Annotated in this window: 51 protein-coding genes, 1 tRNA gene and 4 pseudogenes; 24 read left to right on the forward strand and 32 right to left on the reverse strand. The window is 54.4% G+C overall.

Annotated elements, in window-relative coordinates; genetic code table 11:
• From MJ643_RS11150 to MJ643_RS11160, 3 genes are all read left to right on the forward strand, one after another.
• The coding region (locus MJ643_RS11150) for a DNA-binding domain-containing protein (RefSeq protein ID WP_247726793.1) at positions 1 to 576 on the forward strand (576 nt) is incomplete at its 5' end.
• Positions 577 to 1,094: 518 nt separating this feature from the next.
• Positions 1,095 to 1,676: a hypothetical protein gene (locus MJ643_RS11155; RefSeq protein ID WP_247726794.1), complete on the forward strand. Its 582-nt coding sequence runs from the start codon at positions 1,095 to 1,097 to the stop codon at positions 1,674 to 1,676.
• Between the two features lie 3 nt (positions 1,677 to 1,679).
• Positions 1,680 to 2,510 (forward strand): ATP F0F1 synthase synthase, encoded by an 831-nt coding sequence (locus MJ643_RS11160; RefSeq protein ID WP_247726795.1) that lies wholly within the window; start codon positions 1,680 to 1,682, stop codon positions 2,508 to 2,510.
• Positions 2,511 to 2,907: 397 nt separating this feature from the next.
• Here the strand turns inward: MJ643_RS11160 and MJ643_RS11165 are convergent, their stop codons facing one another.
• From MJ643_RS11165 to MJ643_RS11220, 12 genes and pseudogenes are all read right to left on the reverse strand, one after another.
• On the reverse strand, positions 2,908 to 3,651 hold the full coding sequence (locus MJ643_RS11165; RefSeq protein WP_247726796.1) for a hypothetical protein: 744 nt from the start codon (positions 3,649 to 3,651) through the stop codon (positions 2,908 to 2,910).
• Positions 3,621 to 4,787 carry a hypothetical protein gene (locus MJ643_RS11170; RefSeq protein WP_247726797.1) on the reverse strand — a complete coding sequence of 389 codons (1,167 nt, stop codon included), beginning with the start codon at positions 4,785 to 4,787 and terminating at the stop codon, positions 3,621 to 3,623. The genes MJ643_RS11165 and MJ643_RS11170 overlap by 31 nt, the downstream gene beginning before the upstream one ends.
• A 17-nt stretch (positions 4,788 to 4,804) precedes the next feature.
• Positions 4,805 to 5,176, reverse strand: a complete 372-nt coding sequence (locus MJ643_RS11175; protein WP_247726798.1) for a hypothetical protein — start codon at positions 5,174 to 5,176, stop codon at positions 4,805 to 4,807.
• A 184-nt stretch (positions 5,177 to 5,360) separates the two neighbouring features.
• A pseudogene (locus MJ643_RS11180) lies at positions 5,361 to 5,831 on the reverse strand (IS5 family transposase); the annotation flags it as partial.
• 59 nt (positions 5,832 to 5,890) lie between these two features.
• Positions 5,891 to 7,158, reverse strand: a pseudogene (gene ltrA / locus MJ643_RS11185) (group II intron reverse transcriptase/maturase).
• Between the two features lie 521 nt (positions 7,159 to 7,679).
• A pseudogene (locus MJ643_RS11190) lies at positions 7,680 to 8,192 on the reverse strand (IS5-like element ISPa16 family transposase); the annotation flags it as partial.
• Between the two features lie 31 nt (positions 8,193 to 8,223).
• A complete protein-coding gene (locus MJ643_RS11195; protein WP_247726800.1) occupies positions 8,224 to 8,595 on the reverse strand; it encodes a hypothetical protein in 372 nt (123 codons plus the stop codon).
• A gap of 174 nt (positions 8,596 to 8,769) precedes the next feature.
• Positions 8,770 to 9,660 (reverse strand): hypothetical protein, encoded by an 891-nt coding sequence (locus MJ643_RS11200; protein ID WP_247726801.1) that lies wholly within the window; start codon positions 9,658 to 9,660, stop codon positions 8,770 to 8,772.
• A gap of 116 nt (positions 9,661 to 9,776) precedes the next feature.
• Positions 9,777 to 10,019, reverse strand: coding sequence for a hypothetical protein (locus MJ643_RS11205; protein ID WP_247726802.1), 243 nt, complete (start codon positions 10,017 to 10,019; stop codon positions 9,777 to 9,779).
• 136 nt (positions 10,020 to 10,155) lie between these two features.
• Positions 10,156 to 10,935 (reverse strand): IS21-like element helper ATPase IstB, encoded by a 780-nt coding sequence (istB, locus tag MJ643_RS11210; protein WP_247726803.1) that lies wholly within the window; start codon positions 10,933 to 10,935, stop codon positions 10,156 to 10,158.
• Positions 10,932 to 11,940: pseudogene (gene istA / locus MJ643_RS11215) on the reverse strand (IS21 family transposase). The gene istB and the pseudogene istA overlap by 4 nt, the downstream one beginning before the upstream one ends.
• 62 nt (positions 11,941 to 12,002) lie before the next feature.
• Positions 12,003 to 12,443 (reverse strand): hypothetical protein, encoded by a 441-nt coding sequence (locus tag MJ643_RS11220; RefSeq protein ID WP_247726804.1) that lies wholly within the window; start codon positions 12,441 to 12,443, stop codon positions 12,003 to 12,005.
• Between the two features lie 764 nt (positions 12,444 to 13,207).
• Here MJ643_RS11220 and MJ643_RS11225 point away from each other — a divergent pair.
• Genes MJ643_RS11225 through MJ643_RS11235 form a run of 3 tightly spaced genes read left to right on the forward strand, consistent with a single transcriptional unit; the run spans position 13,208 to position 15,466 of the window.
• Positions 13,208 to 14,554, forward strand: a complete 1,347-nt coding sequence (locus MJ643_RS11225) for a site-specific integrase (RefSeq protein WP_074198397.1) — start codon at positions 13,208 to 13,210, stop codon at positions 14,552 to 14,554.
• 53 nt (positions 14,555 to 14,607) lie between these two features.
• On the forward strand, positions 14,608 to 14,835 hold the full coding sequence (locus tag MJ643_RS11230) for a hypothetical protein (protein WP_247726805.1): 228 nt from the start codon (positions 14,608 to 14,610) through the stop codon (positions 14,833 to 14,835).
• A complete protein-coding gene (locus MJ643_RS11235; RefSeq protein WP_143195151.1) occupies positions 14,804 to 15,466 on the forward strand; it encodes a hypothetical protein in 663 nt (220 codons plus the stop codon). Before MJ643_RS11230 ends, MJ643_RS11235 begins: the two co-directional genes overlap by 32 nt.
• A gap of 36 nt (positions 15,467 to 15,502) precedes the next feature.
• On the opposite strand, the gene MJ643_RS11240 is transcribed toward MJ643_RS11235, so the two are convergent.
• Together MJ643_RS11240 and MJ643_RS11245 are read right to left on the reverse strand one after the other, a co-directional pair.
• Positions 15,503 to 16,873, reverse strand: a complete 1,371-nt coding sequence (locus tag MJ643_RS11240; protein ID WP_171951530.1) for a YfjI family protein — start codon at positions 16,871 to 16,873, stop codon at positions 15,503 to 15,505.
• 53 nt (positions 16,874 to 16,926) lie between these two features.
• On the reverse strand, positions 16,927 to 17,193 hold the full coding sequence (locus tag MJ643_RS11245) for an AlpA family phage regulatory protein (RefSeq protein ID WP_071535780.1): 267 nt from the start codon (positions 17,191 to 17,193) through the stop codon (positions 16,927 to 16,929).
• Positions 17,194 to 17,611: 418 nt separating this feature from the next.
• Between MJ643_RS11245 and MJ643_RS11250 the strand changes: the two genes are divergently transcribed.
• From MJ643_RS11250 to MJ643_RS11280, 7 genes are all read left to right on the forward strand, one after another.
• Positions 17,612 to 17,941 (forward strand): hypothetical protein, encoded by a 330-nt coding sequence (locus MJ643_RS11250; RefSeq protein ID WP_023123599.1) that lies wholly within the window; start codon positions 17,612 to 17,614, stop codon positions 17,939 to 17,941.
• Positions 17,942 to 18,039: 98 nt separating this feature from the next.
• Entirely contained in the window at positions 18,040 to 19,008 is a 969-nt protein-coding gene (locus MJ643_RS11255; protein WP_014833970.1) for a DUF932 domain-containing protein, read from the forward strand.
• Between the two features lie 154 nt (positions 19,009 to 19,162).
• Entirely contained in the window at positions 19,163 to 19,564 is a 402-nt protein-coding gene (locus tag MJ643_RS11260) for a hypothetical protein (protein ID WP_074198399.1), read from the forward strand.
• 126 nt (positions 19,565 to 19,690) lie between these two features.
• A complete protein-coding gene (locus tag MJ643_RS11265; protein WP_074198400.1) occupies positions 19,691 to 20,695 on the forward strand; it encodes a lambda-exonuclease family protein in 1,005 nt (334 codons plus the stop codon).
• A 78-nt stretch (positions 20,696 to 20,773) separates the two neighbouring features.
• Positions 20,774 to 21,694 (forward strand): hydrolase or metal-binding protein, encoded by a 921-nt coding sequence (locus MJ643_RS11270; RefSeq protein WP_074198401.1) that lies wholly within the window; start codon positions 20,774 to 20,776, stop codon positions 21,692 to 21,694.
• A gap of 46 nt (positions 21,695 to 21,740) precedes the next feature.
• Positions 21,741 to 21,923 carry a hypothetical protein gene (locus tag MJ643_RS11275; RefSeq protein ID WP_023120456.1) on the forward strand — a complete coding sequence of 61 codons (183 nt, stop codon included), beginning with the start codon at positions 21,741 to 21,743 and terminating at the stop codon, positions 21,921 to 21,923.
• 85 nt (positions 21,924 to 22,008) lie between these two features.
• A complete protein-coding gene (locus MJ643_RS11280; protein ID WP_023120455.1) occupies positions 22,009 to 22,344 on the forward strand; it encodes a hypothetical protein in 336 nt (111 codons plus the stop codon).
• 29 nt (positions 22,345 to 22,373) lie between these two features.
• Here MJ643_RS11280 and MJ643_RS11285 read toward each other — a convergent pair whose 3' ends face one another.
• Positions 22,374 to 22,721: a helix-turn-helix transcriptional regulator gene (locus MJ643_RS11285; protein ID WP_019726427.1), complete on the reverse strand. Its 348-nt coding sequence runs from the start codon at positions 22,719 to 22,721 to the stop codon at positions 22,374 to 22,376.
• Between the two features lie 138 nt (positions 22,722 to 22,859).
• On the opposite strand from MJ643_RS11285, the gene MJ643_RS11290 reads away from it, so the two are divergent.
• From MJ643_RS11290 to MJ643_RS11320, 6 genes are all read left to right on the forward strand, one after another.
• Complete coding sequence (locus tag MJ643_RS11290) at positions 22,860 to 23,306, forward strand: hypothetical protein (RefSeq protein ID WP_074198402.1); 447 nt, start codon at positions 22,860 to 22,862, stop codon at positions 23,304 to 23,306.
• A gap of 196 nt (positions 23,307 to 23,502) precedes the next feature.
• The gene (locus MJ643_RS11295; RefSeq protein ID WP_074198403.1) at positions 23,503 to 26,064 is read left to right on the forward strand and encodes an autotransporter outer membrane beta-barrel domain-containing protein; all 2,562 of its coding nucleotides are present in this window, start codon (positions 23,503 to 23,505) and stop codon (positions 26,062 to 26,064) included.
• On the forward strand, positions 26,064 to 26,954 hold the full coding sequence (locus MJ643_RS11300) for a hypothetical protein (RefSeq protein WP_019726430.1): 891 nt from the start codon (positions 26,064 to 26,066) through the stop codon (positions 26,952 to 26,954). The genes MJ643_RS11295 and MJ643_RS11300 overlap by 1 nt, the downstream gene beginning before the upstream one ends.
• A 644-nt stretch (positions 26,955 to 27,598) precedes the next feature.
• Positions 27,599 to 28,603, forward strand: coding sequence for a WYL domain-containing protein (locus MJ643_RS11310; protein ID WP_074198404.1), 1,005 nt, complete (start codon positions 27,599 to 27,601; stop codon positions 28,601 to 28,603).
• 79 nt (positions 28,604 to 28,682) lie between these two features.
• Entirely contained in the window at positions 28,683 to 29,795 is a 1,113-nt protein-coding gene (locus MJ643_RS11315) for a GTPase (RefSeq protein WP_247726806.1), read from the forward strand.
• Between the two features lie 55 nt (positions 29,796 to 29,850).
• A complete protein-coding gene (locus tag MJ643_RS11320; protein ID WP_074198416.1) occupies positions 29,851 to 30,189 on the forward strand; it encodes a hypothetical protein in 339 nt (112 codons plus the stop codon).
• A gap of 99 nt (positions 30,190 to 30,288) precedes the next feature.
• Here the strand turns inward: MJ643_RS11320 and MJ643_RS11325 are convergent, their stop codons facing one another.
• Together MJ643_RS11325 and MJ643_RS11330 are read right to left on the reverse strand one after the other, a co-directional pair.
• Positions 30,289 to 30,990, reverse strand: coding sequence for an inovirus Gp2 family protein (locus MJ643_RS11325; RefSeq protein WP_074198406.1), 702 nt, complete (start codon positions 30,988 to 30,990; stop codon positions 30,289 to 30,291).
• A 549-nt stretch (positions 30,991 to 31,539) separates the two neighbouring features.
• Positions 31,540 to 31,755, reverse strand: coding sequence for an AlpA family transcriptional regulator (locus MJ643_RS11330; protein ID WP_074198407.1), 216 nt, complete (start codon positions 31,753 to 31,755; stop codon positions 31,540 to 31,542).
• Between the two features lie 240 nt (positions 31,756 to 31,995).
• Here MJ643_RS11330 and MJ643_RS11335 point away from each other — a divergent pair, with 240 nt between their 5' ends.
• From MJ643_RS11335 to MJ643_RS11355, 5 genes are read left to right on the forward strand one after another with little or no spacing between them, the layout of a single operon-like run.
• A complete protein-coding gene (locus MJ643_RS11335) occupies positions 31,996 to 32,505 on the forward strand; it encodes a hypothetical protein (protein ID WP_019726434.1) in 510 nt (169 codons plus the stop codon).
• A complete protein-coding gene (locus tag MJ643_RS11340) occupies positions 32,502 to 33,875 on the forward strand; it encodes a 7-cyano-7-deazaguanine synthase (protein ID WP_079868518.1) in 1,374 nt (457 codons plus the stop codon). The genes MJ643_RS11335 and MJ643_RS11340 overlap by 4 nt, the downstream gene beginning before the upstream one ends.
• Positions 33,872 to 35,041, forward strand: a complete 1,170-nt coding sequence (locus MJ643_RS11345) for an XRE family transcriptional regulator (protein WP_074198409.1) — start codon at positions 33,872 to 33,874, stop codon at positions 35,039 to 35,041. The genes MJ643_RS11340 and MJ643_RS11345 overlap by 4 nt, the downstream gene beginning before the upstream one ends.
• Positions 35,016 to 35,645, forward strand: a complete 630-nt coding sequence (locus MJ643_RS11350) for a hypothetical protein (RefSeq protein ID WP_023123592.1) — start codon at positions 35,016 to 35,018, stop codon at positions 35,643 to 35,645. The genes MJ643_RS11345 and MJ643_RS11350 overlap by 26 nt, the downstream gene beginning before the upstream one ends.
• Positions 35,646 to 35,689: 44 nt before the next feature.
• Positions 35,690 to 36,799 carry a hypothetical protein gene (locus tag MJ643_RS11355; protein WP_166798693.1) on the forward strand — a complete coding sequence of 370 codons (1,110 nt, stop codon included), beginning with the start codon at positions 35,690 to 35,692 and terminating at the stop codon, positions 36,797 to 36,799.
• Between the two features lie 93 nt (positions 36,800 to 36,892).
• Here MJ643_RS11355 and MJ643_RS11360 read toward each other — a convergent pair whose 3' ends face one another.
• The 15 genes from MJ643_RS11360 to thrS form a co-directional block, all read right to left on the reverse strand.
• Positions 36,893 to 38,689, reverse strand: coding sequence for a TIGR04141 family sporadically distributed protein (locus tag MJ643_RS11360; protein ID WP_166798694.1), 1,797 nt, complete (start codon positions 38,687 to 38,689; stop codon positions 36,893 to 36,895).
• A gap of 182 nt (positions 38,690 to 38,871) precedes the next feature.
• The gene (locus MJ643_RS11365; protein ID WP_074198411.1) at positions 38,872 to 40,722 is read right to left on the reverse strand and encodes a DUF262 domain-containing protein; all 1,851 of its coding nucleotides are present in this window, start codon (positions 40,720 to 40,722) and stop codon (positions 38,872 to 38,874) included.
• Positions 40,723 to 40,764: 42 nt separating this feature from the next.
• Positions 40,765 to 43,833 (reverse strand): DEAD/DEAH box helicase family protein, encoded by a 3,069-nt coding sequence (locus MJ643_RS11370; protein ID WP_074198412.1) that lies wholly within the window; start codon positions 43,831 to 43,833, stop codon positions 40,765 to 40,767.
• Between the two features lie 10 nt (positions 43,834 to 43,843).
• The gene (locus MJ643_RS11375) at positions 43,844 to 45,772 is read right to left on the reverse strand and encodes a site-specific DNA-methyltransferase (RefSeq protein WP_074198413.1); all 1,929 of its coding nucleotides are present in this window, start codon (positions 45,770 to 45,772) and stop codon (positions 43,844 to 43,846) included.
• Between the two features lie 41 nt (positions 45,773 to 45,813).
• The gene (locus tag MJ643_RS11380) at positions 45,814 to 46,488 is read right to left on the reverse strand and encodes a DUF4391 domain-containing protein (protein ID WP_074198414.1); all 675 of its coding nucleotides are present in this window, start codon (positions 46,486 to 46,488) and stop codon (positions 45,814 to 45,816) included.
• On the reverse strand, positions 46,485 to 49,775 hold the full coding sequence (locus MJ643_RS11385; protein ID WP_074198415.1) for a helicase-related protein: 3,291 nt from the start codon (positions 49,773 to 49,775) through the stop codon (positions 46,485 to 46,487). The genes MJ643_RS11380 and MJ643_RS11385 overlap by 4 nt, the downstream gene beginning before the upstream one ends.
• A gap of 224 nt (positions 49,776 to 49,999) precedes the next feature.
• A tRNA-Pro gene (locus tag MJ643_RS11390) sits at positions 50,000 to 50,076 on the reverse strand.
• A gap of 114 nt (positions 50,077 to 50,190) precedes the next feature.
• The gene (locus tag MJ643_RS11395) at positions 50,191 to 50,547 is read right to left on the reverse strand and encodes a MerR family transcriptional regulator (RefSeq protein WP_044046958.1); all 357 of its coding nucleotides are present in this window, start codon (positions 50,545 to 50,547) and stop codon (positions 50,191 to 50,193) included.
• Positions 50,528 to 50,830 carry an integration host factor subunit alpha gene (gene ihfA / locus MJ643_RS11400; RefSeq protein WP_003250679.1) on the reverse strand — a complete coding sequence of 101 codons (303 nt, stop codon included), beginning with the start codon at positions 50,828 to 50,830 and terminating at the stop codon, positions 50,528 to 50,530. The genes MJ643_RS11395 and ihfA overlap by 20 nt, the downstream gene beginning before the upstream one ends.
• Before the next feature lie 4 nt (positions 50,831 to 50,834).
• Positions 50,835 to 53,216, reverse strand: a complete 2,382-nt coding sequence (gene pheT, locus MJ643_RS11405) for a phenylalanine--tRNA ligase subunit beta (protein WP_047933254.1) — start codon at positions 53,214 to 53,216, stop codon at positions 50,835 to 50,837.
• A 31-nt stretch (positions 53,217 to 53,247) separates the two neighbouring features.
• Positions 53,248 to 54,264 (reverse strand): phenylalanine--tRNA ligase subunit alpha, encoded by a 1,017-nt coding sequence (gene pheS / locus MJ643_RS11410; protein WP_247726807.1) that lies wholly within the window; start codon positions 54,262 to 54,264, stop codon positions 53,248 to 53,250.
• 109 nt (positions 54,265 to 54,373) lie between these two features.
• The gene (gene rplT / locus MJ643_RS11415) at positions 54,374 to 54,730 is read right to left on the reverse strand and encodes a 50S ribosomal protein L20 (RefSeq protein ID WP_003250671.1); all 357 of its coding nucleotides are present in this window, start codon (positions 54,728 to 54,730) and stop codon (positions 54,374 to 54,376) included.
• A 27-nt stretch (positions 54,731 to 54,757) separates the two neighbouring features.
• Positions 54,758 to 54,952 carry a 50S ribosomal protein L35 gene (rpmI, locus tag MJ643_RS11420; RefSeq protein ID WP_003250667.1) on the reverse strand — a complete coding sequence of 65 codons (195 nt, stop codon included), beginning with the start codon at positions 54,950 to 54,952 and terminating at the stop codon, positions 54,758 to 54,760.
• 61 nt (positions 54,953 to 55,013) lie between these two features.
• Positions 55,014 to 55,565 (reverse strand): translation initiation factor IF-3, encoded by a 552-nt coding sequence (gene infC, locus MJ643_RS11425; RefSeq protein WP_013972005.1) that lies wholly within the window; start codon positions 55,563 to 55,565, stop codon positions 55,014 to 55,016.
• Complete coding sequence (gene thrS / locus MJ643_RS11430; RefSeq protein ID WP_013972004.1) at positions 55,565 to 57,487, reverse strand: threonine--tRNA ligase; 1,923 nt, start codon at positions 57,485 to 57,487, stop codon at positions 55,565 to 55,567. The genes infC and thrS overlap by 1 nt, the downstream gene beginning before the upstream one ends.
• Between the last annotated feature and the right edge of the window lie 184 nt (positions 57,488 to 57,671).

Genomic DNA, 57,671 nt, shown 5'->3' on the forward strand with positions numbered 1-57,671 from the left:
CATGGCAACACCCTACCGGAAAGGTCAGGTGTTGCACTCAGTTTTTGCCGCCGCCATCTAAAATCGTTCGATAATGTGATAAATACCGCAGAATACGACTTTCTTGGCGAGCTGACAGTTCTCTTACACGAGGACGACGAGCGTGAGAGTGTCACTAGCTATCAAAGCCAAAACCCTTCCAGAGATCCATCATGCGGCACAAGCGGCCAAGCTTTCGTCGAATGGCTCCGCGAGGGAATTCGGAGTCATCGATTAATTGTTAACGATAGCAAGGCGACGATTCATGCGGTAAACGGGACGTTCTTCTTAGTAACCCCAAGCATTTTCAAACGCTACGCAACCGAGCAGTTAAAATATGCAAACGGGAATTCGGGAAACGACGGATGGCGCAGTATTCAACGCAGCTTTGAAAAAATGTCCCTCCACGTTAAACGAGCCAACGGAGAAAATATTTGGACATGCAAAGTGGAGGGGCCAAGTAAATCCAGCTCGCTTAATGGGTATCTTCTACGGAAACCAGACAGCATTTCAACTGACATCTATCCCGACAATAAATTTCTAGCACTCAACCTCTAGACCCGTCTAGATCCTTCAGGGTATCTTGATTGTAGCGATGAAAACCCCAGCCCTGCTATCTTGGACCCTCCCATTTATAGCGCCACTAATTAAGCCACTATTAACCCTAATTGATCGATCAACAGAAATCGACCCTACAAGCTCGAAATGCAAAACAACGCACCCATTGCATTCAAGTAAAATAATATTGGATAACTCCAACCTTGGCAGCCTTCAGCTTCGGGAAAACACCAATACCTAGCACCGCATCTAAATATTAGGCCGCACGCTAACAGAGCGCAATCAAAATAACACAGGCAATAATACAGCGCTATAGAATTTCAAAATCCAATATCATCACATACCCCCCCTGAACAGTCAAGCCCCCAACAAACACTAACAAAGCAAATTATACTCACCCTTAAAATCTTACTTACCACCACGCAAAAACCGGATTGTTTTTTGACGCCAAGAAAAAACCCACAATCCCCACTAGAAAGCATTTGGGCTTCTTGGTAGCATCGGCTAATCGAAAACAGATGATCATCATGGAAGATATTCGCGTGGACTTCAATGCACTGTTCAGATTGTTGCTGACCTTCAACGCGACCTCTTTGCTGGTCATTGTGTACCTCGTTCAGCATGAAATCACGCTTGGCGGGCTCATTGAAGATGCAAAGCTAACTTGGCTCAAAGCCGCACTTGACGGGTCATCTTATGCGTTGTATCTAGCGGCGCCCATTCTACTTACAGGCCTTAGCTTGCGCTTGAGTCGATTCCTAGGTAGGGACTCTTTTCAACCAGGCGACGTTGTGAGCATAGAGCACGCTAATAATAGCTTCCTGCCCAGTTACCTTGGCTACTTTTTTGTAGCGCTCAGCATCAATAGCTGGCAGACGTTAATATTCGTTTATGCAATACTTTTCGTCTTCACATACAGATCGCAAGCACTATATTTCAACCCGCTTTTCTTGCTCTACGGCTACGAATTTTACAACATTAGCACTTCATCCCGCGTCACGCTCTTCTTGATCAGCAGGGAAAACTTTCGCGCCCCGAAAGATGTCGTAATTGACAAAGTATTTCGCATTAATGATTACACCCTTATCGACAGAGGCTAACAAATGGACTTCGTCCTCGCAAAAATAAAACGTGCGCAAAAGCATCCAGTTGTAAAAGTACTAGCAGACGACAAACTCTATGAGGAAGTCGTGATCGACGCTGCAGCGTGTGTTCCATACGATCCTGACCACAATCTGGATGAAGAGTCGTGGTTTGTTATACCGAAATTTTCAGAGCAGGCATTCTGCATTGATTTTCTCAAGTCCCCATTTGACAGCAAAAATCATATTGAACTAAAAAAGAGCCAGTTCGATAAAATCGCATGGCTCTGCAGCGTGCAAAACGAAGCCTTTTACTTTCAAAAAGTTACGCCGTCGTTGTTGATACGCCGCAAGAGCATAATTTTCGGGGAGGTCGCAGAACTAGACGACGGCCAATTACGACTCGTTATAAATCGCACACCTGATGCAATTTATCTGCCTAAGATCGACTCACTAGCATTTAAAAATCTTGCCACTATTTCAGGGATTTTCAAAGGCATCGACTTGCTGTTCAAGGAGGCAACCCAACAAGAAGTTGAGGAATTCTTAAAGGAACCCTTTATTGAGCTCTCGAACGATTTTGACGCCTCTCGAGTATCATCCCCCAACCGCAAACGCATTGGTTTGGCGATGGCAACACTGGCAGCTCTACCTCCTAATCAACGAGCTGCAATGGTCGGCTATATTGACGAGTACTGCACTGGCCATCTGACTTTCGACAAAACCAAAGGGATTTTTGATATCGGAAGCGACCACCAACTAAAACTTCTGATTTACGGAATCGAACAACGTTTTTACACTACTCTTTTTGGAAACGAAAAGCGACTAGCAAACTCCGTACAAATATTGTAGACCAACACAAAAATTGCAACAGCGGGACCGAATATACTTATTTTATTACCCAGCGCCGATTCTATTTCAGCGCGCGATTCGCTAACAGTGAGACCGATTTCAAAGTCGCCACAGCGGATGCTCAAAGGCATAGGAAAATCGCCAAGCAACGATACACTCTCGCTCATTAGAACCTTACCGTTCGCTCTGCGAGCGGCTTTGAAATTCCGTATCTCGATCAACTGGCCGTCCAGGGAATTACAAACCGCTTATCCTGACCATGAATCGGCTCGGCGCAACTTTTGCTCTTGGTATATCGTCCTTGGCTTGCACGACAGAAATATAAATTAAACACATATGAGCAGCACTAAAATTTTGATGCCAAATATAAATTCCTACAGGAAATTATCATTCTCCGCTAAGCGGAAAGCGAGGAAGGAGTATCACGATTCCCCGGCACCCTCATAATAATAACAGTCCTCAAATCACCGCTTTTACTTTTTTGATGTACTGCCCCAAAACATTGAGTGATGTGAGGTGTGCCTGGCTTACGTGTAGACAGGTCCAACGTGGCTAGTACTCCGAGGCGGATGTCACTTGCACTATATGAGGATGCTTGGCGTAAATGAGGCCGAACGCTGAAGCAAGACCACTTGGCTTTAGTGGAGCGCTTAACCTCGATAACTAGGCGAAAACCATGGAATGGCAAATAGATATCTGTTCGCCCAGCTGCTATATGTGGAACCTCCACCAGAGGGTTTTGATAACAGCTTTGCAGAAAATCTCTAAGATCGAACTGAAGTTGATACTCATGGGGCAAGGAATTTCCTTTCTTAGGTTTGGCTAGGTATTCATAAAACCCCTTGGTAGGACTGGCATCGATACGCGATGTCAGGAATTTACAAAGCCTTACAACAAGCAGGTCTACTGCAGCCTTGACAGTCGGCTCGCGATAGTCAGGGTTATGTTCAAGTTTCGCAATTACTCCCTCTACTAGACGTTGTTCCGTAAGTGACAGCGGTAGTTTTACTACCGCGCACCCATTTTCAAAGGTAAGAATCCTTTCCTGATCCTGGCGGGGCACATTATCGAATATGTCAGGGAGGCCGCCTTGAAGAGAAGAGGCCTCCGTCAGCACTTTCCCAATGAAGTGGCCCTGCATGCAAGGTTCTGCTCTAGCGCATGTCTTCCCTTAGCAGTGAGTCCCATGGAAGCCGGGGTTGAAAGCCAACTATGCACCATGCTTAAAAGGCGCCCCTTCTCAGCGAGCTTACCTATACGATTCGGCTTTCTAAAGGTCCGTTCCCCCCGGAAAGTCACCGCCACTGCCCTTACTTTTTCGAACAGCGTCAAAGTGTTCGTCAGAAGCAAGAGGGGGTCATAGGACATACCGCCTTGAATAGGCGCCATGAGGGGAATCCACTCCAATTCAGCTTCCGCAGGGGGCGAAAGCCAAGAGGCTCCCGCTCGTGGAGCCGAGTACCGCACCACAGTGTGCACATCTTTGCTTAATGAATCGAGAAGATCGCCTTCGCAGAGATCAGAATGCAGCGATCTGGCGAGTTCGCCCGTGACGGCAGCATACATCCGGGCTCTTGCAGCATTTTCCGACATATCTGCACTTGCTCGGAACCAGGTTGCAGATCGAGAAAAACAGTCAATCATTTCGCTCATATCGCTAGCCTGAAATGCATTGGCCATTTCTACGAAGCCGAGTTCTTCTCTGGCTGCGATAGCACACCCCTCGCATTGCGTCAAAAGCTGTAACGACTCTATTGCATCTTCCCAACCCAAGTGATCATACAAGACCGATGTCACACGGCAGAGTTTGGCCTTTACCCAGTCGTCCTGGGCATCTAGCAGACGCATTACGCCTGCGATTGCAAAGCTTTTCAGACTGGGAGTTTGCAACGCTAGCTGTGTGAGGCACGTGACCGCTTCAATACGAATGTCCAATGAGCTGTTTTCATCTGCAGCTCGAGCGTCAAGTGCCTTTGCGACCATCTTAGGGTCGACCGCTTCGACTTCCATAATGGCATTAACCGCATGAATAAATGCATCACGGCAAGTATTCGTCCGAATGCCAAGGCACAGGGCGTTTGAGGCTGCCTCATCGTCATCCAAATCGTGCCACTGCTTCAACAAAAGATCAGCAAAGTCCCCAAATAACGGAGTACGCACCAACTGGTCGTATTCCGCCATGAGTAACGCCTCAGGGAAGGCATTGACGGGCATCTCGCAGCCTGTTTCTACGGCACATTGCAACTGATACTCAAGCTCTGACTGTGCGATCCACATAACGCCTCCTTGCGTCATTACCAAAGCGTCATACCGGCTTTCGCCAGTAAGCAGCGATCCTCCTCAAAGTGCTCCAATGCGCGTTTGGTACCCCGGAACGCAATAAATAACTGCACATTTACGTCTTTAGAGAGCTCCGAAAGCGCTTCTAGCATCTCTTCGACGTTAGCATCCGCCATCTCTTCTTTCGCTGGCGAATCGATAATCAGCAGGCCTGGATGTCGACCCACACCGGATTGTTCAGACGCTTGGAGGAGAGATATAATCGTTGCAATGCGTACCCGAAGACGCTCACCTGCCGAAAGCCTCGTGAAGGTGGATTTTCCGCCTCCCTTATGAATCTCGATGCTGGCGTTACGCTTCAAAACAACTTTTTCAACATCCTTCATTCCAAGGCGTGTCAATAAGCCACAAATTAACTCGCTAGGGAAGGTCTGAAGTAACCCTGTATTTCCGGTCGACTTCAGCCCTTGCTGCTTTTGAAAGCGGGCCGTCGATCAAAATCGACCAGGTAACCCGCTCAGTTCTCCGTTTTTGGCCGCCGCGAGCACCTCGCAGCAGCCATTTTCCGCATTACAGGTGCACCTGTCCTGCGGTAGTCAGCAAATGTCGGCGCGCCATCCATAGGTTCGACAGCGCGAACAGCGTCACCAGCTGAGCGGTGTTCTTGGCCAGGCCACGGAAGCGCACCTTCACGTAACCGAACTGGCGCTTGATCACTCGAAACGGGTGCTCGACCTTCGCTCGCACTTGTGCCTTGGCCTTCTCGATCTTGCGCTTGGCTTTGTACAGGGCGCTGCGTTTATCGAGCTTCTTGTAGGTGCTGCGGCGTGCTGCGACCTGCCAGATCACTTCGCGGCCCGCATGTTCGGGGCGCTTTTCGACGCCGGTGTAGCCGGCATCGGCGCAGACGACGTTCTCGTCACCGTGCAGCAGTTTGTCGACCTGGGTTACGTCCGCGACGTTGGCCGCAGTGACCACCACGCTGTGCACAAGCCCGGACTCATCGTCGACACCAATGTGAGCTTTGGCACCGAAGTGGTGAGTCGGCCACAGGAACTGCCCCCGTAGCCGCTCGCAGAACCGTACGTGACACTCTCGCGTCATACGGCTCCCGTTATCCAACCTGTTGCTCGGTTACTTGCCAGTGATAAAACAGTCGAGGGGCAGCCGTCTGCACCGTGTCCAACCATTGAGATATGCGCCGCTTGCGCCCGTGAAGTATTTTGTACTTACGACCGGCCCAACGCTTGAGTGCGCTATCGATATGTCGAGAGATGCCAAGCATGGCCGTCCGATAGAACGCGCCATAGTACTGCCACCAACCTTGTATCACTGGGTTGTAAAGCCGAGCCACAGCAGCCAGCGTCACGTGAGTTTGGCGGTTGACCCGCCACTCGCGCACTGCTCGCCGCATCCGCTTCAACGCTTGCGCACTGACTCCCGGCAGGAAGCTGGTGAAAAGGTTGTTCTGTTGGCCGATTGCCTTCCTGGGTCTAAAAGTGAAACCAAGGAAGGTAAAGCTCACATGCGGATACTCCGCGCGTCGATTGCTGTCCTTGCAGTACACGATTTTCGATTTCTCGGGATGCATCGTGAGACCACAAACTGCTAGACGTGAAGCGATTGAACGCATCACGTGTTCTGCCTGCCTCTCGCTACGACAATGCACTACCGCATCATCGGCGTACCGGGCAAAAGGACAGTTTGCGCTGTTTCGTTGCATCCAAGCGTCAAAGGTGTAATGCATGAACAGATTCATCAGCATGGGACTGATCACGCCGCCTTGCGGGGTGCCACGTTCGCGTTGAATGCGAACGCCATCTGCTGCCTCGAACGGAGCAACCAGCCATCGTTCGATGTACAGCAGTATCCAGTCCTCTTTGATATGGGTTCGCACCGCTTTCATCAGCAGTTCATGATCAATGTGATCAAAAGCCGCCTTGATATCAAACTCCACCACCCAGTCGTATCGCCAGCAGCGCTCGCGTGTGATCGCTATGGCCTGTTTGGCTGAACGCCCTGGTCGGTATCCATATGAGTCCGGATGGAAAAGCGCATCCAGCTTCGGCTCGATGAGGAGTTTGACTACAGTTTGTGCGATACGGTCGCTGACCGTAGGCACTCCCAGCCTGCGTATACCCCCCGATGCCTTCGGTATCTCAACAACCTTGACCGGCGGCGGGAAATAAGACCCCGACGACATTCGATTCCATAGCTTGTAAAGATTCTTCGGCAGGTTCCGCTCAAAATCGGTAATGGTCTCATCGTCGATTCCAGCAGCTCCCCGGTTGGTTCTGACCTGCTGATAGGCCTCCCATATCACGCGCTTCGCTATGTTGTAAGGTTTGTTCGAACTCACGCCACTCATCCCCTGAGGTTGACAGCGTTCGTTGACAGGATAACGCCTCCCCTTCGCTCCGCCTTCATTACAAAGGCTTCATCACTACTACAGGAGGCTCCGCCCCTCATTCCAGCATTGGTATTCTTCCTCATGGTTTTAGCCATTTGTCATTTTCCTTTGCATCTGGAACAAGGTTCTCACGTTCCGTACCCAAGCCTGTATGGAGATCATGCCGCCTTTACACCGGCTGCCACTGGGGCCGTAAGCAGGTAACGCCCCAACTCGTCCTGAAGCCAGTACTCAACCTCAGTTTCGACAGCACTTTAGGGAATAACGATGCGTCATCGGACGGTTTGCTTTCGCTCATCTTCTCCATACTCACCTGCCATCATCATGGGATGACTTTTCCTCGGTTGCTCACCACCGCACCTTTTGGATGCAGCAGCACCGGGTGGTTTGAAGCCTGCTCCTGCAAGCCGACTTCGGAAGGCCTACTTCCATCTTCGGTACAGCATCACAGGTCATACGACCTGTGTTCGTGACACACAATACTGGTTCCCTTTCTTGCTCTGGTGCATTTCCGGGTCGCGCTTGCCGTCCTGGTTCTTGGTCGAGCTGGGTGCGTGGATCAGTGTGGCATCGACGATAGTGCCCTGGCGCAGCGACAGGCCGCGATCCCCCAGGTAGCCATTGATTACGCCGAGGATGCCGGCTGCCAGCTCATGTTTCTCCAGCAAACGACGGAAGTTGAGGATGGTGGTTTCGTCGGGAATGCGCTCCAGGCTCAGCCCGGCGAACTGACGCAGGATGGTCGTCTCGTAGAGCGCTTCTTCCATGGCCGGGTCGCTGTAGCCGAACCAGTTCTGCATCAGATGGATACGTAACATGGCCATCAGCGGATAGGCTGGACGACCACCTTCACCCTTTGGGTAGTGTGGCTCGATCAGGGCAATCAATCCCTTCCACGGCACCACCTGATCCATCTCGATCAGGAACAATTCCTTACGGGTCTGCTTGCGCTTGCCGGCGTACTCGGCGTCGGCGAAGGTCATCTGCTTCATGGAAAAACTCGGCTGGCGGGATCGGCGTATTTCACCAGATTCGGGAAGTCTTTTTCAGACCTTCCCTAGACCGTTGTAGGATAGACTCGGCGGATTCCTCGACCATTCGTTTGGCCTCGTCTGTTGCCGCCGACAACACCCCAACAGCGGCCTCCTCACCCGAGTCGCTCCCTACCAACTTGGTAACCGCTTCAAGAATCCCTTCAATTCTTGCTGCCTCCAAACAAAGTGCTTGCTCCTCAAGCGCGGTACCACTGCTTGAAAGCTTCTTCACATCCTCGGCGACTGCCTCAAGGTTCGCTCTGGTTTTTATGAGCTCAGCTTCCAACTCTAAGGATTTCGCCTTCACTGAAGAAAGTAATTTTTCAGACTTTTTTATGTCTCTTTTTGTCGTTTCCTTCAAGGCCTCTTAGTCGACAGCCGACTCTGCTTGAACGGGCGATAAGCAAACAGAGCAGTCCCCCAGAGAAGCGTTCTTGGTTCAGGCGAGTTTCGGTAAAGGTCTGCGTGCAGCGTGGGCAACAGGTTGGGTTGAGCTTTCCCAGGAACTTGGATGCTGCAAGCTCTTCTTCACATGCTAGGAGCATGCGTTTTTTTGTAGCAGATCCTCCTCACCTGCAGAAACCTCGGCATTCAAAACGAAGGTTGCCGTTTGTAGTCCAGACATTTCCGAACTAAGTTGGCTAAATTTGGCCTTGGCAGCTGCAAGTATCGCTAGGGCTTGATCACGGGCAGTCCCGTCCGCGATCTTGCGCTTGGTTTCATCAAGTTTCGCCTCAAGATCCGCTACCGATTGATCGCCCAACTTACCTAAAGCGCGCCGACGGGACTGAACCTGAGATTCAGCTACCCGTTTAGCCGCACGAGCCTGGAAAAGCGTTGTTGCCCATGGGATGCCGAGAAACACCTGCAGCAGCCGCTGGGTGAAGTCCGATCCAACATGCTCACCGATCAGCGCACTACTGTCACTGTCGAATAGAAAAGCACCAGTATATGCGGTCCAGCCGTCAGAATAGAGCACCGTCTTGTTCTGCGAAGGCATATCCCGTGAAGAGGCAATGGGCTCTAGCGCCAGCGCTTCTAACATAACGCTGTTCATACGAGCTTTGAGCATTTCTGCCGAAACAAATGGTAGTGAGTGAATCACAGCTCCATCATTAGTCAGGAGATCCACAGAACCGTGAGGACGACCATCTTGCACATCCATTTTTACTCGTACGCGGCGATCACCAGCGAGAAGCTCAGCCTGAGTGCTCCGAATCCAGCTGTGTACAGTGCTCGTTAATGACTTGGGTTCACCTCGCAATGCCCAAAGAATTATTTGCAAGATGCTGGATTTTCCGGCGAAGTTATCATCGCTAGCGATGATATTGACTCCGCCTTGTTTTGGCTCCCACTTAAAATCAATCGCTTCAGTGCGCCCATGGATCAGCTTCTCGCCTGAGAAGGACACATTGAGAATGCGCAATTGTCTTGACGCAGGGGGCGCCGGTGACTCAACCACGTTATGACGGAGGAGCGTCTCTCTCACTGACTCCGTGGATTGGCTAGCTCTTGCTGCCACTGACTCGATAAATGAGCTAATCACTCGGTGCTTTCCTTGGTGAGCTCTTTCAAGCTTTCCTGAACTCTTTGATTGATCGGTCCAATGACTTGACCCCAGCGAGCGCCTTGATATTCCGCTTGCGCATACTGCCGTTCTTTCAAGTCGTCACCACTGTCGTTGCCCGCTACTCGGGCAACTAGTTTGGCTCTGTCTCGATACCAGGCTAAGTGTATTGATGCCGCTGATAGCTGCTTGGCGAGCTGACGGCCAGCGTCCAGCAAGAAGAAGTCCGTGCGGGTAACCTTCCCATCAGGTTTGACGTTGCGCTTTATCTTCGCAAGCCCAAGCGTGTCAACGCCGACTTAAAACTGACCCACTTAACGCCTGATTTGCCGAAGTAATATTGACCCACCCAGATCACTCGGGTTTACGGTTCTGGCGGATCACACCCGCTTTACGTTTGTCCTTGAGTCGGTAACTTTCACCTGTCAGGGTCAGGATGTGCGCGTGGTGCAGTAGCCTGTCTAGCATCGCCGCTGTCAGCGTTGCGTCGTCGCTAAAAGCATTGGCCCACTGGGTGAACGGCAGGTTCGACGTCAGGATCATCGAGCCTTTTTCGTAGCGCTGGGCAACCACCTGGAAAAACAGATTCGCTTCTTCACGACCAAAAGGCAGGTAACCGATTTCATCAATCACCAGCAGTTTAGGGGCCAGGATGGCGCGGTTCAGATAGGCCTTGAGCCGCCCTTGTCGCTGTGCGGCTCCCAGTTGCAGCATCAGATCGGCGGCTGTGATGAAGCGCGTCTTGATTCCGCTTTGCACCGCCCGATATCCCAAGGCAATGGCCAGATGGGTCTTGCCGACGCCGGACGGGCCGATCAGCACCACGTTCTCGGTGCGTGCGACAAACGCCAGAGCTGCCAGCTCTTGCAGCAACACTTTCGGAACGCCCGGACTGAAACTGAAATCATATTCCTCCAGCGTCTTGATCCCGGGAAAGTACGCCATGCGCGTCAGCAATTCGCGACTGCGTTGTTGGCGAAAGCCATGCTCATGGCGCAGTAGTTGCTCCAGAAAGTCGCTGAAGCTCAGATCGTCCTTGACTGCTTGTTGAGCCAGCATCGGGTAATGCTCGGCTGTGCATTCGAGCTTGAGCGCCTGGCACAGCTCGACGATGGCCTGATGTTGGAGGTTCATGCGCAGGCCTCCCGAATCGCCTCATAGATGGATAGCGGATGCTGAAGCGACTCATGCGGGATCGGACGGGGCGCATTCCCCAGCAGGGCTTTCCAAGTCTGACGCACGGCTTGAGGCAAGGGTGTCAGCAGCCCTTGCTCCTGACGCCAACGGTCAATCGGGCGCTCCTTGAGCGTGGCATGGGTGCGTACATTGGCCACCTCGGCCAGCCATTCGCCGACCAGACGGTTGGCGGTGCCGCAATCTACCAGCAAACCGGCAGAACTGACCCGACTGTTCAGCGGGTTGTAGAAGCTCTCGCGCAAGTAGCGGTTGAATCGTTCGACCTTGCCTTTGGTGCGGGCCCGGTAAGGGCGGCAAAGTCGTATGCGAAAGCCCAGGTCGTCGGCCATCTGTAACAGCCCGGCATGAAAGCGGTGCTGGCCATCGCCGTAGGCATCACGCTCGATGACTGCGGTTTTCATGTTGTCGAACAGGATTTCGTCAGGCACACCGCCGAAGTAATCGAAGGCCAGCAGCAACGAGTCGTGCACCGACTCGAATGACTCATCAGGGACAAAATGGACGTAGGTCATCCGGCTATAGCCCAGCGTGGCCACGAAGGCTGACATCGGGGATTTGGCTCGGCGAAACACGATGAAGTCGGCCTGCATCTGTTTGCCTGGCTCGGTTTCGAACCGCACGATCGGGTCGTCGTCGCGCTTGGCAGGTTTGATTTTGGCCAGCCAGGCACGCAACTGGGAAGCACCGCCGTCATAACCGCGCTCACGAATTTCACGCAGCAGCACGGTAGCGGGCAACCAGAGCGGGTGAGCCTGCTGAACTCGCTCGAAAAGCATCGAGCTTGGTGGGTCTGGGTTCGCGCGAATAGCGCGGTACGGAAGGTTCTCTGAGGTAGCGCCGGACAGTGTTGCGGGACACGCCCAATGTCTTGGCGATCTGCCGAATGCTATGCCCTTGGCGGGCCAATACTCTGATCTCCACTGCTTGCTCCTGGATCAACATGGGCAGCCTCAAATGGCTGCGACGTTAGCCCAGGTGGGTCAGTTTTACTTCGCTGGGGTGGGTCAGTTTTGCATCGGCACTAACAGCGAGATCAATAGAGACATCGAGTCATCGATCTGCTCCCAGGCGCCAAACAGGAAACGGACCATTCCGAGGCGCCGAACATCTGGCTCATCCCCCTCCATGACGCATATTGCTTCGGCGAGATAGCCCTGATCGGGAGATTGAAGGTGCATCGCAAGCAGCTCTGCAGCTAGGTAATCCGGGCAACGGACCCAGAAATCCAGCGCCTGCAAGCGCTTCTCTGCTTTTATCACTGCGACGGCTGCTGAGGGAGCTCCAGCGCCTGGTGGAGAGCCAGCTTGGTCCAAGATAAACAGAATGCGGATCGCATCTCGTTTACGTGCGGTATGTTCAAGCGCGTGAGACACACATCCCCCTGTGCGTAGCGTCAGTCCTTTTGTCTTCGCCAATGATAGCTTAATGATGGCCTTGATCGCCATGACTGAGTGCACTTGCTCATGTTTCAGTACCTTGCGACTGCCGGTCTAGATTCCGAGAAGACTCACTTAAAGCTAGTGCGCTAAGCATAGGCATGGGTACGCTGCCTTGGAAAAATCGCTCCCTTCCAACCGTGAGTCGTTAGGCCATATGTCCATCACAATCCGCAGCAAACCAGCATAAGCCACACTAATAATGGGGGACCAGATGGGGGACCAAAAACGCACAGGCACAAAAAAGCCCCGAAAAATCAGGGCTTTAATGAGAATTAGTGGCGGAAGCGTAGAGATTCGACCACATATCCGGGAACACTCCACCCGAAAAATTATACAAAAGCCGCTTCCGCGGCACTTATCACAATCAGTCCGCCTATCTGCTCGACTGGCCGATAATGACCTCCGCAGAGAAACGCAGGCGATTTCTCGGGTGGGGGGATAAGTAGGGGTATTTTTCCGATCAGTGAAATTTCTGATGCTCATAAAAAAATCCAGTCACCGCTAAGTGACTGGATTTTTTGGAGTTATTTGGTCGGGACGGAGTGATTCGAACACTCGACCCCTTGCACCCCATGCAGGTAATAACCTTTCCAACGAAATCTAAGCCAGTCCGACACAAAAATCTCAACCCACTGAATTTGCTGGCATACATAGGTTTTCTCGTCCAAAATTGTCCGAAGCCATACGACGAAAGCCGATCTCAATTGGCAACGAATTGGCAACCAGACAATCTCAATTGGCAACCAATTGGCAACGGGAAAACTGACCAAATGGCCAAGATCACAGACCGCCAGATGACGGCCAAACCGGGTACGAGCGACAAGTGGCTGAGCGAGGTTGCCATCTGGGGGCACGGCAGCTTGGTGGCCCGTATCACTCCAAGCGGCGAACGCCTTTTCTATTTCCGCTACACCAACAGCAGCAGTGAGCGCATCACCTTCCCCATTGGCACATATAGTCGCGATGGCAGCGAAGGCACTATGACACTCGCTGAAGCAGGTCAGCGGGCCAAAGAGCTTGCCGGGCTTCATAAGTCCGGCGTCAGAGATGTAAAGGGACATCTAGAAGCTGAGGAAGCCTCTCGCGTAGCGGCGCGCGATGCTGAGCTTGCACGGGTCGCCGCAGAGAAAGCCGCATTTGAGGCAGCTCAGGCCCGACAAGCTGCCAGAAAAACCGTCCAGCATCTGTTCAACCACTGGGCCAAGGTTGACTTGATCAACCGCAAGGACGGCGGCGCCGAAGTCCGCCGCATGTTCGAAAAAGATGTTCTGCCTTTCCTCGGCAAAATGGCCGTTGAAGATGTGAAAAAAGGTCACATCACCGAGGTAACGGACGCCCTGCTCGCTCGTGGTGTCAACCGGATGGCGAAGATGATCTTCAGCTTAATGCGCCAGATGTTCCGATTCGCCGTAGACCGGGATCTAATTGATCACGATCCGACTGCGAGCATTCGCAAAGCCAAAATTGGCGGCAAGGATGTCGAGCGAGATCGCGTATTGAGTGAGGAAGAAATTCGCGCATTAGCAAGGCTCACTCCGCAAGCCGGCCTACTCCCCTCGTCAGAGGCTGCAATTTGGATTGCTTTGTCTACCTGCTGCCGCATCGGCGAGCTACTGAGTGCCCGATGGGAGAACGTCGACCTCATCAAAGGCAACTGGCACATACCCGCAGAGCAAAGCAAAAACGGTAAGGCCCACAACGTAGCCCTCTCGCCGTTCGCCATCCAACAATTCAAGGCCGTCAAGGCATTCAGCTCCGCCAGCGAATGGTGCTATCCCAACACCAAGAATAGTGGCCCTGTCTGCTCAAAAACTGTGACCAAGCAGCTTGGCGATAGGCAGCGCCTGCCAGATCAAGGGATTCTGAGCAACAGAAGCGCCAATGCTCAGGCGCTACTCCTCCCTGGGGGAAAGTGGACGCCACATGACCTTAGGCGCACTGGCGCCACGATCATGACGGCCCTTGGTGTCCTTCCAGAAGTCGCTGAGCGCTGCCTTAACCACACCGAGGAAAACAAGGTTAAGCGCACCTACCAACGCCATAGCTACGCAAAGGAAATGGCGGAAGCGTGGCAGACTCTAGGTGAGTATCTACAACGAATAGCTAGCAATACGTAGCTTCATGTCAACGCACTGGGTGGACTTGCCCCAGACTACAAGCGACAACCAACGTGATGGTAATTTTACGCAGACGACATGCCCCCAGCACCAGCGAGCTTATTACCGCCCTCAATTTTCCAGGCCGTACCGGCTTTGCTCAGCATCGGGATGCGCTGCCGTTGCAGTGTCCGTCAATACTCATCATTATGGTCAAGAATAACCTCATCCTTATCAAATCAATGGAAGAAGCAAAAAAGGGGCAATTAGATGCCAAATTTCCCAGCACCATCGGTTATTAAAGAGAGGAAGATAGAGCGCTTACTCGCATCAACAGGACGAATATTACGAGAAATCTTAAAAGAGAACTGGCCAAATGAGATAAACAACCAAATAGATCACAAAATCATCACCCTAGAAAAATCCAAAACAATCAAGTGGAGCGATGTATCAAAATGCTGGACCCATAGTTACAAGGAAGAAAAAAGAAGCACCTTAAAATTAAATTTCTTTTATGCAAAACTTTACTATCTATGCGCAAAATCAGCACTAACCGAAGATAAAATAGAAGAAGCCTGGTCTTATCTTTTTCATTCATCAAACCTAATCGGACTTATGGATGGCTACAAACACCACAAAGAAGAAGAAGCTTTCAGAAAAACTCGCGCATCGAAAGGCGGAAACGAGTTAAAACTGAAAAAATCCAAAATAAAAGAGAAAATCCGAGAGCTATTAGAAAATCCGCCCAAAGGAGGCTGGAGAAGCGAATCATCCACCATAGACGAAATACTTTCCAGTCAAGATCTCAAAGATTTCATCTCCAGCATTGATGCCGAAAGAACAATAGGAGACCTGAAAGAGTTCATCACATCTGAAATAGTACTAAATCCCGAAAACCAGGAGATATACCAAAGACTCCGCTCAAGAAAATAACATCAATCTTTTGAGCACGTCTCATGAGACTCAAAATCAGTAATCAACGCCAGAAAAATCAACAATCCAAGACCTATCACGCTTGAAAACGGAAACATCTCCAGTCGACTCAAGTTCAGCCAATGCAGTATCGAGCCTTTCCTTGCTCCTAAGGCGACGAGGCCCATACTGGAGAATTGTGTTCTTTCTTACCTCATCAAAACCCTTATCCCAATGCCCTTTTAACCAATCAAGCAGCTCTTCTGCATCGAGCTCTGACTCTTTAGGAGGCATAAAAATACGATAAAACTCATCCGAACACCAAGCACAGAAATCAATAGAAAAACGCAGTGCCTCTAACGATATTTCATCGCCTTCCCCTTCAAAAATATGCACTAACGCGGCCACCCTGGAGATATTATCGGCCAACTTAGAAGCAAGGTCCCCTGCCCCTTCAAATCGTCCTCCCTGTTTAATCTCCCCCTCTATTTCATTGAATACCTCAACCCACAGATCAGCAGCACTTGGCGAGAAGCCTATGGGTTGACGGGTATGCTCTGGGCCTTCCAACATTACAACATTCTCTTGCAGCAGCTCTTTTATTCGAGCAGAAAATCTTTTTCTGTGCTCCCACGAAACCGTAGAACTATCAATCTCCCGGCACCCTTGGGTAGAAAGAGGCTGGCAAACTAAAAAGCGCGCCCACAGCCCAGAACCACGAAGCATCTCACCATTAGCACGCACATAGCGCTCAAACGAAGTCGGTTGCGTCATGAACGAAACAGTCAACCGCGCATCTTTCAGCTCAAAGCACTCCGCAGTTTTCCGATCAACAGTTATCGGATCACCACTCCACAGTGAGTTCTGCTTAGAAAGGTCATTAAAGGCCCTATTTCTCAGATCCCCCTCAGTCGATACCAAACCAGCCACCGGGGTATCTTGAAACATCCCCCACATTAAAGCCTCAGACGTCGCATCATCATAAAGAATTTTGAAACGCCGAGGACGCACAGGCTTTGCTTTTTCGTGCTCATGAGCCATGTCCTCCCAATATAAAGAGGACTGCCCCGAGCGAGCGGCTTTAGCTATAAATTTGAAAATCTCTTTATTCTTTGTACCCCAGATCCTCTCCTCAACCATCCATTTATTAAATTTATCCCCCCAGGCAACATCCTGGTCCCGCTGAAACTCACGAACAGGATCCAAGAAAATATTTCCAGAAGAACTTTTGCGTTCTCCAGAGTCAGCCAATACCAACAACATAAGCGAAACGGGAGCACACTGACCGGTAGGTTTTCTAACATCAAAAAGCCCTTGCACGGCGATAGAAACCGCCGTTAATGCACCGAAGAAAATTAACTCCCTGGGAGATTTCATAATTGCCTCTGCCTCGTCCACTGCCGATTTCAGCAGCGGAAGCGGAGTCAAACTTGGAAATCCCCATCCAACCCTCGGCAGGCCCCGACGAAATTCCCTCATATCTACGTACGCTCCCGAGTGATGGTCTTCCTAGAATCAATCCACCAACAGATGTCAGACTCCAACCAACCCACAGCCCCACGGCTGCTGCTGCCAGAGAGTTTGATTGGTAACGGGAACGTTGAGTCATAACGGGGGGACTTGGGATTCATCCAGTCATAAATCGTGGAGCGTGAAATACCCAGCCGCTCAACAACCCTACGCAGACGAAGCACCGCCACGACCGGGCGCTTCTCAAACCCCACCGAACTACCACTTTTATCATTCATTGCACATATCCTCGCTTGCAAACACGAGACACATGCTAAGGGCCTCTTCTCACGCACACATCACAGCCGCTTGAAAAAATCTAAAAATATTTAAGCGCACCTATTGACTTACCAGAAAAACGTATAAACAACTGATTTATATAGAAAACTCATTCCGCAATACCGCACCCAGAAAAAACCAAAATAAAATCAAGCAACCCCCTTGCTTTTTCGAAAATAAAGAAAACCAAAGCAAATCCACTTTTTAAAAATCTACCAATAGCGGCTATTCCGGCTATCTGTAGCCGGAATAGCCGCTATTGGAGGGGCATGACATCAAAATTCAGTGCCTCAAGCTCCGCGTGTCGTAGTGGGTGTTAATTCGAATTTTTTTCAGCACTACATAACAGCAATGACATAAACCCAAGGAGGTTCACCCATGTCATTGCAGTGCCCTCGTTGTCATTCCCTGAAAGTCTCGTCTTTTCATCACGCCATGAAAGTCGGCGCAGCTATCGGCACCGTGGGCGGTGTTGCGCGTGGTGTGAGTGCTGCCCTAGCAGGTGGCCAGGCTGGCGCAGCTATCGGCGCGTTCGCCGGCCCTGTTGGCATCACCCTAGGTTCTGTATCGGGCGCCATCCTTGGCGGCCTGACCGGCGGGGTTGGTGGCTGCGCCCTGGGTGCACAGGTCGGCGAGTCGCTTGATCGCCACGTCTTGGCCCACAACCTCTGCCTGCTCTGCGGGCATCGTTTCAACCTGCCGACCTGATCGGCTTCGATCCTCTCTCCTCTTCCCTTTCATCCCTTCCGCCGGTGCTGCGCTTCGCGCAGCGCTTTATGCCGGCTATTGCTCACAGGAAACTCATCATGGCTCATCTCATCGAACGTATGGCGTATGTCGGCGAAGCCCCTTGGCATGGCCTGGGCAGCCGCCTCTCCCCGAAACAACCGCTGGAAGTCTGGCAGCGGGAAGCCGGCATGGACTGGCAGATTCAGGAAAGCCCGGTCCACTTCAAAGCAGATGCAGTTGGTCACCTGGGCAGCATCCACTCCTTTCCCGAACAGAAAGTGCTCTACCGCTCCGACACCAAGGCACCGCTCTCGGTAGTCTCCCAGCGCTACCAGGTGGTACAGCCGCGGGAAGTGCTGGAGTTCTACCGCGATCTCACCCAGGTCTCCGGCTACGAGTTGGAAACCGCGGGCGTGCTCAAAGGTGGCCGCAAATTCTGGGCACTGGCGCGCACCGGGCAAAACACCTCGCTGAAGGGCAACGACCTGGTCAATGGCTACCTGCTGCTGGCCACTTCCTGCGACGGCACCCTAGCCACCACGGCGACGCCAACCACCGTGCGGGTGGTGTGCAACAACACCCTGACCATCGCCGTCGACGGTGCTACCCGAGCGATCAAGGTGCCGCACAGCACCCGCTTCGACGCCCAGGCGGTGAAGAAGCAACTGGGTATCGCCGTCTCGCAATGGGACGAGTTCATGTATCGCATGCGCCATCTGGCCGAGCGCAAGGTGCAGTGGCACGAGGCGATGGGCTACTTCATGCAAGTGCTCTGCGATGCCCAACCCAACAATCCGTTGCCGGATGCCCTACCGAACGAACGCGCGCTGCGTCGGGTGCAAAGCCTGTACGAAGGCCGCGGTCGTGGCTCGCAGTTGGAAGCCGCCAACGGTACCGCCTGGGGCCTGCTCAATGCCGTCACCGAGTACGTCGACCACGAACGCCGTGCCCGTAGCAACGAGTACCGCATGGACTCGGCCTGGTTCGGTCAAGGGGCAGTGATCAAGCAACGCGCCCTGGATGCGGCCCTGCAGTTGGTGGCCTGACGGCCGTTCCCTGCTCTCGTCATCTCTCTTTGCCCAAGCGGTTCTGCGACGACAGCGGTCGCTCGCAGATGCCGCGGCTTTGGGCGCTCTCTTCCACCCGCCGGGGTTCCGCTCCTGTGGAGTGGGCTCCGGTATTTCATTGGAGGCCTCTCTCATGGGCTGGCTGTTCTCATCCCGTACCCGGTCAGAGCTGATCCGAAAGCTGACTCAACCTGAAGACCAAGCTCGCGCCCGCGTTCGCGTCATCGTCCACACCCTACGGGGCAATGTGCTTTGGTCGGTCACCGAAGTGACGGCGAAAGCCGAAGGCGTTCACCCAGATCTCGCTCCCGGCGAGTCCATGCGTTACATCCGCTGTGATCTGTTGCAATGCAGTGGCGGTGAGTGGGGGTACAAGGCCATGGATGAGTCCATGGCGCCGTACTACTACAGCTGCCCGCTGCGCTATCTCGACATGGCCAAGGAACTCTCGCCCGGCTGGCGCGAGAAGGTTCGTGCCTATCACGCACGGCGACGTCAGTCGGCGACCGCTACAGCCGGTGCTGTAGCCCGGTAAGTGGGAGAGAGCCCAGCCCCGCCTGGATGCGCCCCTCCCGTTGATGGCCTGACAGCCACCCACGCCCTCACTCGATGCCCGACTGGCTTTGCCGGCCGGGCATTTTTATGTCCGGAGAAAATCCCCATGACGCATGCCCATTCCTCGCCCAGCAAGGTGCGGCAACGCCCTGCCCTGCGCTTGGTTGGTACCAAGGAGCTGTCCCGTGATGACTGGCTAGCGGTACGCAAGCACGGTATCGGCAGTTCGGACGCTGCAGCCGCGGTCGGCCTCAACCCCTACAAGTCGCAGCTGGAGCTGTGGCTGGAGAAGACCGGCCGGGATGCCGGGCTGCCCAAGAGCGATCCGAACAACGAGGAAAGCCCGACCTACTGGGGCAACATCCTCGAACCCATCGTCGCCAGCCACTACGCCCGGCGTACCGGCAACCGAGTGCGGCGGATCAATGCCGTGCTGCAGCATCCCGATCCGAAGCTGGACTGGATGCTGGCCAACATCGACCGCGAGGTGATCGGCACCAACGACGTACAGATCCTCGAATGCAAGACCGCCGGTATCAACGGTGCCCGTCTCTGGAAGGAAGGTGTACCGGTCTATGTGCAGTTGCAGGTGATGCACCAATTGGCGGTCACCGGTAAGCAAGCAGCCGACGTGGCCGTATTGCTCGGTGGCCAGCACCTGGAGATCCATCGCATTGAGCGCGACGACGAGCTCATCGGCCGGCTGGTCGATCTGGAGCGCGACTTCTGGGGATACGTGCAACGCGACACGCCACCACCGGCGGATGGTTCCGACTCGGCGGAGCAGGCCCTGCGCTGCCTATACCCTGAGGACCAGGGTCACACCCTGGACTTCACCCAGGATCCGGTGTTGTCGGTCACCTTCGATGAACTGCAGACGGTACGCGCCAGCCTGGAGATTCAGGGCAAGCGCGAAGCCGAACTGAAACAGCAACTGCAGCAGGCCATGGGCGATGCCAGCCGGGCCCTGTTCACCAACGGTGCGGTGTCCTGGTGCAAGGCCAAGGACAGCGTGGTGCTCGATGTGCCGCGGCTGCTCAAGGAAAAGCCCTACCTGCTGGTGCGCTACCCCACCACCAAGGTCGGTAGCCGGCGCTTCCTGATCACCTGATTTCGCTTCCCCCTTGATCACCTCGGCGTCTCCTCTGCGCCGGGGTGGTCTTTTTTATTCATCCACTGGAGAACCACCATGCTCAAAGGCTTGGCCATTACCCCGCCGGTGCTCGGGCGGATTTCCATCGGCAAGGTCGTCGAGAAGAACGGCAAGCGTCTGCCGGAGAAGGACGATCAGTTCACCCTCACTTCACAGGTCCAGCTGCGGGATGGCTGGCTGGCCCATCCCCTGGACGAGGAGCTGCGCAAGGCCCAAGGTGGCAAGATTCGTAGCATCCCGATCCGCCTGCTCTTCAACGCGCCGGAGCTGAATTTCCGCGCCGAGTACTGCCTGTTCGATCGGCAATCCGGACGGCCGCTATGTGTCGGCAACGGCGAGACCTGCAAGCGCCGCGGTCAGGACGGCATCGCCTCACTGCCCTGCCCTTCGCCGGATGGCTGCCCGTTGGCCAAGGGTAGTGCGTGCAAACCCTACGGTCGCCTCAACGTCGCCATCGGCGATGAGGATCCGCTAGGGAGCTTCGTATTCCGCACCACCGGCTTCAACAGCATCCGTACCCTCGCGGCCCGGTTGCAGTACCTGCAGGCGATTTCCGGTAACCGCCTGGCGTGCCTGCCGCTGGAGCTACGCCTGCGTGGGAAGTCCACCCGACAAAGCTACGGCTCGCCGATCTTCTACGTCGACATCACAGTGCGTAGCGGGTTGTCGATGGAAGAAGCGCTGCTGCAAGCCCGGGAGTTCGATGAAGCACGTCAGGCCTCAGGCTTCGACCAGGTGGCGCTGGATGCCACCGCAAGGCTGGGATTTGCCAATGGTGCCTTCGAGGACAGTGACGAGGAAACCGGAGCCATCGCCGAGGAGTTTTTCCCGGAGCCGGCCCCCGAGTCGCCACCTTCGGCCGCTCCTGTAGCGGAACCACCCGCCACGCCGAAACCCACCTTGTCGACGCTGCTGAAAGCCCGCGCCGAAGCTCGGGCCCAACACGCCGCGGAGTGACATCCGCGGCATCCCCCACCACTCAACCTACGAGGAGGATCACGCCATGAACCTGGTGCGTTTCATTGGTTTGCTGTTCGTGTTCATCGGTGTGCTGGCCAGCTGTGCAGTGGCCGTTGCGTTGCTGGTGCTCATGTTTCGTTTCTGGCCACTGGCGCTAGTCATCGTGCTGGCGCTGGTCCTGTTACACCGACTCCTCCAAAGGGTCGGGCTCCGCATTTTCCTCTAGTCCCGTGACGGCATAAGCAGGAGCCGTCGGGGCTCCTACTCGCCGATTTCTCATCTCAACTTTCCGCATAACAGGAGCACTCACCATGATCACACGGTGCCTGATCTGTAATTCTTCCGTGGTGCTGTCCAAGGACGCCGCCAAGGCGCTGGCCAGACTGATGGGTACGCTGGATGGTTTCTTGCGCGGCATCCAACGGTCGCCTGCCCGGCAGCAGCCGATAACCTCGGACCTACATTGCGAAAGCCCGCTGGAGCGCGCGTTCAACCTGATGCTCGATGGTATATGCGGCGCGGCGGCAAACTGGAACAGCACCGGCGATTTCATTCGCGACGTGCGCCGCTTCCAGTTCATGGAGTACGACTGCCTCTGCCTCCGTTGCGGGGCGAAGTACAACGAAGAGTCCGTACCGCGCCGCTAGCTTAATTCTACTGGCTGAAGTAGCCCCCCTCACCCGCGACTGAGTCGCTCGCTCAACCGCTCCACCATCTCCACGACCAACTGACGGTCGCTCTCCTCCAGGGCATTCAGCAATCCGCTGATCCGCGAGGCCTGGTCATCTGGGCGCAAGCTGGCCTCGCTCAGCAGTTCCATCGCGTTGCAGTTGAAGATCGTCGCAAACTCGAACAGCCGAGCAATGTTGGGCATGACGATTCCGCGCTCGATGCGGGATACCGCTTCATTCCCAACGCCCAGGATTTCCGCCACCTCGTCCTGCGTCATCCCGCAGCGCATGCGCTGCTTGGCAATCGCCCGCCCTACCGCTTCAGCCAGTGCTTTCTGATCCGTACCAACCATGATGCCTCTCCCATTCAACCTGAATGGTTGGGCACCACCTCATTGACATGAAGAACACCACAGGTCGAAAATCACCTCAAAAGGTTGATTTTCGACTTTATTGGTGATCTTTCTTCACTCGATACAGGGATCGTCCCCATGCACAAGCAACTGCTTCTGGCTTCTCTCCTCGGCTGGCTGGCCACCAGCACCACTTTTGCCGGCACCTCCGAATGGACCTCCAGCTACACCCAGGGCGTCGAGGAACACCTCGTCGACGACGGCCACGGCAACCAGTTGAACATCACCTGCCCGGACGATGACGAAAGCCCCGTCTCCGCCTACGCCACCCTCGCCGGCAAGCGCTACGCCTCCGAAAAGGATGGCTTCGACGTCATCGTCGACGGCACCACCTTCAGCAATCCCTTCTACACCGACTGCGAAGCCTGCAGCTCCAGCTTCCCGGGCTTCTGGGCTGCACTGCGCAAGGCCCGCACCCTGCAACTCAGCGCCGGAGGCCAGACGGTGAAGCTCCCGACCCAGAACCTTCCCCAGGTTCTCCAACCCCTGACCAGCAAGAAAAACCTCTGTCGCTCTGCTTGGTAGGCAGAACGACGCAAGTTGTCGCGTCGCAGTTAAACAATAAGAAAGATCCTCATCAAACCGAACCAATCACTCCACCAACTGCGCAGCCAAGTTTGGCTGCGCAGTCACCACCCAACTTTTTATTTTCGAAAAGAGGTCTCCGCAAAACAAAAAATAAAAAACAAATCGCCAAATACTGTTTAGGGATAAAGCACTCATGACTCCAAAATATCGCAAGACACTGCTCGCCCTGGCCATTTCCGCCAGTGCCCTGCCCCTCGCCGCTCACGCCCTGACGTTGACCAACAGCGGCCTGGACAGCGAAGGCAACGCCTACACCGACAGCACCGAAGTGACCGGTGCCTTCGCGGGCAGCGACCAACCTCTTCGTTTCTACAGCGACACCTTCAACCACGACCTAGTGCTCAATGCGCAGGTGCAGGCCACTGGCGACGACCTCAATGGCGTCGACCTGTCCTACGCCGGGGACGATAACAATCCCTCGTCCATCGGCGCGCCGACCGAGGTGTTCGGCAACCTGCAGAACAAGGGCAGCATTTCGGTGAATGGCGCCGGCGTCACTGGCCTGCTGATCGATCCGGCCACCATCCACGGCAACCTGGTCAATGAAGGCACCCTGCAGGTGGCAGGTGGGGTGCTCGAGGGCGACGGTATTCGTGGTCTCAAATTCGCCGGCCAGTCGGTGTTGCAGGGCGACCTGGTCAACGCCACCAGCGGCAAGATCCTCGCCGATGGCGACGAGGCCACGGGCATCCAGCTCAAGGGCGGCACCATCGGTGGCAAGCTGATCAACAACGGCCTGATCCAAGTCAGCGGTACCGAGTCGACGGGCGTTCTCGCCACCTACGACGACGACATGGGTGGCCCGGATCGAGTGGACCTGGGCGGAATCGAGAACCACGGCAGCATCGTGGCCAGCGGCGATGATGCAACCGCGTTGCGTCTCGACGGTGTGAGCTTTGCCAGCGCGCCGGTGCAGGTCCTCAACACCGGCACCATCCAGGCTGACGATGCCGCCATCGAGGTGGGCGCCTTCGACATCGACGGCGCGAATGCCAGCAATACCCTGGTCATCCAGAACAGCGGCAGCCTGATTTCCCAGGACGAAGCCATCGATGCCTCTCAGGCCAGTGGCGGCGTGCACCTGGTGTGGAATGCCGGCAGCATTACCGGCAACCTGATCGACCTGTCCAACATCGAAGTGAACGGCGACGTGACCTTCAATGGCACCGACGCCAGCACCGATGGCGCGAACATCCGACTGAAGGACGCCGGTTGGCTGGATGTCGGCAGCGATGCGGGCAACACGCCGGCGCACCTGGAATTCGGTCAGCCGCACACCACTATCCAGGGCAACCTGGATGTGGCCGGCAACTCGTCGCTGGGGCTCAACCTGAGTTCGGCCACGGATCCGAACAAGGCCGTGGTCGCGGTCTCCGGTACCGCGGAGTTTGCCAAGGGTTCGCAGATTCAGTTGGCAGCCCAGGGCAACGACTTCAAGGCCCAGGGTACGACTTACACCCTGGTCCAGGCGGGCACCCTGCAGGATGAAGGCGTAAGCGTGACCAGCCGTTCGGCGCTGCTGAACGTCGATACCGTCAGCAGTGGCAACAACCAGATCCTGGCCAAGGTCAGCACCAAGGGCCAGGACGAAGTCGGCGAGGTGATCGGCCAGATCGGTGGCTCGGCCAACGCGCAACGTGCGGGCGCGGCCTTCAGCCAAGTGGTGACCGGGCTGGCGCAGAGCGATCCCAATGATCCGGTGTTCCAGGCCTATGTGAATGCCTCGCAGGATCCGGTGGCGCTGAAGAAGCTGACGGAACAGTTGGCACCCGAGGTGAACGGTGGCGCGACCCAAGCCGCCACCAGCGGGCAGACGCTGATGAGCAATGTCACAGGCAATCGCACCAACAGCCTACGGGGTGCATCCTCGGGCGATGTGCTGCAGCACACCGGTGTCTGGGCCCAGGCGTTGTACAGCGATGCCAACCAGGACCTGCGTGACGGCGTGGCCGGCTTCAATGCTTACAGCCGCGGTATCGCCCTCGGCGCCGATGGCAAGCTGACCGACCAATTGACCCTAGGCGTGGCCTACAGCTTCCTGCACACCAGCGTGAACAGCGACAACGGCAACACCACCGATGTGGATGGCAATGCGTTGACCTTGTACAGCGGTTTCGAACAGGGCAACTACTTCGTCGACGCCAACCTGAGCTATGGCCTCAATGACAACGAGAGCAAGCGTCGCATCGCCAGCACCACGGCCAAGGGCAACTATGACAGCCAGGTGCTGGGCGCCAACGTCGTCGGTGGCTACACCTATCACCTGAACGAACAGTTCCTGGTCGAGCCGCGCCTGGCCGCACGCTACGCCCGAGTCGATATCGATGGTTACCACGAGAAGGGTTCGTCGGCAGCGCTCAAGGTGGATAGCCAACGCTACGAAGTAGCAGAGCTGGGTGCTGGTGTGCGCCTGGCGGGCGACTTCCAGGTCGGCAACGGCAACCTGCAGCCGCAGGCCAAGCTGATGGCCTACCATGACTTCGCCGCGGACGAAGCCCAGAGCACCTCGACCTTTGTGCTGGGCGGCACGCCCTTCGTGAGCCAGGGCGCCAAGGCGGTGCGCAACAGCTACGAAGCGGGTGTCGGTGCGGACTATCACCTGGGGGCGGTTACTGTCGGGGTCAGTTACGACTACACCGGCAAGACCGACTTCAACGCAGATACCTTCACTGCCAAGATTCGTTACGACTTCTGATGAGCCACCACTACCTTTCCGGCCTACCTCTGTGGGCCGGTTTTCTTCGAGTTATCCCAACGCTGCTGCTCGGCGCCCTCCTCACCGGCTGCCAGTCGCCTCGCGAGGCACTGCAGCAGTTGGCGGATGAGCATGGGCGGCAGCTGGAGATACTTCCGGGACAGCCGTTCCCACTCGCCATGCTGGCACCGCAGGGCACAGCGACAACCACCCGCCTGCGTGTTTACCTGGAGGGCGATGGCCATGCCTGGGCGACGGCGACACAGCCCAGCCTGGATCCGAGCCCACACAGCCTGTTGGTGGCACGGCTAGCAATAGATGATCCGAAGCCGAATGCCTACCTGGCACGGCCCTGCCAGTTCGTCATGGCACCGGCCTGCGAACCTACCCTCTGGACCAATCGGCGCTTCTCTCAAGAAGTCATTACCAGCCTAAGCCACGCACTCGACCAGCTGAAGCAGCGCTATGGCAATCGAGAATTCGAGCTGGTGGGATATTCCGGTGGAGCAGCGCTGGCGCTGTTGTTGGCCGCTCAGCGGGATGACGTAGCTCAGGTCCAAACTCTTGCTGGCAACCTCAGCCCACGGCTATGGGCAGAAATGAAAGGGCTGTCCCCCCTCAGCGGTTCCCTAGATCCGCTCGACTATCGTCATCAACTCGTGTCGTTGCCTCAGCGGCATTTAGTTGGACAGCGAGATACCGTGATTTCAAGTCGCTTGTTAGACCTTTATCAGCGCGCCCTCGGCTCTCCCTCTCATATCGAGTGCATCCATATACCAGGAGCAAGCCACGATGCCGGCTGGGAAGCCGCCTGGAGGCGTTGGGTACAGCCCGCTCACACCAGCACTACAGCCTTCGCCTTGTGTTCAGCCAAGACCCAGATCAAGTAAAGCGACATGATTTGTCGCCACCTGCTGGCAGTCTGGCGCCATCCAATAGTCACAGGATGACTGCTATGCCAATCCCCCCCGCTCCCTTCACCCTCATCTGCGCATACTGCTCTTGGAAAAAGACTATTTTGCCCCGGAGCGATGTACTGGTAATCGGCCACGACTGGTTCACCAGTTGCCCCAAGTGCCACACCCCCTCGCTTGAGCGTCGCTATGCGACTCACAAGGAAATTTTCAAAACCCGCCTGGAACAATTCCTAAAGCTCACTGGGTATTAACCCAATGCTCACTCATGCAACACAGCTTAGCACTCTATTAACAAAACATATCGGAAATACGCAGGAGGACCTCCCAATGAAAAACCTATTTGCCGTTATTGGTTTTGCTGTAGTGGTTAAGAAAGGTTACGACCTGTACTGCGAATATAGGGAGCTGAAACACGAGAAGGAAGCAGACCGATCTCCTGCTCCATAAGCACATGAAAATTGCAACGACCAAGCCCACTTACGTATCAGACTGCCCAATGATCTTGGTCACACCTTGCGCAGAGGGGTGGCAAAACGCCACCCTTCCCGGTAGCATTAACGCCAGCTTGGCGCCATGTTTCTGGCGCCTGGTTAGCCGTTCAACACAAGGTAGTTTCTATGTCCCAAGCGAAGGATACGCTGCTCAGGCTATTCGCCTTGCTGCGCCTGATCCCTACCGCCCCCCAACGAATCGCAACTCCTACCTTACTGGAAAAACTACGTGACCGCGGTTTCTCAGTGACTTTGAGGTCGATTCAGCGCGACTTAAACCGCTTATCTATTCCCTTTTCTTTACAGTGCGATGACAGCGAAATTCCATTCCGTTGGAGCTTCACCCGAGATGCGCCACTGGATTTAGAGGATATGGATGCCCCCACCGCACTAGCGTTGTACCTGTCAGAAAGCCATCTGAATCCCCTGCTGCCGCAAACGGTCTTGGACCAGCTCGGTCCGCAGTTTCGCCGTGCCCGCAACTTCCTCAACGGCCTTGGTGGTAATGGGTTAGCAGATTGGTCGCGACGGGTTCGCGCAATCCCCAATGGAAAAACTCTCCTACCCGCAGCATTAGATCTCCAAGTATGGGGACAAGTGTCTGCTGGCCTGCTGGAGCGTCGACAGTTACAGGTCACTTATCAGAGCCGCAGTAAAGGTGCGATCAAGCACCTTCGCCTACATCCGGCAGGACTAGTGTCACGACACACCATCAGCTACCTATTGGCATCGGTGGAAGGCTACAAAGACCTCCGCCAGTTCGCTCTGCATCGCATCAAAAAAGTCGAATTGCTTGATGAACCAGCTAATCAGCATACCAGCTTCGATGTTGATCTATACATCCGCCAGGATCTCAATGCCTCTTCCCCCATCCAACAAGTAGAACTGGTCGCTGATATTTCCCCACAGATTGCCTGGCTGTTGAGCGAAACGCCACTCGGTCCCCAGCAAAGTTTGAGTCCGCTGCCTAACACCGATTGGCAAAACCTGCGCGTCCCTGTGCCGGACGATCAGGAAACACTGTGGTGGGTTTTTGGGCTAGGAGAAAATGCGCGGGTATATAAACCAGAAAAATGGTCAGAAGAGATCAAGCAGAAAGCTGCAAGATTGGTAGAGCTCTATAAAAGCTGAGCACTGAAATTCAACTTCAGCAGCTATAACCAGCACATCTCCTACATCCTCAACTAAAGTCTAACATGGAGAGCAGTTTATGAACACGGCAACCCCCGACATCCAGCATCACATTGATGACGCCATTAGAAGTGCTGTAAAAGGGTCAGGAAAAGTGAACATTATTATTTCAGGAAAAACTGGCGTTGGCAAAAGCACATTAATAAATAGTGTATTCCGCGGCGACCTAGCCTTGACAGGTTCAGGAAAGCCAGTTACTCAGCGCACCGAAGAAATATCAAAAGAAGGCCACCCGATCACGATCCTTGACACTAAAGGTCTCGAACTTCACGACTACGAAGAAATCATTGGCGAACTAACCGAGGTCATCAATGAGCGATCAGCAGAACACGATGAAAACAAGCATATTCATGTAGCCTGGCTATGTATTCACGAGGATGGTCGGCGCATCGAAGATGCGGAGCAAAAGCTCTGTGAGATGTTCAAGGAAAAGGATATCCCAGTAATAGTAGTTATCACCAAGTCTCGGTCAGATAACGGGTTTCGCGAACAGGTCACGAAAGCTCTACCTTCTGCTGCGATGGTGGTCTCGGTCAGGGCAATTGCAGAACAGATCGACGATGACGGTGAGACTATTACCCTTAAGGAAAAGGGTCTAAATCAGCTGATCAGCGAAACCTCGAAGTTACTACCTGAAGCGAAGCAACGAGCCTACGCCAATGCGCTCAACTCTAAACATGCTGCTGCGACTAAACTGAAAATCGAGCAAGCTGAAAGAGAAGTCAATATTGCGAGTGTTGCGGCAGGAGCTGCTGCCGCCGTCCCAATTCCGTTCTCTGACGCCATCGCACTCGTCCCTATCCAAGTAGGCATGCTCGCAAAGGTTGGCGTCACGTTCGGAATGGAAACCAGTACGGCAGCACTCACCACACTCGTGACATCTGCCCTAGGCTCCACCGCAGCAACTCTAGTCGGACGCGCTCTAGTAACTGGCCTTTTGAAGATGGTCCCAGGGCTGGGTAGCGCAGCTGGCGGCGCCATTGCAAGTACTACTGCCATAACACTGACCAGGACGCTAGGGGCCGCCTATATTTCAATTTTGACCAGCTTCATCGAAAAAAACCCAGGGAAAGAGTTGGATGTCGATCTCATCTCTAGCGAGCTAAAGAAAAAGCTTTCGATCTCTTTCTAAGCTCCCTTAATCTCAAGTTAAGACTAGCACAACCAAAAACAGAAGGAATATGAAAGTGGGTTTTTTTGATATTGTAGCAGGGATTGGAAAAGCAGCTGCAAAATCCATGGGCGATGCCATTACAAAACAGCAATTAGAAGCCTGGGAAAAAATAAGAAATGCGCCATCATCTCGCCTTCAAGACTTTTATGAGCAAAACAATACAGAAGATCGAAACAATGCTTCTAAGCGTGCGCTCGCGCTAGCGGCAATGGGCGGATGGGAAGGCCGAGAGCTATTAGGACGAGATGAGAATGCAAAGCGAGCCCTGAAAAGAATCCGAGAAAGCGTTTCTCTTGACGAGTCTCACTCTGCAAAGTCTCTTCGAGAAGCAATTGATAGACTCTTGCAATAAACCAAAATATATTTCTGCTTTAAAGCGAACACCTTAGACGTGGGTCACACTAAAATCCGGGCCTGATCAGGCCCGGATTATTTCACACTTATTATTCTGCTATCCCCGGCTGGTATCGAACCCCCGCTGACGATTCCCGTAGGACTTCGTAGCCACCTTGCACAGATAGCTAGCCCTATAGAACAGCACTGGCAGTTCATCTTCTTCGCCACGACGGACATACCGGTCAACGCGATACTCGGCGTTTTTCGGAATATTCACTAGGCCTCCCGCTTGGTCGACTGATATGCCCAGAGCACCAGCCCAGGACTCCCCCATGCGGCTGATCATGTTCGTTCTCGCGGACCGCAGCCTCCCTATCGTGTAATAGGCGTCCCGGTTCAACAGGATCAATACGTGGTAATGTGGCCGCCCTCCTCGTGGAACCTCTCTAGACCATGCGTACCGGACCTTGCAGCCACGAGCGTAGCCGTCACGCTGACGCACTCTTTCCTGATCGTAGCGGATTTTCTTTGTGAAGGACTCGAAGAACTCGCTAATGACTTGGTTGGTGTAGGCGTAGTCAGGCAGCTCGATACCCCTAGGCAATCTGAGATCTACCCGGAATGCAAACACTCTCGGGTACTCAGCCAAGGCCAGATCGATGGTGTGTTTGAGGTCCGACAAATACTCCCGGATAAAGGGTCCCTTCTCGATCATCACGGGTAAACCGACATAGGTGTCGTCGTAGTACAGGCTGAGGTTATTGTTATCGGGATGCCGGAGCGGATAGCGCTGGGCGGTAGCGGTGTTTTTGGGCATGGTTATGATCTCTCAGTGGTTGAGTTTCATAACCTGTGCCTGCTGTGTATTTTTTAACCGTTACTTCTTCCCTGCCTGATCCCCCTCCTGGCTGCCTGGTGACATATCTCATCCAGTAATGGATGGAAATTGGTCTCCGATGGTGAGCTGATGCTGGTAGTGGTTCAGTGTTCGATGATCCCCCCTCGACGTGTATGGGACCTGGTCAGCGATGCTTATCAATGCTCGGCTAGGCGGAAACCCTTCGGGTAGTAATAGCTAGTAAAAGCATACTACCCACACCGCAACTAATCGCTCCGACGCGCTCGGAAAAATCCACCCCGATCACCAAGCCACAGCGACAGTTTTTGCTGAAACCGTATTCCGGAGAAAAACTAGATCGAAAGCCCATGGAGACCGATGCCAGCCAGAGTCTGCCGGAGCGATGGGGAGCAACATCGCTCTGGCTTTCTGGAGAGAGTCAAACAGCCTTGATCTGGTAGCCGGCATAAGCGCCATGACCAGCTATAGCCAGTCATGGCGCAGATGGTCAGTTCTAGCTGGCCATGTTCAGATGGCGGTGGAGCGCGTCGCAGCACTCTCTGCCAGGTCACGCTCCTCAATCCTTGCCAAAATCCAGTTGTGCACCTCGCTGTCGACCCAACCAACACAGCGTCCCACGAGAGGTACTGGTTTAGGAAAATCTCCTGAACCGATGAGCTTGTATATGGTTGATCTCGCCAAGCCGGTAGACCTGACCACTTCCTTAAGGCGAATGATTCTCAAAATACCCCCTCTACTGACATGTACCGCACAGGTACGAAGCTGAGAATTCTCTCCGATCTCTATTCCTCACTGCGGCAATAGCCAACACCGGCTCAGCGCTAATTGTCTCAAGACTTGACAATGTCATTTTTTTAAAAGAAATTACTGACATTGTCAGAGACGGTGATCACCGGAGGCTGGACGATGAGCGACGGACCCCACAGAAGCTTGCCGATGCGAAAGCCTTGGAAAGAGCTGGCCATGCGCGGCGACAAGGCCGCCTACAGCGCCAGCGAAGTAGCAGAGGCCGCAACCAACGCCCTCGCCAGCGATTTCAAGATGGAGGTTTCCTGGGAACTGACCCAAGAACTGAAGTCCATATTTTCCGGTCGTGACAATTCCCTCATGCTCCCTGAAATTGCGCTTGCTCAGCTAAATGATGCAACCGCTCTTGCTGCTGGATCAGTGTTTGGCAGAAATGTCGTGGCATGCAGCATTGAGCTCATCCATGAAGGCAAATTCGGTTCAGATGCGTTTCATGAAGCTGTAGGCCTTGCTGCCAAAATGCGTGGACTAGCAACCGTGCGCTCTGTTGAAGAGCACTACCTGAGAGAGTCCAACCACAGGCGAGCGGATCATGTGAGCACGCGTATCTCCGACGCAATCTGCGGACTCTCAGAAAACCAATTGGGCTTGATTCTGTTGGGCCCGGCACCGGTCTCTCAGCGTTCAAGAAAAATGACCGGCTTGGACGCGGGAGTATCGCTTTGAAAAACTTCTTACCTCTGAAGGAGATGGCTGTTGATGTGGTCGAATCCGGCGTACGCCCACAAAAAGGCATGCTGCCCTGCCATCTCGGACAGAACATCAATTTCAATCTAGAAGCTCTCGCATCCTTCTCCTCGCAAAAATGGCAACCCAGGGTCTATGACGCCCTAGTCGTGGCCGCTGCCGTTGAGTTTTGTGATCGCACTCTTACCCGCAGCACAATGAACTGGGGGCGGCGTTTTGATGTACGCATTCCAGTTCATGACCACGAAAAATGGTCAGAAAATGCAGTTACCGGAGCACTAGTGGAGGCACTGAACCTTCTTACCGGAGATGCCTGGTATTTCGAGTTCCACGCTCGAAAAGCTCCCGCAGAACCACCAGCTCAAGATCACATGCAGTTCCCATCCAACGCGGAAGCGGTCATTGCCTATAGCGATGGAATGGACTCTCGTGCGGTAGCCGAGCTGGAAAGCAAGCGCTTAGGAAATCGCTTGGTTCGCGTGAGAGTAGGCAGCAAGCAGCACGATATCTCCAGGAAGGAACGTCTCAAAATCCCGTTCACGGCACTCCCCTATTCAGTGAAACTTGACGACCGCAAAAATACTGAAACTAGCGCCCGAAGCCGCGGATTCAAATTTGCTGTCGTATCTGCAATGGCGGCATACCTAGTTGATGCACCAGCAACCATCGTTCCTGAAAGCGGCCAAGGCGCACTCGCACCGGCCCTCCTTCCAGTTGGTCATGGATACGAGGACTACCGAAACCATCCGGTCTTCACCAAGCTGATGGAGCGATTTGTTAACGCGCTACTCGACTATCCGATCCAATTCCAATTCCCCCGTCTATGGAAAACGAAAGGCGAAACTCTGCGCGAATTCGTCGAAACCTGCGGAGATGGGGCTGGCTGGGCAACTACCAGATCTTGTTGGCAGCAGTCGCGGCAAACTGCCGTTTTAGGCTCACGGCGACAGTGTGGCATTTGTGCTGCGTGCATCCTGCGGCGCCTAAGCGTACATGCCGCTGGCTTGAATGAAGCGCCGGAGACCTACGTGTGGGAATCGTTGAGCGCAACAGACTTTGAAGCTGGAGCAGCAAAAGACTTCAGCAGACAAACTCAAGCTTTGCGAGAATATGCCATCGCAGGGGTGCTCCATTTCGAGCATCTATCTTCTATTAGGGAATCCACGCAGTACGAACTGATCAAACGCCTCAGGACGAACGAGCTAGCTCGTGCTTTGGCTGAAACGCCACAAACGGTGGCGGAGAATCTTGACCGGCTCTTGCAACAACATGCCATGGAATGGTCAGCGTTTACGAACGACCTGAGACCAGAGTCGTTCGTGAGAAAATGGATAGATCACGCATCATGACCAAACCAAATTACGAACTCAGCCCAGTAGAGCTGGGTGAACGACTGAAGGTTGCGCGGGAAACCGCGAACATCACCCAAGATGCTGCCGCTAAAGCAGTAGGCGTAGCGCGCACCACGCTTGTGGCCATTGAGAAAGGGCAACGTACTGCGCGGCTCGATGAAATCCAGGCACTTAGCCGCTGCTATGGTGTATCTGCCAACTCGCTGCTGCGACAGGAAGCCGTTCATGTGGATCTTGTTCCACGCTTCCGCTCGCTTCCAGATACCAATGAGGTAGGTGTCGAGCAAGCTGCGCGGATGCTGAACGATCTCGTCAGAGCTGAGGTTGAGCTTGAAAATGTGCTCGGTATTCAGAGAGCACACAACTACCCTGCAGAGAAAACTATCCTTCCAGGTGATGTCCGCAAGCAGGCGGAGCACGATGCTCAAAGCCTCCGAAACTGGCTGGGACTCGGCGAAGGGCCAATTCAGGACATCTTTGCACTTTTGGAGCTACAGCTAGGCGTGCGAGTCTATAGCCGAAAACTCGCCCCAAAAGTCTCTGGACTGTTTGCTTATGATGACGCCGTGGGTGCTTGCATACTAATCAATGCCAGCCACCGAAAGGACCGCCGGGCCCAAACCAGTGCTCATGAGCTTGGTCATTTTATTGCGACCCGACGCCGGCCCGAAGTCTATCAAGACGAGAAATATGAAAACTCCCGTGAGGAGCGATACGCGAATGCATTTGCGAGTGCGTTTCTCACGCCAGCCCGGGCCGTGATGGAGAAGTTCAAGGAGCTGACCATTGGCTCAACCCACCTCACTCGTAGGCACATCATCCTGCTTTCCAGCTTTTTTGGCGTATCCCGGCAAGCGATGGTGATGCGCCTTGAAGAACTGGGCCTAACGAAGAAAGGCACCTGGGACTGGTTCATGGATAATGGGGGTATTACTGATGAGCAAGCCCGCCAGGTCCTAGGAGATACTGTATTTGACTCAGTCCCTGCTGATGTGACGCAATCGTCACGACTCTTCTTGCTGGCGATCGAAGCATGGAAGAAAGATCTAGTCAGCGAAGGGCAGATGTCAGAGATGCTGAAGCTTGATCGCGAAAGAGTGCGTAAATTGCTTAATGAGGCAGAAGAGGACGAGGTAGATGACCTTTTCAAGCTGTCTCATTAATCAGAGAAATGCCATTGTCCTGGATGCTAGTGTAATCATAAATCTGCTGGCGACGGGGTATGCGAACACTATCCTGCGAGCATTGGCTACGCCTCTCTATGTAACCGACTACGTCGTGCGCGAGATAGAGCAAGGAGCAGTAAATGGCCGTCCAGAACCAGCGCTACTTGCAGAGCTGATCAGCGACCAAGTCTTGATAGTCGAGGAGTTAGCAGGAGCCGCCTTGGAGGATTTCTTTGGGATGGTATCCGGACATACCTCAAGCTCACTTGGCGACGGCGAGGCGGCTACTCTAGCCCTCGCATACAGAAATGAGTTATCTGCCGCCATTGACGAGAAGAAAGCTACCAGAGTGGCTGCTGAGCGCTTTGAAAGCTTGAAGCTCATTACAACAGTTGACATCCTAGCGTACGCTCCTGTGCGGTCTTCACTTGGGAATGAAGTGCTCGCCAAGGCGACGCTACTTGCTCTAAAACACGCGAGAATGCAAGTTAGAGAGCACCAGTTTGATTGGATAGCCCAGCTAATTGGCGTAGAAAATGTTGCTGCCTGCCCGAGTTTGAAACGCCATATAAGACGAGGGGCATTTGCACTTAGCCCTTAAGCAAGCCTCCTCAATTCCGCAGGATACATTCGATTAATAGAGCGATGCACGAAGCCAAGATTCCCTTCGGTGAACGTGACGGCACCCTCTTTCGCGCCCACGAGGTCGAAAACGGGCTGCGTTGTGGATGCATCTGCCCCGGATGTCAGCAACCGCTGAACGCAGCCAACAATGGCGAGAAGGTCGTACCACACTTCCGCCATGCGAAATCGAATGACTGCTTTGATGGATTCCGCGAAGGAGTCAGACGTGCTGCAGTCGCGCTGATCGCGAAGCACAAGCAGCTCATGCTCCCGGCACTTATAGAAACAATCCGAGTGGCCACACAAGACGGCCGGCTGCTGGAGGAAAAGGTCGAGCTGCAACCAGTGGTGATCACTGCCGATAACGTTGAGCGGTTTGTTGACCTGGGTAGCTTGAGAGGTCATGCTGTCCTGCACCAATCTACTCGGCAGCTGATCGTCCGGATCAAGCTCTCAACGCGGATGGAGCATGAGCGTTATCGCCAGCTCGAAGCCCTGGAACATTCCAGCATGGAGATTGATCTCCATCACCTGGCACTGGAGCAGATCAATGATCCAGCCAAGTTCGAGCACGCGGTTCTGCATGACTCGGCAAACCGATTTTGGATTCGATCAATTCGCGGTGAAAGGCTCGCAGCAAACGCGCTGCAAAAGCTTCAGTCAGTGGCGGACGAAATAAACGCTCAATGGCAACTCGAACGGGCAGCGCGCGAGGCTGCTGAGCAAGCCCGGCAGATTGAGCTAGCCAAGGAGAAAGCCGAACTGCAGCGCGCACTAGAAGCCCATAGAGCCAAGCAGCTTCAGATGGCGGCCAAACAATCAGCCTCAGAGCAAGACAACACGACAGAGGACAGAGCCGAGTTGATAGCAGGAACCATGCTGAAGGCCTTACAGGCATGGGGAGGACGAGCCGTTGAGTGCACTGCCTGCTACTTGCTCAGCCCACCTGATTCAAGGTTCTGCCTTTACTGCGATGCCTCTACCAGCAAGGTAAACCCTGTAACGTTATCACCGGACATACCCTCCACAATTAATTTGCGCATGCGGTGTTCTGCAAAGCCAAATACGTCACTGAGAAACGCTCCCAGTCTCATTGTCCGACCATATTTCGACGAGGCTGAAGAACACTAATTCTTATAGACATGGAAGCTGCACACGCACAGCGTCAGGAAAACACCGCAAAATATAAAGCAACGAACATCCCAAGAATACCACAGGAAAGGTTTAATCAACTTTCTTTTTCGAGGCTCTCCCCCTGCCTGGAGTCTTTTTAGACTTAGCTGCCGAAGCTTTCTTCTTGGCCAATTTTTCCGCAGCTTTCTTGGCGACATCTGCAAGATAAACTGCAGACTCAGGAATATGCATTAATTTTACCTGAAAGCCATAAGAGGAAATTGTCTTCCCATAATTTTGCAAAGTGACCTTACTAAAGAAAGGAATATCTAAATTCTCTGATGCAGGACCATCAACGATGGCGTATACAACATCATTACCACGTGCCTCAAATGGATTCGGGACAGGATTAATGCTCTGCGCTATTAATTGTGAATTTACATCCTGAATAAAACCAGCCTCCCTGACCATAAGAGTCGACGCAACAAAACCCTGAGCAAAAAGATGACTCAACGTGGACGATCCTCGCCCGCGCTTAACATGAATAAATTCACCTCTCTCATTACCAATTTTAGGCTTATATATATCGCAAACCTCAATTTTGTCGTAGCTGCCACCAAACCTTATAAGTTTTCTGTCCAGCATCGCTAAAGCACCGCCTGCCCGAGCGCATACATCTTCATTATAGGAGCCTTCGCCATCATGTTGATATTCAACAAATGGGGCTTCAAATTTCTTTCTTGGAAGACTCGAAAAATACCCCTCAACAGCTGTTTGAAAAGAGCTCTCTACCTTAAACCAACTACCAACATTCAAAATAAATAAGCCTAACTTATTTCTCACCTCAGCATACAAGCACCGGAAGGCACTAAAAGACCTTAAGGGAGAACCATCAGATAGAACTAAAAAAATATCTCGTCGCTTAAGTGTTTCAAGCGTGGCATCGCTACGAAGGGTTGATAGAAATCTATCTAGATCAAGAACTGGATCAATTTCATCATCCTGAGCATTGTTGCTATAGGCAAAGCCGGTAATCCCAGACCAGTCGATTATGTCTGGAATTGCAAGCCACATATTTTTCCTTTCCGTAGAATTTAGTGCCTCCCAAAGCTGGTTTTCGAGTGTAGAAATAAGATCTTTATCCTTGACAGGCAGCAGATTCTCAACCCAAGAGAACTCGCTAGGATGCCCATCTTCATCTCGATCCAAATAGTCTTTTGAAACCGATCGCTCCAGGGCAAGTTTAAGAAAACCACCTAGGCCAGAAAGCTCCATTGGAATGGAGGCTTTAAAAGAGTCAATTCCCGCTATGACGCTACCAAAAATCTCTAGATAATCACTTTTAGTGTGCCCAACCAACCCTCTGAGCAGGTCTTGCTCAGCATTGATCATATAGTCGGATACGGCTGCAGCTTTAACTGTCTGGGTACGACTTATTCTTGGAGATGCATCAAATGTCTGGCGATCAATTGACGCTATTTTATCAGGCAAAACACTATTGAGAACTACCCGAATGCCGAAACGGTCTTCGATAAGTCTAGGCTCAATCAAGTGCCTACCATATCCAAATGCAATAGCAAATTGTCGACCAGACTGCTGCACAACCAAAATAGCAGAGATACTCTTGTTTTTCCATCTGGAAGTATTTACATCATCAGCAAGCCCTGACTGAACAAAGCTCAACCACTCAGGCGAGGTTTCCACCAGTGGCTTACGCACAAATAGAGTACCGCTTATACCATCTGGACCGAGAGGAAACTTATCCGTTCCTATTTGCCTTGGTTTTCCACCCGATCCAATGGGACTGGCGATGAAGTCTTTTGGAGTCCAAGACTGAACACCAGCAGGGGGTTCTTTAAGCAAATAAACATTAAGAGTAATTCTTTTTGGACTTTTATTATTTGCCATTGCCACTCCTAAGCACCAAAAATCCATCAACCATGATTACTGAGAAAAACCTGATTTACCCCCTGACGCTACCATTCAATAGCAAACTCAGCAGCAGTTTTCCTCAAAATGCCCGCACCAAAAAATTAGAAAAGCCAACGCATTTACTTTCAAGAATTAACTCAAAATAATAAAAAAGCACGTCAACTTGCATTCCAAATTAAAGCCGCGACCTCAAAGAGTAGCTTTTGCCGTTCTTCAAGCTCATTGGGACCAAACTCATCAAGCGCCCTAAATCCAAGTCCGGACTGCTTAGTAAAATCGCGAAAGTCTAGTTTGCTGTGGTAAGAGTCACTGCGCAGCGTCTCATTCCAATAAAGGGTATTGGCATATGACTTCAGCTTGTCCGCATATAGCTCATTACCGCTCGAAATATTATCCTTCCCCTTCATCAGCAACACACCGCCAAGCCGATTGCGCTCGACCTCAAAGCGCTCTTCATCACCATCGAAAGCATCAAGACTTTCCTCATTGCGTGACAATATGTGTTCGATATGAAATCCAGTCTTGGCGCCTCTGAGGGTGACAAGATCCTGCAAGGGATGCTTCATTTTTAGCTTCATGCCTTCGGCGAGAAACCGCTCTACCCTACCAAAGAAAAATCGAGTGAAGCGAGTATTCAATCGATCAATAGTCATATTACGGAATAAGCTATAACTAAAGACGGACGAGACGGCAATCGCACGCTTCCTGGTAATTTCCTGCAAAAGATGCTTCTCGAACACCAGTGGGATCTGAGCCACTGGCTTTTCGCGGATCTCGGCGCTAATCTCAAATAACTTAACAGCAAACTCATTACTGTCGTAAGCGCCCTGCAGCTGCTGAAGGGAGAACATTCGATCAAGCTGCTCTGCTACTACACGAATCTTGGAGACTTCCTCCGGATCATTAACGGTGCAGGCCGACAAAATAAGCAGATACTGACTATCCAGCTCGTTCAGGCTGTTGAAGAAGACCGCTGGATACTGTTCATCCTCATGCTGACTGGCATGCAACATTCGTACATACAGCTTCGTGTAGTACGAAAAATCGTCCTTGAGAAACTCTTTAACCTTGGCGGAATCGTGCTCAAGCTGGAGAAGCTGATTGATATCACTCTTGAACATTTCTCTGTGGTAGTCGCCATCAAAGCGCTGTCCAGCCTTTCGGCTATCGGAGAATTTGCTCTTCAACCAGTAACGAAAAAAACTGTCGATTTCATCTTCCCGATAGGCATTCACCGCCCTGACGTGCGTATCCCAGAGCTCATTATAATTACCAGAGTCAAGCTCAAGTTTATCGATCTGCCCCAAGAGCTTTCCTTTCAATATCTCGTAAGGCTTGAGTCGTACACCGCGATCATTGATGACCTCGAACACCATCGGTACATGGGTAGAATCGACGGACAGATTGATGAGCACTAGGCGGTAAAGGAAGTAGTGAACGAAGGTCTCGAACTTGTGCTTGCTATTCAAACGGGTTGAAAGCTCCGCCGCGATTACCGAGAAGTTCCTAAGCATATTGACAGCCGTCAAGCCTGTAGACTTATCTACAGCCTCGGGAGCGGCACCATCCATCAGTGCCTTGAGAACATGGATATGACGGACGTGGTTCATCCAGAACTCGTATTCAACCCCTGAATAGCCGGCAATTTTGCGCTCCAACCAACCAGAGGTCTTCGACTCGAGGACCTTTGCCATCCGAAACAACTGAACCAGAAAAAGCGTCAGAGTTGTCAGGCGCTGCTGACCATCAACTACAAACACCTTGCCCTGTACGGTGTTGGTGACATAAGTGTTGAGGTAATACCAGGGATACCGGGCGTTGATACTCTCCGAGTTGGGCTCCAGAGCCGAGTGCTTGGAATAGGCCTCATCGAACTGGTAGAAAACATCGTCAACCAGACGCCGTACGGGTTCCTCCGTCCACTTGTAGTCCCGCTGGTAAAAGTCGATGTAGTAAACCGTCGACGCAAAGGTGCGATCCAGGTTCTGCTTGTCCGGCTGAATATCCATATCAAAAACGACTCAAAGAATTGATCCCGACTGCGGAGCTGGTTACTTGACCAGCTCCATCAGCTTCCCATACCCATCCACCACGTCGTACCTCACCTGCTCAGACGTGATCTTGGCGAAGAACTTCCGTGCACAGGCGATCTTCGAGGCCTCGATAGCACGCAGATCCAGGCTGGACATGGAACCTTTGGTTTCAGCAATGAAGTAGATGTGCTTCACCTTGCCCTCGTTGAAGGCAATGGCCCAGTCCGGGTTGTAGTTACCAACTGGGGTGGGGATGAAGAAGCTCTTCGGCAGTTTGGCGTAAACAACCACCTCAGTGCTGGCATCCAGCTGCTCGACGAACTTGCGCTCATTGGTCGAGTCGGTGAACACGTAGTCGTAGATGTGGCGCTTGGCCTCGAAGGCGTTGCTGAAGTCGTCTTTCGGCTTATCGGCTGTGAAGATGTCCGAGCTGTGAGTCTCTGCTACCGGGTCGTAAGCAATGTGCTCGACGATGGCCGTAGCCTTCTGTTCATTGATCAGCGTGGCGGCCCTGGCAATGAAGTCTTCAGGATTGGTCCTGTACTGGCTGAACACAGCAGCATTCAGGCCCTGCAGAATCCGCGCGATGGTGCGGCGCGTCAGCTGGGTGGCCTCGGCCAGGTTACCGAGCAGGTCGTATTTCACCGCCGAATGCACCGAGTTTGTGTAAGTCTCGGTGGCCGTCTGCGCCAGCTTGAACGCCTCGCCCCGTTTCAATTCGTCGAAACTGGCATGCTCTTTCTGCGTGCCGCGCTCGATGATGTACTGCATGGGTTTTACCCGTAGCCCCTCATCCTTGTCGTTGAGAGCGGCAATGCATTTGTCGACCAGCTCGTCGGCCTCGAAGTTGACGGTGTACGCGGCCTTGCGATTGATCTTGCTCCATAGTGCCTGGAACTCCTGGCGCTCGAAGTTGGCGTTGAGCGGATTGACCTTGGTCTTGCGGCCATCGCCAATATGCGGCAGCTGCGCCTCGCTGAACACACTGTCGATCAGCTGAAACACCTGCTGGGCATAGGGCTTCAGCTCATCAGGCAGCTCGGCCAGCTGCTCATCCTTCTTCGCGGTGTGGTAGGCAAGCGTGATCTGATCGTTGTCGTCGGTGTAATCGTTCTTCAGCAGATACTTGTATATCTGCTTGGCCATTTGCGGCGTGACTTCCACGTCGCCGCTCAGGGTCTGCAGAACCTTGCCGGTGAAGTATTTCTCGTTGGCTTCGCGCGGCCTGGCCGATAGCGAGTCACTGATGTCCTTCTGCAATGCACCGACGAACTCCCTGTAGCTCTCGCTGGCCACCACAGTCAGTTCGTTGATGTCGTGAACGGTCGCCGGGTAGTCCATTCGGTCGCCGTTTTGGTTGACCGAAAGGCGCAGCCCCCGACCGACTTCCTGGCGGCGGGAAATGGTGTTGTCGCTGTGCTTGAGCGTACAAATGACGAAGACGTTGGGGTTATCCCAACCTTCGCGCAGGGCCGAGTGGGAGAAGATGAAACGCACCGGCTCGTCGAAGGACAAAAGACGTTCCTTGTCCTTGAGAATCAGGTCGTAAGCATCCACGTCATCAGTTTCGGTCGACTTCGCTTTGGTGGCCGGGTCGACCAGACGCTTGCTCTTCTTGTCGATCGAGAAGTAGCCATTGTGGGTCTGACTAACCAGAATCCCCTTCAGGTAGCGGTTGTACGGCGTATCCTCCAGGCTCAGCACCTCGTTTAGGTAGGCGTTGTACTCCTCCTCGAAGACCTTCGCATACTCGCCCGGCTGCTCTCCGCTTTCGTCGTACTGACGGTACTTCGCAACCTCGTCGATGAAGAACAGCGTCAGCACCTTGATGCCCTTGCTGAACAGCATCATCTCTTTCTCGAAGTGCGCCTTTACCGCCTCGCGGATCTGGATGCGACGCATAGCCGGCTCATCCAGGTTGCCCACAGCCTCACCGGCGACCAGCTCCACACCATTGGTGAAGCTCAGGGTATCGATCCGCGCATCGATCTCGGCGACCACATAGCCCTTGTACTGATCCAGGCCACCGGACAGGTCGTACAGATTGTCGTTGTGGCCAAGCTTGCGCATGACACGCTTGATACCGCTGTTCTGCTTGATCTCCATCTCCACCCGCGCCACCGGGGCTTTGTTGGAGATATCAATTCCCTGCAGGAACAGATAGGCATTGGTGCCAGGCAAGTTTTTCACCGTGATGCCGCGCACGTCGATCTTCTTCACCAGTTTCTGGTTGTAGGCGTCGAGCGCATCCAGACGGTGGATCTTGTTGTACTCGGTCTTGTGGGTGGCCGAGTAGCGCACGATAAACAGCGGATTGAATTCGCTGAACGATTCGAGGGTCTTGGCGCCCTCCATTTTCTGCGGCTCATCAAGGAACAGAATCGGGCGGTTGGCCTTGATCACATCGATGGGACGGCGAGACTGGAAGTCATCCAGCTCCTCGTAGATCCGCCGCTGGTCTGCCCCGCGTGCGGCGAACGCCTGGACGTTGATCACCATGACGTTGATGCCGGCGTCCGAGGAAAAGCTCTCCAGGTTATGCAGCTGCTTGGAGTTGTAGATGAAGAAGCGCGCTTTCTTTCCGTAACGCTCCAGGAAGTGCTCGGCAGTGATCTGCAGCGACTTGTAGACCCCCTCGCGAATGGCAATGCTCGGCACCACGACGATGAACTTGCTCCAGCCGTAACGCTTGTTCAGTTCGAACATGCTGCGGATGTAGCAGTACGTCTTCCCGGTACCGGTCTCCATCTCGATATCGAGGTTGATCGGGCAACCGGTTTTCTTGTCGTTTACCAACGCAGCCGACTGCGACAGGTTCTGCCGACGTTGCACCGCCTGTACATTGGTCAGGAGTTGATCTTGTGTCAGGGCCAGCTCCGCATTGCGGAAGCCAGCATCTACAGGCGCGATGGCCGGCTGCACCTCCATACCAGCCAGGGAGCCCTGCTGCGGCGCCAACGGCGCGCCGCCGACACCTGGATCGATGCGATAGCTCACGCCCGACGATTTGGGCTGGCCGGCAAAGCAGTCGGCGAGGGACTCCACAGCGTGGAGCTGGTAGGCCTGCTCCTTGAATTTCAGCTTCATGGCCGGCCCCTTACAGCGTCTTAATTTCAGTCATCGGCGACAGCAGCTTGAACAGCTGCTCGACGTTGATCTTCACGCTGTCGCTGGCAAAGCCGTTGTCGCGGAATACCACGCGCAGTGGCTTATGCTCGGCAATCTGTTTGACGAAGGCCTCGTCGATGCCCTTATCGAAACAGACCACCAAAGCGTTGCCGTCAACGAAGAAGACTTGCTTATCAGCAATGGTCTCCTGGTGGATAGGCAGCGCCAGATCTACACCCCAGTCCAGCAGCACCTGGAACAATAGATCTTCAGCAGTGCGGTCTTCGCGAATATTATCTACCAAACCTGGAAGCTCACCTTGAGAGAGCGCGTCAGGCGAATAATAGACATCCTTCATATTCGACACATCGACTTTAACCACCCTGAAGCCTACATCAATACCGGGCAACAGGCCGTTTTCAAAGCCACTCTTAAACTTCACACCTGCGCGCCGCACTCTTTCCTTCGTCAACTCACTTACCGTTCTCGGCAGAGAGTACCTATCGCAGAACCGAGCAGCAACAAGTTGAGTCCTATTGTCTTCCGACAGAATCTCTGGCACCTGAACAAGAATAAATCGCCGCCGACCTTGATCTTCATAGTTTTGCTTCAATACAGCGTGGGCGGTCGTACCAGATCCAGCAAAAAAATCAAGAACAATATCGTCTTCACCACTAGCCGCGATGCTTATTATTTTCTGAACAAAACTTAGAGGCTTAGGATGATCGAACACCTTCTCCCCATCAAACAACTCATTCAGTTCTCTAGTAGCCTTCTTATTCCCATCAATATCATTCCAAAAATTGGATGTTTGCTTTACCCCTTCACCAAGATAGTGCTTCTGGTAAACCTGCCACTTTTCCTCCCCACCCTTTTTAACTTTTCTCCACTCAATCATACCGCTATTAAGGAGCTCTTTATATTTCTCCTGACTACAAATCCAACGACTTTCCCAGCCTTCCGGAGCTAAAGGATATACATCCTCACCATCCGGAGACTGCACAGGAAAGAACATTGTCGGGCGATCCTCTCTCTTGTTCTCTCCTCCAGTCCGCCTTAATGAGCGCGTCAAGTATCTGCCTTTATCATCCTCTTGATCATAGATACTTAAATCATCACTCGTCATACTCAACCCAGAGAACTCAAAGGATTCGGATTTTGAATAAACAACTACATAATCCAATTCACTGGAAATTTTCTTATTACCACTACCCATCCTAGTGCCGGTAGCCCTAGAAATAACGCCCCTAAAATTGCCTTCACCAAAAATCTCATCACAAACAGACTTAAGATTCGAGAGTTCGTTATCATCAATAGAAATGAATACCGCACCATCCTCGCGCAACAAATTTCTAGCGACCTTTATCCTAGAATAAATCATGGATAGCCAGTCAGAATGAAACCGACCATTAGTCTCTGAGTTTAAAACCAGCTTTTGACCACTCATGCTCTTCTGATTCGAACGCTCCAGATAAGCGTCGAGCTCATCAGAAAAATCATCCTCATAGATAAAATCATTACCAGTGTTATAAGGAGGATCTATATAAATCAACTTAACCCTACCCAAATACGCCTCCTGCATAAGCTTCAGCGCATCCAAGTTATCACCCTCAATAAACAAATTACGAGTGGTGTCAAAGTCAACACTTTCACTTACATAAGGTCGCAGAGTTTTAGCAATTGGAGAGTTCGCTGTCAGCAGCGCTTCACGCTTCCCGGGCCAGTTCAGCTGATAGCGTTCCTGGGGGCCTTCGACAAGGAAAGGCGAAAGCTCCTGGCGCAACAGATCGAAATCGACTGTTTTTTTAAGCTCACCTTTAGCACTCCGTATCTCAGTAATGCAATTTGGAAAGAGTTCAGCCAACTTTCCGATATTGTCTTCGACCAGATTGGTTGACTGCATTTTCAGCTTGTCCATGGGACGCCCTATATCTCTAGTTTTTTGTCGCGAGCTGAGGTTTAAGCACCCAGTTCGTCAATTTCATTTTTCAGTTCCCGCAACTGGGCATTAAGCGCCACCTTGCGGTTAAACTGTTTTTCCTTGTGCAAGCGAGCTTCCAGCTTGTTGTACTCGCTCTGCCGGCCACGCAGCCGGGCTAGACGCTCCAACTGCTCAAGCAAGCTTTCGCCGACTCGAGCGGCTTGCGGTAGCAGGCTGCGTAGCAGCTGTTCGTAAAGCCCTTGTAGATCCAGCGCCACGGGCAAAGACTGTCGTTCAACTGTATCCGCCAGCCAGGGACCAGCGAGATAGTTATCGAGTACCCACTTGCCCGCCTCGGCCTGGCTGGGTCGCTTGAAAGCAGCAACCATGCACGCCTGCTGGTCTCGGTACAGCTGAAAAATGATCGGCAGCGGAATGGCTCGATCAATAGCACGCAAGACTTCGACGTCCAGCTCCGCGCCTTTGAGCTCGATGTCGAAAACCTGAATCTCCGGCACCTCCGGCCGCGCCGACAGGTTAAGGGTCTCCGGCGCCAGCTTGTAGGCCCAGGTTATTTGCTCGATCTGAGCGACAAACTTGTCACGCAGCGCGCTGCCGATCTGGCCGTGCTCATAAATCTTGGTTTTCGGCACCGGACGGCCAACTCTGGCCTGGCCGGGAAACGCGAACAAGACTGGCGCGGGCCGAGTCATGCCACATCCTGAATGACGATGAAGGTGATCAGCTCGAAGTCATCCAGTCCGGCAATGGTATCCACCAAGGCGGTGGTCTTACCGCCACTAAACAAGCTGTCGATGTCCTTTTCTTCCTTCACTTCGATCATCGAGTGAATGGCCTGATCGAGCAGGTTGGAATAGGCCTGCATATCGCGGCCATCGTCGGTGACCTGATTGAAGCGCTGATAGGCCTCCCTGATCGGTTGGCTCTCTCCCTTGCAGGCGATGCGGGCCAGATCGAGTAATCGCTTGGCCTCGCTGTAGTCACTGATCACCTGCCCCTGGTTGTCGATGTAGATCAGATAGTGGGGATAGAGGCGATTCTGCTGGTTAATGTCTACGCCATGATTGCGGTTACGCAGGGTGAAGATCACGCCCGGCAGCAAACCCAGTTCTGGCTGTGCCGGCACCACCGCGTGCATGCCGTTGGGCAGATGGCTCAGCTCACCGTGCTGTTTGATGTAGTTGAGGAGATCCATGCGGAAGTCGTTGAGACCGAGATCGGTAATGGAGACGCCGGTCTTTAAGTCTTCCATCTCGATCACTTCATCCTGCAGGCGGCGCAACTGCTCCTTGCGATAGGCCACGTCGTTAGCCTGAGCGTTCAGTACATTGTCGTCGCCGGTCGCAGTGACATCAGCGATCATCATGCGGTTCTCCACCCGCTCCTTGAGATTGATGTACTCGTCCAGGCTGATATCTGGCCAGTAGTTGACCAACTGAATGCTGCTGTTCTGGGAGCCGATCCGATCCACCCGACCAAAGCGCTGAATGATGCGTACCGGGTTCCAGTGAATGTCGTAGTTGATCAGGTAGTCGCAATCCTGAAGGTTCTGCCCCTCGGAAATGCAATCGGTGCCAATGAGAATATCTATCTCGCGCGGCTCGTCCGGATAGATCGCAGCCTTCTCCTTGGAGCGTGGCGAGAACAGGGTTAACAGACCCTGGAAATCGTAGCTCTGCCGGCTACCGGGAATGTTGCCAAGGGTAGACCTTGGCGCGTCGCTCCCGGTGACTTTACCGGTGTGCACCTGGTAGCTGCGCTGCAGGTAATCAGCCAGATTGTCGTACAGGTAGTTGGCGGTATCGGCAAAGGCAGTGAAGATCAGCACCTTCTTGTTGCCGGGGTTGATCGGCGAGGCGATCTTGCTGGCGATCTGGGTTTTCAGATGCTGCAGCTTGGCATCGTCAGCCGGGGTAACCTTGGACATTTCGCCCAACAGCTCGTCGATGAACAGCAGGTCGGCCTGTAGATCCTGCTCCCATGAGGGTAGGTCCATATCCTCCAGACTGATCTGAATTTTCTTGCCTATGCTGATGTCGCCTGGCATCGGCCAGCTGTCCTCATCGAAGTCAGCCTCTTCAAAAGCCGCAGTGACGTCGGTAAATCCCGATGCCCGGCCGGTTCGCTTGAACTCGGCAATCTTATCCAGGGCGATGCGATGGCTGGACTGCAGACTTTGCAGGGTCAGACGGAAAGCTTCCACCGAGCTCTCCAGACGCTTGAGCAAATTGGTGGTCATCAACGCCTGCAGGCTCTTCTCCCGGTCAACCTGCTTGAGCTTGCCTCGCCCACCCTCCACCTGGGTGTCGTACTGCTCCTCGTACTTCTTCAGACGACTGGGCAGGATGTAGCTCACCGGCGCATACACGGCGAGCTTGAGCAAAGACAGGTGATTGAAAATCTCGTTGAAGCCAATGACATCGTCGCGCTGAGTCAACGGGCAATGGAAGGACATCGGCTTGCGGCGCTCCGGGAAGCGGCCAATGTCGGCGGTGTTGTAGAAGGTTTCGATATGGCGACGCGAACGAGCAATGGTCACGCTGTCCAGCAGCTCGAAGAAGTCGAAGTCCAAGGTGCTGAGAATGGCCGCCGCCGTGCGTTTTTCTGGCGGTAGATTTGCCCACGCATTGAACGCCGCCTGAGCGCGGCGAAATATGCTGTCGATGTCTTTCTCGGTACGCAGCTTGTCATTGAGGTTGTCGCTGTCACCCTCGTAAGCCAAGGCCAGCTGGTTACGCAAATCGCTGAAACGGTTATTGACCGGAGTCGCCGAGAGCATCAGCACCTTGGTCTTCACCCCCTGACGGATGACTTGATTCATCAGGCGCTGGTAACGGGTTTCCTTGTCCTTATAGAGGTCGTTATTGCGGAAGTTGTGCGACTCGTCGATCACCACCAGGTCATAGTTACCCCAGTTGACCCGATCCAACGGCATACCCAGCGAGGTGCCACGGCTGCGGCTCAGGTCGGTGTGACACAGCACGTCGTAGGCAAAGCGATCCTTGGCGAGGATGTTGGTCTTGAGGTTCTGGTTGTAGGTCAGCCAGTTGTCGGCCAGCTTCTTTGGGCAGAGCACCAGAACGGATTTGTTGCGCAGCTCGTAGTACTTGATCACCGCCAACGCGGTGAAGGTCTTACCCAAGCCCACGCTGTCGGCAAGGATGCAACCGCTGTAGGTTTCCAGCTTGTTGATCAGGCCGGTGGCCGCGTCGCGCTGGAAGTTGAACAGCTTGTTCCAGATCACCGTGTCCTGATAGCCGGTACGGTCGTTGGGCAACACGTCCTCGCTCACATCCTCCAGAAACTCGCGGAAGATGTTGTAGAGCATTAGGAAATAGATACGCTCGGGAGCGTTCTCCTGATACACCGAGGCAATGTGATCACAGAGCCGGGCGGTGACGTCTTCCAGCTTTTCCTGGTCGCTCCAGATCTGCTCGAACAAGTTGAGGAACATGCCCGTATGAGCTGGCTCATCGAAGCGGGTGACAATGTTGGAAAGCGCGTTACCCTTCTGGTAGCCCAAGTCGACAGCCGTGAAACCTTGCACCGGCATGTAGACGGACTCTGAGCTTGGCGCACGCACCCCAATGAACGGCTGCATGGGTGCCTGGCCACGGTTGGAGCGGAAAGTAGCCTTGCGACGGATCCAGTCGGCACACTCCTTGGCAATGGCTTTCTGGGTAAGCTTGTTCTTCAGTTGGATCTCGAACTCGCTTCCGGTCAGACTGCGCTCACGCTCGGCCTTGGGAATGTGGAACTCGCGCTGCTCCTTCTTCAGCTTGTCCGTCGCCTCGTTGGGCACGAAGGTAGGCGAGGTGAAGATGAACTCCAGGGAGTCAATGCTTTCAAGTTCTCGCTTGAGCGCCACGTAGGCGTATATAGAGAAGCAGGACGCGGCGATCTTCAACTTGGCGCCCGGCTTGAGCGTATCCTTGAGACTCTCACCTAGCAGCGAATTGATGTTGTCGATCAGTTCCATGAGACACTCCCCGCCCTTATTCATCAGCGCCACCATCCGCGCATCACGCAGAAAGCTGATAGCACTCCGCCTTCTTGATCGATCCTATTCCTCCATCGCTCTCAAGCCAATCTCAATTGGCAACCAATTGGCAACCAGAGCGATCATTTTTAGATCAGCCACCAAAAACGCCGGGCATAAAAAAATCCAAGCACCCGTAAGTGCTTGGATTTTTTGGAGTTTTTTGGTCGGGACGGAGTGATTCGAACACTCGACCCCTTGCACCCCATGCAAGTGCGCTACCGGGCTGCGCTACGCCCCGACTGGGCTTTGAAGCATATTCTCAATCCTACCGAGAACGTTGAAGAATGTACCCTAACCTCCTGATAAATGAAAGCTTTTTCTCAAAAAATTTTCCATTCACCAGCAACCCAGGTCACTTCTTCAACACCACCAACACATCCTCCAACTCGACAATCATCTGCCGAATCAGCTGCTTGTACTGGCTAGACTCATCCTTGGCCTCATCACTGGAAAGCCTCAACCGAGCCCCGCCAATGGTGAACCCCTGTTCATAAAGCAGCGCACGAATCTGGCGAATCATCAGCACATCCTGCCGCTGATAATACCGCCGGTTCCCCCGCCGCTTCACGGGATTGAGCTGATCGAACTCCTGCTCCCAATACCGCAGCACGTGCGGTTTTACCGCACAAAGCTCACTCACTTCACCAATGGTGAAGTACCTTTTGCCCGGTATGGGGGGCAGTTCGTCGTTATGGCTTGGTTCCAGCATAGGCCTCAACCCGGGCCTTCAACTTCTGCCCTGGACGAAAGGTGACGACGCGCCGTGCGGTGATCGGGATTTCTTCCCCTGTCTTGGGGTTGCGGCCCGGCCGCTGGCGTTTGTCGCGAAGGTCGAAGTTGCCGAAACCGGACAGCTTGACCTGCTCGTTCTCTTCAAGTGCGTGCCGAATTTCTTCAAAAAACAGCTCGACCAGCTCCTTGGCCTCACGCTTGTTAAGCCCCAGCTCCTCGTACAGCCTTTCGGCCATCTCAGCTTTCGTCAGAGCACCCATGCCGTTATTTCCTTAACGTGGTGTTCAACCTTTGTTCGAGCGAGGTGAGGATGTTTTGCAGTGCGGCGTTCACCTCATCGTCGTTAAGAGTGCGCGATGGATGCTGCCAGGTCAAGCCGACGGCAAGGCTTTTTCTATCAGGATCAATGCCTTTACCTTGGTAGACATCAAACAGCCTGAGGTCTGTGAGCCATTCGCCTGCATTGTCACGAATTACTTCAAGCACCGAGCTAGAAGCTACATCACGTCCTGCGATCAAAGCCAGGTCGCGCCGGGTTTCCGGGAACTTGGACAGCTCGCTGAATTTCGGCAGGCGGCCTTCGACCACGTCGCCCAGCACCAGCTCGAACAGGAACACCGGGCGGTCCAGGTCCAGGGCTTTTGCCAGCTCTGGGTGGATCGCGCCGAGGTAGCCGACCAGCTTGCCGTCACGTTCGATGGCGGCGGTCTGGCCTGGGTGCAGGGCTGGGTGCTTGCCGGCGCTGAAGGTGAAGTCGCTCAGGGCGCCGGAGTAGCCCAGCAGGGCTTCCACGTCGGCCTTCACGTCGAAGAAGTCGACGCCGTCGCGGCCGTTGGCCCAGCCTTCTGGCAGGCGGCTGCCGGTGACAACGCCGGCGATCATCGGCTGCTGCTTCAGGTCGCCAAGCTGGCCGACGAAGCGCAGGCCGCTTTCGAACAGGCGCACGCGGTCTTGCTGGCGGTTCAGGTTGTGCTGCAGTGCCTTGACCAGGCCCGGCCACAGGGACGCGCGCATGGCGGCCATGTCGCTGGAGATGGGGTTGGCCAGCAACAGCGGCTCTACGCCCGGGCTGAACAGTTCGAACAGTTTCGGGTCGATGAAGCTGTAGGTGATGGCTTCCTGGTAGCCGCGGGCAACCAGCAGGCGGCGCAGGGTCGGCAGGTCACCGCGGGTTTCCGGCTTGCCCTGGGGGGCCAGGCGGGCTTGCGGGTAGCGAACCGGCAGGTTGTTGTAGCCGTACAGGCGGGCCAGCTCTTCGATCAGGTCCACTTCCAGGCTGATGTCGAAGCGGTGGCTTGGGACGTTGACGGTCCACTGCCCTTCCCCGTTTTTAGTCGTGGTCAGCTCCAGAGCGTTGAGCAGCTGCTCGACCTGGGCTGGGTCCATTTCCATGCCGAGCATCTGGGTGATGCGTTCGGCGCGCAGGGTAACCGGGGCCACTTGCGGCAGGTGCTGTTCGCTGACGGCTTCGACAACCGGGCCGGCTTCGCCGCCGACGATGTCCAGCAGCAGCTGGGTGGCGCGCTCGATGGCTTCGCGGGCCAGCTGCGAGTCGACGCCGCGCTCGTAGCGGTGCGAGGCGTCGGTGTGCAGGCCGTAGGAACGGGCTTTACCGGCGACGGAGATCGGCTCGAAGAAGGCGCTTTCGAGGAACAGGTCGCGGGTTTTTTCGGTGTTCACACCGCTGTGCTCGCCACCCATGACGCCGGCGATGGCCAGGGCGCGGGTGTGGTCGGCGATTACCAGGGTGTCGGCGCGCAGGGCAACTTCTTGGCCGTCGAGCAGGACGAGCTTCTCGCCCTCTTCGGCCATGCGTACGCGGATGCCGCCGTTGATTTCTGCCAGGTCGAAGGCGTGCATCGGCTGGCCGAGTTCAAGCATCACGTAGTTGGTGATGTCGACGGCGGCGTCGATGCTGCGCACGTCGCTGCGGCGCAGGCGTTCGACCATCCACAGTGGGGTCGGCTTGCTCAGGTCGACGTTGCGGATGACGCGGCCCAGGTAGCGTGGGCAGGCGGCCGGGGCGCTGACTTCGACCGGGCGCACTTCGTCGTGGGCAGCCGGTACGGCTGGCACTACCGGGCGGGTGACCGGGGTGTCGTACAGGGCGCTGACGTCGCGGGCCAGGCCTGCGATGGACAGGCAGTCGCCGCGGTTGGGGGTGAGGCCGATTTCGATGCTGGCGTCGTCCAGGCTCAGGTACTGGCGAATGTCTTCGCCAACCGGGGCGTCGGCAGCCAGCTCCAGCAAGCCGTCGTTCTCTTCGCTGATCTGCAGCTCGGCAGCCGAGCACAGCATGCCGAAGGACTCAACGCCGCGCAGCTTGGCCTTCTTGATCTTGAAGTCGCCTGGCAGTTCGGCGCCGATCATGGCGAACGGGATCTTGATACCTGGGCGGGCGTTAGGGGCGCCGCACACAACCTGGAAGGTTTCCTGGCCGTTGCTTACCTGGCACACGCGCAGCTTGTCGGCGTCCGGGTGTTGTTCGGTGGCGAGGATTTCGCCTACGACGATGCCGCTGAACTGGCCGGCAGCGGGGGTAACGCTGTCGACTTCGAGGCCAGCCATGGACAGGCGGGCGACCAGTTCGTCACGGGAGACTTGCGGGTTTACCCAACCGCGCAGCCACTGTTCACTGAATTTCATGCTGTTCTCCTAGAATGTGCGTCGATTGGGCCTAGCGGAATTGGGCAAGGAACCGCAGGTCGTTATCGAAGAACAGACGCAAATCGTTGACGCCGTAGCGCAGCATGGCCAGGCGCTCGGCGCCCATGCCGAAGGCGAAGCCCTGGAACTCTTCAGGGTCGATGCCGGACATGCGCAGCACGTTCGGGTGCACCATGCCGCAGCCCATCACTTCCAGCCAGCCGGTCTGCTTGCACACGCGGCAGCCTTTGCCGGAACACATCACGCACTGGATGTCGACTTCGGCGGACGGCTCGGTGAAGGGGAAGAACGATGGGCGGAAACGTACCGCCAGTTCTTTTTCGAAGAACACGCGCAGGAACTCTTCGATGGTGCCCTTGAGGTCGGCGAAGTTGATATCGCGATCGATCAGCAGGCCTTCGACCTGGTGGAACATCGGCGAGTGGGTGATATCCGAGTCGCAGCGGTATACGCGGCCCGGGCAGACAATGCGGATTGGCGGCAGGGTGGACTCCATGGTCCGCACCTGCACCGGCGAGGTGTGGGTGCGCAGCAGCATGTTGGCATTGAAGTAGAAGGTGTCGTGCATCGCCCGGGCCGGGTGGTGGCCTGGGATGTTGAGCGCTTCGAAGTTGTGGTAGTCGTCTTCCACCTCTGGGCCTTCGGCGATGCCGTAGCCGATGTGGGTGAAGAACTGCTCGATGCGCTCGAGTGTACGGGTGATCGGGTGCAGGCCACCGGTGGCCTGGCCGCGGCCTGGCAGGGTGACGTCAATGCATTCGGCAGCCAGGCGAGCGCTGAGCTCGGCTTCTTCGAAGGCGGCCTTGCGGGCATTGAGCACAACGGTGACGCGCTCTTTGGCGTCGTTGATCAGCGCGCCGACTTTCGGCCGCTCTTCGGCTGGCAGGTTGCCCAGGGTCTTCATCACCTGGGTCAGCTCGCCTTTCTTGCCGAGATAATTCACCCGGATCTGTTCCAGGGTATTGATGTCTTCAGCGCGCTCCACGGCCTCTAGGGCTTGGGAGACCAACGCATCCAGGTTTTCCATGTACAGACTCCAGATACGAAAATAGGGGAAGAGCTTTGAAGGCTCTTCCCCTATCGATGACGTTCAATGCCCGACGGCGCTAGCGCCGCCGGGTGATTGTCGCGGGTACTTAAGCCAGAACGGCTTTAGCTTTCTCGACAATCGCAGCAAACGCCGCTTTTTCGTTCACTGCCAGATCGGCCAGAACCTTACGGTCGATTTCGATCGAAGCCTTTTTCAGGCCAGCAATCAGACGGCTGTAGGACAGACCGTTGGTGCGGGCACCGGCGTTGATACGAGCGATCCACAGTGCGCGGAACTGACGCTTCTTCTGACGACGGTCACGGTAGGCATATTGACCTGCCTTGATGACAGCCTGCTTGGCAACGCGGAATACGCGCGAGCGTGCACCGTAGTAGCCTTTAGCCAGTTTCAGAATTTTCTTGTGACGCTTACGAGCGATGACGCCACGCTTAACACGAGCCATGAGTAACTTCCTCTATCTAAACCAGAATTAACGTACGCGCAGCATGCGCTCGACTTTTGCCACGTCAGACGGGTGCAGCAGGCTGGCACCGCGCAGTTGACGCTTACGCTTGGTCGACATTTTGGTCAGGATGTGGCTCTTGAAAGCGTGCTTGTGCTTGAAGCCGGAAGCGGTCTTCAGGAAGCGCTTCGCAGCACCGCTCTTGGTTTTCATTTTTGGCATGTTGGAACTCCGCATTCGATAAAATTACACAATAATCATCAGGCCTGCCGTGCCCGGGAGATTACTTCTTCTTTTTGGGGGCGATGACCATCATAAGCTGGCGTCCTTCCATCTTCGGATGCTGCTCAACGGAGCCGTATTCGGCGAGGTCGGCTTCGACCCGCTTCAACAGCTCCATGCCCAGCTCCTGGTGGGCCATCTCACGGCCGCGGAATCTCAGAGAGATCTTGGCCTTGTCCCCATCGGTAAGGAAACGTACCAGGTTGCGTAGTTTTACCTGGTAATCCCCTTCTTCCGTCCCTGGACGAAACTTGATTTCTTTGATCTGGATCTGCTTCTGGTTTTTCTTGGCTTCGTTGGCCTGCTTCTTCTTCTCGAAGAGGTGCTTGCCGTAGTCCATCACCTTGCAGACGGGCGGTTGCGCGTCGGCGGAGATTTCCACCAGATCCAGCTTCGCTTCATCAGCGATACGAAGCGCTTCATCAATCGAGACGATGCCAATCTGCTCGCCGTCAGCGCCAATTAACCGAACCTCGCGTGCCGAGATATTCTCGTTGATCGGGGCTTTCGGTGCAGTTCGTTTATCGTTTCTCATTTCACGCTTAATAGTCATTACTCCGATTCTAGGCGACCGCGCTGGGCAACAGCGCTGTTGAGCAGCTGCGTGAATTCAGCCACCGGCATGGAGCCGAGGTCTTTGCCTTCACGGGTGCGTACGGCGACGGTCTGCGTTTCGACTTCGCGATCCCCTATAACCAAAAGGTACGGGACCTTGAGCAAAGTATGCTCGCGGATTTTAAAGCCGATCTTCTCATTTCTCAAGTCCGACTTGGCACGGAAACCGCTACCGTTCAGGGTATTTTCCACCTCGAGGGCGAAATCGGCCTGCTTGTCGGTGATGTTCATGATCACGGCCTGGGTTGGGGCCAGCCAGGCCGGGAACACGCCGGCGTAGTGCTCGATCAGCATGCCGATGAAGCGCTCGAACGAACCGAGGATGGCGCGGTGCAGCATGACCGGGCGAACACGGCTGTTATCTTCGGCGATATAGCTGGCATCCAGGCGCTCTGGCAGGTTCGGGTCGTACTGCAGGGTACCGCACTGCCAGTTACGGCCGAGGCAGTCGCGCAGGGTGAACTCGATCTTCGGGCCGTAGAAGGCGCCCTCGCCCGGCTGGTATTCCCACTCCAGGCCCGATTCGTTCAAGGCGTCGGCCAGTGCGCCTTCGGCACGGTCCCACAGCTCTTCGGAACCCACGCGCTTGGCCGGGCGGGTCGACAGCTTCATGGCGATGTCGGTGAAGCCGAAGTCCTTGTACACATCCAGGGTCAGCTTGATGAAGTCGGCGGCTTCTTTCTTCACCTGTTCTTCGGTGCAGAAGATGTGCGCGTCGTCCTGCACGAAGCCGCGCACGCGCATGATGCCGTGCAGGGCGCCGGACGGCTCGTTACGGTGGCAGGCACCGAACTCGGCCAGGCGCAGCGGCAGGTCGCGGTAGCTCTTCAGGCCCTGGTTGAACACCTGCACGTGGCACGGGCAGTTCATCGGCTTGACCGCGTAGTCACGGCTTTCCGACGAAGTGGTGAACATGTTCTCGGCGTAGTTGGACCAGTGGCCGGAACGCTCCCAGAGGATGCGGTCGACAACCTGTGGGGTCTTGATTTCCTGGTAGCCGTTGACGCGCTGGACCTGGCGCATGTACTGCTCGAGCACCTGGTACACGGTCCAGCCGTTGGCGTGCCAGAACACCATGCCCGGGGCTTCTTCCTGCAGGTGGAACAGGTCGAGCTGCTTGCCGATCTTGCGGTGGTCGCGCTTTTCAGCTTCTTCGATGCGCTGGATGTATGCCGCCAGCTGCTTCTTGTCGGCCCAGGCGGTGCCGTACACGCGTTGCAGCTGCTCGTTCTTGGCATCACCGCGCCAGTAGGCGCCGGACAGCTTGGTCAGCTTGAACGCCTTGAGGAAGCGGGTATTCGGCACGTGCGGGCCGCGGCACATGTCGACGTATTCTTCGTGGTAGTACAGGCCCATGGCCTGCTCGTCCGGCATGTCTTCGACCAGGCGCAGCTTGTAGTCTTCGCCACGGGCCTTGAACACGTCGATGACTTCGGCGCGCGGGGTCACCTTCTTGATGACGTCGTAGTCCTTGTCGATCAGCTCCATCATGCGCTTTTCGATGGCGGCCATGTCTTCAGGGGTGAAGGGGCGCTCGTAGGCGATGTCGTAGTAGAAGCCTTCGTCGATGACCGGGCCGATCACCATCTTGGCGGTCGGGTACAGCTGTTTCACCGCGTGGCCGACCAGGTGGGCGCACGAGTGACGGATGATCTCCAGTCCCTCTTCATCTTTAGGGGTGATGATCTGCAGGGTGGCGTCGTTGCTGATCAGGTCGCAGGCATCGACCAGTTTGCCGTCGACCTTGCCGGCCACGGTGGCCTTGGCCAGGCCGGCGCCGATGGAAGCGGCGACTTCGGCTACGGATACGGCATGATCGAACGAACGTTGACTGCCATCGGGAAGAGTAATAACGGGCATGGCGCCTCCTCTCCTAGTGGTGACCCCTACCAAAGGTCACGTGGGTTGGGATGAGCCAGTACAAGATCCGACCTGCCTTCCCGCAACGGGAAGCCTGCCTCACAGTGGCAGAAGCCTTTCGGCTTGCCAGGGACGAACCAGAGTGACTGGAAAGAAAAAAGATAGCTGCAAGCTGCAAGTTGTC

It is taken from the genome of Pseudomonas sp. PNPG3, from assembly GCF_023093815.1.
GTDB classification, from domain to species: Bacteria; Pseudomonadota; Gammaproteobacteria; order Pseudomonadales; family Pseudomonadaceae; genus Aquipseudomonas; species Aquipseudomonas asiatica.

Excerpts from the sequence above, each read along its gene's own strand:
- MJ643_RS11270 (WP_074198401.1), top strand. The coding sequence starts at position 20,774 with ATGCTCAAAGGCTTGGCCATTACCCCGCCGGTGCTCGGGCGGATTTCC.
- MJ643_RS11255 (WP_014833970.1), top strand. The coding sequence starts at position 18,040 with ATGGCTCATCTCATCGAACGTATGGCGTATGTCGGCGAAGCCCCTTGG.
- MJ643_RS11165 (WP_247726796.1), bottom strand. The coding sequence starts at position 3,651 with ATGCAGGGCCACTTCATTGGGAAAGTGCTGACGGAGGCCTCTTCTCTT.
- thrS (WP_013972004.1), bottom strand. The coding sequence starts at position 57,487 with ATGCCCGTTATTACTCTTCCCGATGGCAGTCAACGTTCGTTCGATCAT.
- MJ643_RS11155 (WP_247726794.1), top strand. The coding sequence starts at position 1,095 with ATGATCATCATGGAAGATATTCGCGTGGACTTCAATGCACTGTTCAGA.
- MJ643_RS11375 (WP_074198413.1), bottom strand. The coding sequence starts at position 45,772 with ATGGACAAGCTGAAAATGCAGTCAACCAATCTGGTCGAAGACAATATC.
- MJ643_RS11345 (WP_074198409.1), top strand. The coding sequence starts at position 33,872 with ATGACCAAACCAAATTACGAACTCAGCCCAGTAGAGCTGGGTGAACGA.
- MJ643_RS11245 (WP_071535780.1), bottom strand. The coding sequence starts at position 17,193 with ATGAATGATAAAAGTGGTAGTTCGGTGGGGTTTGAGAAGCGCCCGGTC.
- pheT (WP_047933254.1), bottom strand. The coding sequence starts at position 53,216 with ATGAAATTCAGTGAACAGTGGCTGCGCGGTTGGGTAAACCCGCAAGTC.
- MJ643_RS11360 (WP_166798694.1), bottom strand. The coding sequence starts at position 38,689 with ATGGCAAATAATAAAAGTCCAAAAAGAATTACTCTTAATGTTTATTTG.
- MJ643_RS11285 (WP_019726427.1), bottom strand. The coding sequence starts at position 22,721 with ATGGTTGGTACGGATCAGAAAGCACTGGCTGAAGCGGTAGGGCGGGCG.
- rplT (WP_003250671.1), bottom strand. The coding sequence starts at position 54,730 with ATGGCTCGTGTTAAGCGTGGCGTCATCGCTCGTAAGCGTCACAAGAAA.
- MJ643_RS11385 (WP_074198415.1), bottom strand. The coding sequence starts at position 49,775 with ATGGAACTGATCGACAACATCAATTCGCTGCTAGGTGAGAGTCTCAAG.
- MJ643_RS11335 (WP_019726434.1), top strand. The coding sequence starts at position 31,996 with ATGCGCGGCGACAAGGCCGCCTACAGCGCCAGCGAAGTAGCAGAGGCC.
- MJ643_RS11355 (WP_166798693.1), top strand. The coding sequence starts at position 35,690 with ATGCACGAAGCCAAGATTCCCTTCGGTGAACGTGACGGCACCCTCTTT.
- infC (WP_013972005.1), bottom strand. The coding sequence starts at position 55,565 with ATGACTATTAAGCGTGAAATGAGAAACGATAAACGAACTGCACCGAAA.
- MJ643_RS11370 (WP_074198412.1), bottom strand. The coding sequence starts at position 43,833 with ATGAAGCTGAAATTCAAGGAGCAGGCCTACCAGCTCCACGCTGTGGAG.
- MJ643_RS11275 (WP_023120456.1), top strand. The coding sequence starts at position 21,741 with ATGAACCTGGTGCGTTTCATTGGTTTGCTGTTCGTGTTCATCGGTGTG.
- MJ643_RS11290 (WP_074198402.1), top strand. The coding sequence starts at position 22,860 with ATGCACAAGCAACTGCTTCTGGCTTCTCTCCTCGGCTGGCTGGCCACC.
- MJ643_RS11310 (WP_074198404.1), top strand. The coding sequence starts at position 27,599 with ATGTCCCAAGCGAAGGATACGCTGCTCAGGCTATTCGCCTTGCTGCGC.
- MJ643_RS11160 (WP_247726795.1), top strand. The coding sequence starts at position 1,680 with ATGGACTTCGTCCTCGCAAAAATAAAACGTGCGCAAAAGCATCCAGTT.
- MJ643_RS11365 (WP_074198411.1), bottom strand. The coding sequence starts at position 40,722 with ATGGATATTCAGCCGGACAAGCAGAACCTGGATCGCACCTTTGCGTCG.
- MJ643_RS11280 (WP_023120455.1), top strand. The coding sequence starts at position 22,009 with ATGATCACACGGTGCCTGATCTGTAATTCTTCCGTGGTGCTGTCCAAG.
- MJ643_RS11220 (WP_247726804.1), bottom strand. The coding sequence starts at position 12,443 with ATGGCGATCAAGGCCATCATTAAGCTATCATTGGCGAAGACAAAAGGA.
- MJ643_RS11265 (WP_074198400.1), top strand. The coding sequence starts at position 19,691 with ATGACGCATGCCCATTCCTCGCCCAGCAAGGTGCGGCAACGCCCTGCC.
- MJ643_RS11315 (WP_247726806.1), top strand. The coding sequence starts at position 28,683 with ATGAACACGGCAACCCCCGACATCCAGCATCACATTGATGACGCCATT.
- rpmI (WP_003250667.1), bottom strand. The coding sequence starts at position 54,952 with ATGCCAAAAATGAAAACCAAGAGCGGTGCTGCGAAGCGCTTCCTGAAG.
- MJ643_RS11175 (WP_247726798.1), bottom strand. The coding sequence starts at position 5,176 with ATGAAGGATGTTGAAAAAGTTGTTTTGAAGCGTAACGCCAGCATCGAG.
- MJ643_RS11235 (WP_143195151.1), top strand. The coding sequence starts at position 14,804 with ATGCCAAATTTCCCAGCACCATCGGTTATTAAAGAGAGGAAGATAGAG.
- MJ643_RS11260 (WP_074198399.1), top strand. The coding sequence starts at position 19,163 with ATGGGCTGGCTGTTCTCATCCCGTACCCGGTCAGAGCTGATCCGAAAG.
- MJ643_RS11295 (WP_074198403.1), top strand. The coding sequence starts at position 23,503 with ATGACTCCAAAATATCGCAAGACACTGCTCGCCCTGGCCATTTCCGCC.
- istB (WP_247726803.1), bottom strand. The coding sequence starts at position 10,935 with ATGAACCTCCAACATCAGGCCATCGTCGAGCTGTGCCAGGCGCTCAAG.
- MJ643_RS11350 (WP_023123592.1), top strand. The coding sequence starts at position 35,016 with ATGACCTTTTCAAGCTGTCTCATTAATCAGAGAAATGCCATTGTCCTG.
- pheS (WP_247726807.1), bottom strand. The coding sequence starts at position 54,264 with ATGGAAAACCTGGATGCGTTGGTCTCCCAAGCCCTAGAGGCCGTGGAG.
- MJ643_RS11250 (WP_023123599.1), top strand. The coding sequence starts at position 17,612 with ATGTCATTGCAGTGCCCTCGTTGTCATTCCCTGAAAGTCTCGTCTTTT.
- MJ643_RS11225 (WP_074198397.1), top strand. The coding sequence starts at position 13,208 with ATGGCCAAGATCACAGACCGCCAGATGACGGCCAAACCGGGTACGAGC.
- MJ643_RS11380 (WP_074198414.1), bottom strand. The coding sequence starts at position 46,488 with ATGACTCGGCCCGCGCCAGTCTTGTTCGCGTTTCCCGGCCAGGCCAGA.
- MJ643_RS11325 (WP_074198406.1), bottom strand. The coding sequence starts at position 30,990 with ATGCCCAAAAACACCGCTACCGCCCAGCGCTATCCGCTCCGGCATCCC.
- MJ643_RS11395 (WP_044046958.1), bottom strand. The coding sequence starts at position 50,547 with ATGCTGGAACCAAGCCATAACGACGAACTGCCCCCCATACCGGGCAAA.
- MJ643_RS11170 (WP_247726797.1), bottom strand. The coding sequence starts at position 4,787 with ATGTGGATCGCACAGTCAGAGCTTGAGTATCAGTTGCAATGTGCCGTA.
- ihfA (WP_003250679.1), bottom strand. The coding sequence starts at position 50,830 with ATGGGTGCTCTGACGAAAGCTGAGATGGCCGAAAGGCTGTACGAGGAG.
- MJ643_RS11300 (WP_019726430.1), top strand. The coding sequence starts at position 26,064 with ATGAGCCACCACTACCTTTCCGGCCTACCTCTGTGGGCCGGTTTTCTT.